General features: G+C 63.1%; 37 protein-coding genes, 1 tRNA gene and 2 pseudogenes. 30 read left to right on the top strand and 10 right to left on the bottom strand.

What is annotated here, in order from left to right; genetic code table 11:
* Positions 1-11 precede the first annotated feature (11 nt).
* Entirely contained in the window at positions 12-320 is a 309-nt protein-coding gene (locus RBB39_RS19480) for a hypothetical protein (RefSeq protein WP_157033114.1), read from the bottom strand.
* A 383-nt stretch (positions 321-703) separates the two neighbouring features.
* Here RBB39_RS19480 and RBB39_RS19475 point away from each other — a divergent pair.
* Both RBB39_RS19475 and RBB39_RS19470 read left to right on the top strand, forming a co-directional pair.
* A pseudogene (locus RBB39_RS19475) lies at positions 704-1,780 on the top strand (IS3 family transposase).
* Between the two features lie 47 nt (positions 1,781-1,827).
* A pseudogene (locus tag RBB39_RS19470) lies at positions 1,828-2,058 on the top strand (IS256 family transposase); the annotation flags it as partial.
* Positions 2,059-2,255: 197 nt separating this feature from the next.
* Here RBB39_RS19470 and RBB39_RS19465 read toward each other — a convergent pair.
* The 4 genes from RBB39_RS19465 to ispB all read right to left on the bottom strand — a co-directional run bounded on the left by RBB39_RS19465 (position 2,256) and on the right by ispB (position 5,435).
* Complete coding sequence (locus RBB39_RS19465) at positions 2,256-3,002, bottom strand: HIRAN domain-containing protein (RefSeq protein WP_045994436.1); 747 nt, start codon at positions 3,000-3,002, stop codon at positions 2,256-2,258.
* A 1-nt stretch (position 3,003) separates the two neighbouring features.
* On the bottom strand, positions 3,004-3,996 hold the full coding sequence (locus RBB39_RS19460) for a hypothetical protein (protein ID WP_045994437.1): 993 nt from the start codon (positions 3,994-3,996) through the stop codon (positions 3,004-3,006).
* A gap of 234 nt (positions 3,997-4,230) precedes the next feature.
* Positions 4,231-4,307 (bottom strand) — tRNA-Pro (locus RBB39_RS19455).
* A 129-nt stretch (positions 4,308-4,436) separates the two neighbouring features.
* A complete protein-coding gene (gene ispB / locus RBB39_RS19450) occupies positions 4,437-5,435 on the bottom strand; it encodes an octaprenyl diphosphate synthase (protein ID WP_045994438.1) in 999 nt (332 codons plus the stop codon).
* 287 nt (positions 5,436-5,722) lie between these two features.
* Between ispB and rplU the strand changes: the two genes are divergently transcribed.
* From rplU to RBB39_RS19365, 17 genes are all read left to right on the top strand, one after another.
* The gene (rplU, locus tag RBB39_RS19445; protein ID WP_045994439.1) at positions 5,723-6,034 is read left to right on the top strand and encodes a 50S ribosomal protein L21; all 312 of its coding nucleotides are present in this window, start codon (positions 5,723-5,725) and stop codon (positions 6,032-6,034) included.
* A 62-nt stretch (positions 6,035-6,096) separates the two neighbouring features.
* Positions 6,097-6,354: a 50S ribosomal protein L27 gene (gene rpmA / locus RBB39_RS19440; protein ID WP_045994440.1), complete on the top strand. Its 258-nt coding sequence runs from the start codon at positions 6,097-6,099 to the stop codon at positions 6,352-6,354.
* 123 nt (positions 6,355-6,477) lie between these two features.
* A complete protein-coding gene (cgtA, locus tag RBB39_RS19435; protein WP_045994441.1) occupies positions 6,478-7,665 on the top strand; it encodes an Obg family GTPase CgtA in 1,188 nt (395 codons plus the stop codon).
* A gap of 59 nt (positions 7,666-7,724) precedes the next feature.
* Positions 7,725-8,867, top strand: coding sequence for a glutamate 5-kinase (gene proB / locus RBB39_RS19430; RefSeq protein ID WP_306169306.1), 1,143 nt, complete (start codon positions 7,725-7,727; stop codon positions 8,865-8,867).
* A gap of 207 nt (positions 8,868-9,074) precedes the next feature.
* Positions 9,075-9,848: an SDR family NAD(P)-dependent oxidoreductase gene (locus tag RBB39_RS19425; protein WP_045994443.1), complete on the top strand. Its 774-nt coding sequence runs from the start codon at positions 9,075-9,077 to the stop codon at positions 9,846-9,848.
* 343 nt (positions 9,849-10,191) lie between these two features.
* A complete protein-coding gene (gene rpsT, locus RBB39_RS19420; protein ID WP_045994444.1) occupies positions 10,192-10,458 on the top strand; it encodes a 30S ribosomal protein S20 in 267 nt (88 codons plus the stop codon).
* 345 nt (positions 10,459-10,803) lie between these two features.
* Positions 10,804-12,327 (top strand): murein biosynthesis integral membrane protein MurJ, encoded by a 1,524-nt coding sequence (gene murJ, locus RBB39_RS19415; protein ID WP_083970598.1) that lies wholly within the window; start codon positions 10,804-10,806, stop codon positions 12,325-12,327.
* Between the two features lie 171 nt (positions 12,328-12,498).
* Positions 12,499-13,551 carry a bifunctional riboflavin kinase/FAD synthetase gene (ribF, locus tag RBB39_RS19410; protein WP_253029246.1) on the top strand — a complete coding sequence of 351 codons (1,053 nt, stop codon included), beginning with the start codon at positions 12,499-12,501 and terminating at the stop codon, positions 13,549-13,551.
* A 10-nt stretch (positions 13,552-13,561) separates the two neighbouring features.
* Positions 13,562-16,408 (top strand): isoleucine--tRNA ligase, encoded by a 2,847-nt coding sequence (gene ileS / locus RBB39_RS19405; protein WP_204248988.1) that lies wholly within the window; start codon positions 13,562-13,564, stop codon positions 16,406-16,408.
* A gap of 37 nt (positions 16,409-16,445) precedes the next feature.
* A complete protein-coding gene (gene lspA, locus RBB39_RS19400) occupies positions 16,446-16,952 on the top strand; it encodes a signal peptidase II (RefSeq protein WP_231498700.1) in 507 nt (168 codons plus the stop codon).
* Positions 16,953-17,014: 62 nt separating this feature from the next.
* Entirely contained in the window at positions 17,015-17,461 is a 447-nt protein-coding gene (gene fkpB, locus RBB39_RS19395; protein WP_045994447.1) for an FKBP-type peptidyl-prolyl cis-trans isomerase, read from the top strand.
* 101 nt (positions 17,462-17,562) lie between these two features.
* Positions 17,563-18,516, top strand: coding sequence for a 4-hydroxy-3-methylbut-2-enyl diphosphate reductase (gene ispH / locus RBB39_RS19390; RefSeq protein ID WP_306169305.1), 954 nt, complete (start codon positions 17,563-17,565; stop codon positions 18,514-18,516).
* Positions 18,517-18,855: 339 nt separating this feature from the next.
* Complete coding sequence (locus RBB39_RS19385; RefSeq protein ID WP_045994449.1) at positions 18,856-19,230, top strand: type IV pilin protein; 375 nt, start codon at positions 18,856-18,858, stop codon at positions 19,228-19,230.
* Positions 19,217-19,726: a GspH/FimT family pseudopilin gene (locus tag RBB39_RS19380; RefSeq protein ID WP_052704490.1), complete on the top strand. Its 510-nt coding sequence runs from the start codon at positions 19,217-19,219 to the stop codon at positions 19,724-19,726. Before RBB39_RS19385 ends, RBB39_RS19380 begins: the two co-directional genes overlap by 14 nt.
* Entirely contained in the window at positions 19,723-20,142 is a 420-nt protein-coding gene (gene pilV / locus RBB39_RS19375; protein ID WP_052704491.1) for a type IV pilus modification protein PilV, read from the top strand. Before RBB39_RS19380 ends, pilV begins: the two co-directional genes overlap by 4 nt.
* Complete coding sequence (locus RBB39_RS19370; protein ID WP_083970596.1) at positions 20,139-20,621, top strand: PilW family protein; 483 nt, start codon at positions 20,139-20,141, stop codon at positions 20,619-20,621. Before pilV ends, RBB39_RS19370 begins: the two co-directional genes overlap by 4 nt.
* Positions 20,618-21,640, top strand: a complete 1,023-nt coding sequence (locus RBB39_RS19365; protein ID WP_045994451.1) for a PilX N-terminal domain-containing pilus assembly protein — start codon at positions 20,618-20,620, stop codon at positions 21,638-21,640. The genes RBB39_RS19370 and RBB39_RS19365 overlap by 4 nt, the downstream gene beginning before the upstream one ends.
* Here the strand turns inward: RBB39_RS19365 and RBB39_RS19360 are convergent.
* Positions 21,637-22,254: a GspH/FimT family pseudopilin gene (locus RBB39_RS19360; RefSeq protein WP_083970597.1), complete on the bottom strand. Its 618-nt coding sequence runs from the start codon at positions 22,252-22,254 to the stop codon at positions 21,637-21,639. The two genes, RBB39_RS19365 and RBB39_RS19360, sit on opposite strands and share 4 nt — an antisense overlap.
* An 87-nt stretch (positions 22,255-22,341) precedes the next feature.
* On the opposite strand from RBB39_RS19360, the gene thiO reads away from it, so the two are divergent.
* Positions 22,342-23,448, top strand: coding sequence for a glycine oxidase ThiO (gene thiO / locus RBB39_RS19355; RefSeq protein WP_045994453.1), 1,107 nt, complete (start codon positions 22,342-22,344; stop codon positions 23,446-23,448).
* A 93-nt stretch (positions 23,449-23,541) separates the two neighbouring features.
* On the opposite strand, the gene RBB39_RS19350 is transcribed toward thiO, so the two are convergent.
* A complete protein-coding gene (locus tag RBB39_RS19350) occupies positions 23,542-23,838 on the bottom strand; it encodes a PP0621 family protein (RefSeq protein WP_045994454.1) in 297 nt (98 codons plus the stop codon).
* A gap of 98 nt (positions 23,839-23,936) precedes the next feature.
* Between RBB39_RS19350 and RBB39_RS19345 the strand changes: the two genes are divergently transcribed.
* The 3 genes from RBB39_RS19345 (at position 23,937) to RBB39_RS19335 (ending at position 29,472) form a co-directional block, all read left to right on the top strand.
* Entirely contained in the window at positions 23,937-25,568 is a 1,632-nt protein-coding gene (locus RBB39_RS19345) for an NAD+ synthase (protein WP_045994455.1), read from the top strand.
* Positions 25,569-26,282: 714 nt separating this feature from the next.
* Positions 26,283-27,608, top strand: a complete 1,326-nt coding sequence (locus tag RBB39_RS19340; RefSeq protein ID WP_045994248.1) for a sugar ABC transporter substrate-binding protein — start codon at positions 26,283-26,285, stop codon at positions 27,606-27,608.
* 97 nt (positions 27,609-27,705) lie between these two features.
* Positions 27,706-29,472 carry a cytosine permease gene (locus RBB39_RS19335; protein WP_108133538.1) on the top strand — a complete coding sequence of 589 codons (1,767 nt, stop codon included), beginning with the start codon at positions 27,706-27,708 and terminating at the stop codon, positions 29,470-29,472.
* A gap of 248 nt (positions 29,473-29,720) precedes the next feature.
* On the opposite strand, the gene RBB39_RS19330 is transcribed toward RBB39_RS19335, so the two are convergent.
* Positions 29,721-30,539 carry an outer membrane protein assembly factor BamD gene (locus RBB39_RS19330; protein ID WP_045994250.1) on the bottom strand — a complete coding sequence of 273 codons (819 nt, stop codon included), beginning with the start codon at positions 30,537-30,539 and terminating at the stop codon, positions 29,721-29,723.
* Between the two features lie 165 nt (positions 30,540-30,704).
* Between RBB39_RS19330 and rluD the strand changes: the two genes are divergently transcribed.
* The 3 genes from rluD to clpB all read left to right on the top strand — a co-directional run bounded on the left by rluD (position 30,705) and on the right by clpB (position 35,159).
* Positions 30,705-31,664 (top strand): 23S rRNA pseudouridine(1911/1915/1917) synthase RluD, encoded by a 960-nt coding sequence (rluD, locus tag RBB39_RS19325; RefSeq protein WP_045994251.1) that lies wholly within the window; start codon positions 30,705-30,707, stop codon positions 31,662-31,664.
* Positions 31,661-32,416 carry a peptidoglycan editing factor PgeF gene (pgeF, locus tag RBB39_RS19320; RefSeq protein ID WP_045994252.1) on the top strand — a complete coding sequence of 252 codons (756 nt, stop codon included), beginning with the start codon at positions 31,661-31,663 and terminating at the stop codon, positions 32,414-32,416. Before rluD ends, pgeF begins: the two co-directional genes overlap by 4 nt.
* 160 nt (positions 32,417-32,576) lie before the next feature.
* Complete coding sequence (gene clpB / locus RBB39_RS19315) at positions 32,577-35,159, top strand: ATP-dependent chaperone ClpB (RefSeq protein WP_045994253.1); 2,583 nt, start codon at positions 32,577-32,579, stop codon at positions 35,157-35,159.
* Positions 35,160-35,415: 256 nt separating this feature from the next.
* Here clpB and RBB39_RS19310 read toward each other — a convergent pair whose 3' ends face one another.
* Positions 35,416-36,792: a sugar porter family MFS transporter gene (locus tag RBB39_RS19310; RefSeq protein WP_045994254.1), complete on the bottom strand. Its 1,377-nt coding sequence runs from the start codon at positions 36,790-36,792 to the stop codon at positions 35,416-35,418.
* A 739-nt stretch (positions 36,793-37,531) separates the two neighbouring features.
* Here RBB39_RS19310 and RBB39_RS19305 point away from each other — a divergent pair.
* Both RBB39_RS19305 and ilvN read left to right on the top strand, forming a co-directional pair.
* Positions 37,532-39,256 carry an acetolactate synthase 3 large subunit gene (locus tag RBB39_RS19305; protein ID WP_045994255.1) on the top strand — a complete coding sequence of 575 codons (1,725 nt, stop codon included), beginning with the start codon at positions 37,532-37,534 and terminating at the stop codon, positions 39,254-39,256.
* Entirely contained in the window at positions 39,256-39,747 is a 492-nt protein-coding gene (ilvN, locus tag RBB39_RS19300) for an acetolactate synthase small subunit (RefSeq protein ID WP_045994256.1), read from the top strand. The genes RBB39_RS19305 and ilvN overlap by 1 nt, the downstream gene beginning before the upstream one ends.
* A 74-nt stretch (positions 39,748-39,821) precedes the next feature.
* Here ilvN and ilvY read toward each other — a convergent pair whose 3' ends face one another.
* The gene (gene ilvY / locus RBB39_RS19295) at positions 39,822-40,709 is read right to left on the bottom strand and encodes an HTH-type transcriptional activator IlvY (protein ID WP_045994257.1); all 888 of its coding nucleotides are present in this window, start codon (positions 40,707-40,709) and stop codon (positions 39,822-39,824) included.
* Positions 40,710-40,792: 83 nt separating this feature from the next.
* On the opposite strand from ilvY, the gene ilvC reads away from it, so the two are divergent.
* The gene (gene ilvC / locus RBB39_RS19290; protein WP_258184008.1) at positions 40,793-41,953 is read left to right on the top strand and encodes a ketol-acid reductoisomerase; all 1,161 of its coding nucleotides are present in this window, start codon (positions 40,793-40,795) and stop codon (positions 41,951-41,953) included.
* A 263-nt stretch (positions 41,954-42,216) separates the two neighbouring features.
* Entirely contained in the window at positions 42,217-43,038 is an 822-nt protein-coding gene (pssA, locus tag RBB39_RS19285; RefSeq protein ID WP_045994259.1) for a CDP-diacylglycerol--serine O-phosphatidyltransferase, read from the top strand.
* The last annotated feature ends 369 nt before the right edge of the window (positions 43,039-43,407 follow it).

Genomic DNA, 43,407 nt, shown 5'->3' with positions numbered 1-43,407 from the left:
AGGGCGGTCCGTCATTGCAGGAAGTCAGCCTCCGCATCCCCCTCGCACCTGGCTGAGGGCTCGACGGGCTGGATACGCAGAGCCTGGCCGTCTACCACGTGGTGGCCCTCCAGCTGGTCGGCCAGTTCCCTCAACGCCTGCATGCCGCTTGCTACTGCCTTGGTGAGTTCCTCGGCGTCCATCTCTTCGAGCGGCTGGCAGCCATCTCTTTCCATATTGTTTGAGTATGAGTGTCCGGCGTCGACAGCGTTCTCCAGAACCCAGCGGGCGGCATTGTAACGAGTAGCGGCAGGAGTTGTGGGGCCTAGCAGGTCGCGCATGGTGTCCACTACCAAATGGGCGAGATCCCCCTTGAGCGCAGCCTCACGCCTCTGATGCAAAGCTTCTACAACATGGGGAAGCCGCATAAGTCGATACGCTTCAACTTCGGGTGCCGAAAACCCCGCCAGTCGAGCTGCATGAGTACGTGCGACCCCTCGTGCTGTGTGAGCTACGAAATTGGCTTGCTTCTCAGTGAGTTTTCTCGCCATCAAGCCACCCCTATAGAGCTCTCTCGAGCGCTGCCCAAAGTATATGAAAATATGCAGATAAGTGCATGCATGCTGCCACAAAATAGATGAATCTGTGACCTTTCCCCCAGAAACCGGCCCACCGTCAATGTGATCTTTCCTTTACGTTTACCCTGATAGCCGGAGATCTCGCGATGAAGCGTAATCGACATGCCGAGGAGCAGGTCATCACCATCCTCAAGTCCCATGAGCGCGGCGCCTCGTTGGCCGAGCTAGCTCGGCAGAATGGCGTCATCGAGCAGACCATCTATCGCTGAAAGGCCAAGTACGGCGGTATGGAGGTATCGGAGGCCAAGCGTCTGCGGGAGCTGGAGACAGAGAATGCCCGCCTGAAAAAGCTGCTGGCGGAATGCGCTCTCGACAATGCCGCTCTTAAGGAGATCGTCTCGGGAAAGTAGTGACGCCCGAAGCGAAGCGGCGGGTGGTAACGCACCTGGTAACAGGCGGCTGGTTCAGCCAGCCACATGCCTGCCGATTGCTGGGCCTGCCACGCTCGGTGGCCCGCTACCAAGCGATGCCGCGCGACGATGAATCACTTCGGGCGCGACTGAACGCCTTGGCGACCTGCTATCCCCGCTACGGTTACCTGTTACTGCACGCTCTGTTGCGACAGGAGGGCCTGGTGATGAATCGCAAGCGAACTTACCGGCTGTACCGTGAGGCTGGGCTTCAGGTCCGCACCCGGCGGCGCAAGCGACTGGTGCGGCCAAGAGCGCCGATGCCGTGTCCAGACAGGCCCAACCAGCGCTGGTCGATGGCCTTCGTCTCGTACCAACTGGCCTCGGGACGCCGATTCCGCGTGCTGAACATCGTAGACGACTTCAGTAGAGAGTGTTGGCCAGCTGGTGGACACGTCCATTTTCGGGCGTCGCTTGGCCAGGTTCCTGGACAAGGTCGCGCAACAGCGCTCGCTGCCAGCCGCGATTGTCTGCGATAACGCCCCCGAGTTGGCCAGCAAGGCGATGTACTTCTGGGCGCGTGAGCGGAAGGTCACGCTGGCTTTCATTCAACCGGGAAAGCCGACACTGAATGCCTTTATCGAGAGCTTAAATGGAAAATTTCGGGATGGCTGTCTCAATCAGCACCGGTTTTTGAGCCTCCCCGATGCCCGGTATGAAATCGACAAATGGAGAGCCCGCTACAACTATGCCAGGCCGCGCAGCCCGCTGGGTTATATACCGCCCGTCGCCTATGTCCAGAGGTGTGCATGAAGGGGCGGTTTCTCACATTGTGGGCGGACCTAGATCTGGGGGAGGTTACCACCAACCCGGTCGAGTCGAACTTCGCCACGGTCCGCCGGAGGAGGAAACGTAACCGGAACTTCGGCTCACGGGACACGACCCGGGCGATGGTCTTCAAGCTGTTCCAGTCAGCCTAGAAACGTTGGAGTCGGATCAAGCGCTTCCAGAAGTGGGAGCTGGTCGTCAGCAACGTCAAGTTCCAGGCCGGGAAGCAGGTAGCCGATAAATCAGACAGGAATGGGGCCTGACCGCCAGCCACCAGATTTGACGTTAAATCGAACTCATCTCACTCAAGCTGTAGTTGAGCAGGTGCTGCAGTAAGCGCACTACTGACGCCTTGAAGGCGGGCACTGTCATTCTAGAGCAAGAACCCCCGCGTGAACTCGTTAGAACCGAGAGGCGGGGGCATGTCGAGGGGGGATATAGGCCCACAGCGAACCGAAATCTAGGCCTGCATCCTGAGCATATTGGTCGGTAACGCCGGCCTGTCGTTCCGTCTGATTCGTGTCAGCACATAGACTAGGCGGCGTTCAGGGCTGCCATTGATGCGAAAAACTTCTCCTTCAAGGACGGCACCTCGACCCAGCATACGTTGCAGCATGTCGAGATGCCCCCTCGGAGCATAGCCCAACTTTTTGCCGGCACTTTCCATGCGAATCGCTCGATCATCGAACGCGTTGTCAGGCTCGGCTATAAAGCGGACATTGTCTCCCTCCTGCAGCTGTTCTGCCTCCAACTCGGACTCATGGCGGAAACCAGCCACTTCAATCAGAACCTCGAAGGCATCGGGCGGGTCATCGAAGGGGTGGACCAGCTCGAACCCATCATTGGGCAATTTCGCACCGCTATACCCCAGCAAGGTGAAATCGCTGATCTCAGCATCTGCCGGGATAGCCCGAAGCTCCAGATAGCGGATGAAGTCCCGCCTGCTTCGCGGCGGCAGACGGCGCTTGAAGGCCTCCATCACCTGGTGGCTGTGCTCCGCCTGCTTCAGTGGGAATGCTGGATAGCCTTCAAAATCCATTCCCCTAGCCTCTGCCATCTCGGAGTCCTGAGCATACTGAAGTACCACTTTACCGTTCCGCATCACCAGTTGGCCCACACGATATCGGGAGCGGTTTTTGCTCTCGCGCGCCTGCCAGTAGAGCAGCAGCCGCTGTGGTTCCACCAGATGTTCGATGAAGCGGGTCATTTCAGGTCTCCAGAGCGTGTAGCAGGCGCTCTCTCCTTTTCAGGGTCAAAAAAGCAACAAATTCAGAGCGTTGATGGGTAAAGGGGTGTGGAAGGTCAAATTGGGTAAGGCTATTCAACATGGCCTTCAGGTCATCCTCGCTCCATCCGTGCAGCCGTTCTATCAGTATCGGCCGGATATCGGGAAAATGCCGGCAATACTCGGCAACACCTGCGATCAGTGGCAGACGTTGACGGTCATCCCTGGCCCAGCGCATCTGGTGCTCGCCTCTTCGCAAGTAGGCATTGAACTCGCTCGAGTCGCGCATCATGCGCTGCATCTTCTGGGGCTGCAACTCGTGACCCAGGCTTGTGCCATTGTCGAAATATGGCGTGAAACGGGCACTCGGCCCATTTTCGCTCCAGATCAGCCCCCAGTTCTCCTGATGCCGATCGGTGTTGCCGACCAGAGCATCGAAGCATAAACACAGCCCCCAGTAGGTCTGCCAGTCATGAGTGAGCATGCCTGTGCGTGCCAGGGCCCTGCTGAGGGTGAGGATGGTGGACAGGTTGTGCTCACGCCCCTTTTCTCGGTCGTAACCGTGGATCTGGCGTTGCATGTAGTCGCCGCCAGGTACGTGGCGCTCCTCTCCACTGCCCGGATAGCCCATGAACCATTCGTTCACGGTGCCGGGCTCATCGCGAGTCGAATCGATGGCAACGAACACCGGCGGCAGCGTTAGCCCCATCAAGCGACCGATGCGAAAAGCGATCAGCTCGGCCCAATACTGGTCGGGATGACGGGGCTTGCCAGGATCCTTGGCACTCTTGATGGCTTCCTTGAACAGATAGTTGTGCTTGGGAATGCAGAAGTCAAAGGGGGCTGGATCCGGACAACGAAGCAGCGACTTATCACGAGCCCCAACCGGGAAGACCTCATAATCCTGATGAATATCCCAGCCAGCAATATCTATAACCTGATCTGGCTTCTGATCTATTCCCTCACGATCGATCATGGCATGCCCTGACAGCCCCAGAAATCACAAACCCCCTCAGCAGCTCCACCGTGAAGCGGATCCACTAATCGGGGTCGTGTTGCGCACAACTATAGCACTAACACTGCCCGTCGCTGCCATCATCCCTCCGTACCCAGTCGCTATGCTGGCTGCTACGTATTTGCTACCAAAAATCTCGACAACGAAAAACGGCCACCGCTCGTGTGAGCTAAGTGGCCGTCTTTACTAAATTCTTGGTCGGAGTAGCAGGATTCGAACCTACGACCTCTGCCTCCCGAAGGCAGCGCTCTACCAAGCTGAGCTATACTCCGACGTTTGAGGTGTGTCCCTCAACGGATGCGTAGTATACGGATCCTTGTGGATGATGCAACCCTCGCGAGCCCGAGTCAGCCACTTTTTTCCAGATTCCCCGTCACTTGAGGGTACTTGCCCGGTGATTTTCAGGTCTTGCGTTCCACCGCCAGGCGGGCCAGTTCGGCCATGCTGTCGCGGTAGGGCGAGGGCGGCAGATGGTCGAGTTCGGCCAGGGCCTTGGCGGCCATCTCTTCGGCCTTCTGGCGGGTGTAGTCCAGTGCGCCGGTGGACTTGACGATGGCCAGCACCTCGTCGAGGTGGTCGAGTCCGCCCTTACGGATGGCGCGACGCACCAGGCGGGTCTGGTCGGGGGTGCCGGCGGCCATGGCCTGGATCAGCGGCAGGGTGGGCTTGCCTTCGGCCAGGTCGTCGCCGACGTTCTTGCCCATGGCCTTGGCGTCGCCCTCGTAGTCGAGCAGGTCATCGACCAGCTGGAACGCCAGACCCAGGTAGCGTCCGTACAGCGCCAGCGCCTGTTCCTGGCGTTCGTCGGCGCCGGCCAGGATGGCGCCGCTGTGGGAGGCGGCCTCGAACAGCATCGCGGTCTTGCCGAGGATGGTGTCGAAGTAGGCGGCCTCGTCGGTGTCGGGATTGCCCACATTGGTCAGCTGCTGAACCTCGCCCTCGGCGATGGTGCAGGTGGCGGCGGACAGCACCTCCATGATGCGCATGGAGCCGACCTCGACCATCATCTGAAACGAGCGCGAATACAGAAAGTCGCCGACCAGCACCGAGGGCGCGTTGCCCCAGGCATCATTGGCGGTGGCCTTGCCGCGACGCATGTGCGACTCGTCGACCACGTCGTCATGCAACAGCGTCGAGGTGTGCATAAACTCGATCAGCGTCGCCAGGGTGATGTGACGATCGCCCTGATACTCCAGCGCGCGTGCCGCCAGCAGCACCAGCAGGGGGCGCAGACGCTTGCCGCCGCTTTCGATGATGTACTGGCCGATGGTCTCTACCAGCGGGATGCGCGAGGCGAGCTGGTCGAGGATGGTCTGGTTGACGGCGGCGAAGTCGTCGGCGACCACCGCGTGAATCGGCGAAGGAGCTGCTGATGGTGACGGGGTGGCGTTGACTGACATGAAGGCGGCTTCGACTGGAGGTGAGGGAGGCCGTGGGCCTTGGGTTGCCGGTCATGCTATGGGCCGCCCATGGGGGCGTCAAGACGATTAGCGCCCGGCGGCGGCCTCGCGCGGGGTTTTTTCCGGTCTCGCCACTTGACGCTGGTTGTCGGGTTGTGCCCACGCGAGGGTATCGCTATAATACGCGGCCCACTCATCCATGCTCCCTGTCAGATGGCTGCCAAAAGGGGCGCCACTCGAAGCAGGTCGATCAAGAGCCAACCCCGATGAGTTTCTGGAGAAACAGCATGTACGCAGTGATCAAGAGCGGTGGCAAGCAGTACCGCGTTCAGGAAGGCCAGACTCTCAAGCTCGAGAAACTGGAAATCCCCACCGGCGATACCGTCGAGTTCGACGAGGTTCTGCTGGTCGGCAACGATGACGACGTCACCGTTGGTGCCCCGCTGGTCGAGGGTGCCAAGGTCAGCGCCGAAATCGTCGCCCACGGCCGTGGCGAGAAGGTGACTATCATCAAGTTCCGTCGCCGCAAGCACAGCATGAAGCGTCAGGGCCACCGTCAGTGGTTCACCGAAGTTAAAATCACCGGAATTTCTGCCTAAATACGCCTCGCCCTCGGGCGAATGCGTAGCGGACTATTCCCTCAACGAGCGAGGACTTTGCAATGGCTCATAAGAAGGCAGCCGGCTCCACACGTAACGGTCGCGACAGTGAAAGCAAACGCCTTGGCGTCAAGCTGTTCGGCGGCCAGGCCGTGACCCCGGGTAACATCATCGTGCGTCAGCGTGGCACCCGTTTCCACGCCGGCACCGGTGTTGGCATCGGCAAGGACCACACCCTGTTCGCTCTGGACGAAGGCGTGGTCAAGTTCGAGACCAAGGGTCCGAAGAACCGTAAGTTCGTCAGCGTCGTCTCTGCCTGAGACCGCCCGAACGCCATGGGCCGCCGGCGAGCGTGACTCGCTTGCCGACAAGCCCCGGAAGGCCCCGCCAAGCGCGGGGCCTTCTTGTATCATGGTGGAAAGCATCCGCCAGGAGAGTGATAGATGCAGTTCGTCGACGAAGCCTCGATCATCGTGGAGGCAGGCAACGGAGGTAACGGTTGCCTGAGCTTCCGGCGCGAGAAGTACGTGCCCAAGGGCGGCCCGGATGGCGGCGATGGCGGCCATGGTGGCAGCGTCTACCTGATCGGTGACGATGCCCTCAATACGCTGATCGATTTCAAGTATCAGCGCTTCTACAAGGCGCAGAACGGCCAGCCCGGCCAGGGTCGCCAGATGAGCGGCCGCGCTGGCGAGGATCTCCACGTCAAGGTGCCCGTGGGTACCACGGTGATCGACGAGGATACCCTCGAGGTGATCGCCGACGTGACCGAGATCGGCCAGGTGGTGCAGGTGGCCCAGGGCGGTCGCCGTGGGCTCGGCAACATTCACTTCAAGTCCTCCACCAATCGGGCACCACGGCGTACCACGCCGGGCACCGAAGGTGAGCGGCGCAACCTGCGCCTGGAGATGAAGGTGATGGCCGATGTCGGTCTGCTGGGGCTGCCCAACGCCGGCAAGTCGACGCTGATCCGCTCGGTGTCGGCGGCCAAGCCCAAGGTGGCCAACTACCCCTTCACCACCCTGGTGCCGAACCTGGGAGTGGTGAAGCTCGGCATGCACGAGCACTTCGTCATGGCCGACGTGCCGGGGCTGATCGAGGGTGCCTCCGACGGTGCCGGCCTGGGGCTGCGCTTTCTCAAGCACCTGACGCGCACCCGCCTGCTGTTCCACGTGGTGGATGTGGCGCCGTTCGATGAGTCCGATCCGGTGGAAGCCGCCGAGGCGATCATCCATGAGCTGGGCGAGTTCTCGCCGACCCTGGCCGAGCGCCCGCGCTGGCTGGTGCTCAACAAGCTCGACCTGCTGCCCGAGGACGAGCGCGAGGCTACCGCCGACGAGATCGTGCGTCGACTCGGCTGGGAAGGCCCGGTCTTTCGTATCTCGGCGATCTCCAACGTCGGCACCGAGGCACTGGTGCAGGCGGCCCACCGCTGGCTGACCGAGCAGCGCACCCTCGAGAACGAGGATGAAGAGGCCATGGAGCGCGAGCAGGAGATGCGCCGGCGCATGGAAGATGAGGCGGTGGCCAGGACAGAGGCGCGCCTGGGTCGTCGTCGCAAGCGTGACGAAGACGACGATGACGATCTCGATGACGACGACTACGACGTCGAGGTCGAATACGTTCAATAGCGGTCGTCAGGGGAGTCGACAGCCTCCCCGTTCGGCCAGAGCAGCGGGGCGAGAAAAGGATGCACAGCGGAGAGCGGGTCCCGGGGCGTGACGCCCTGTCCAGCGCGCGACGGGTGGTGGTGAAGATTGGCAGCGCCCTGTTGACCAACGACGGGCGTGGCCTCGATGACCCCGCCATCGGTGGCTGGGTGGATCAGATCGCCGCCCTGGCGAGTCGCGGCATCGAGGTGGTGCTGGTGTCTTCCGGGGCCGTGGCGGCAGGCATGGTGCGTCTCGGCTGGCGGGCTCGCCCGTCATCGGTGCGAGAGCTCCAGGCCGCTGCGGCGGTGGGGCAGAACGTGCTGACCGAAACCTATGAGAATCACTTCGGTCGTCACGGTCTGGTGACCGCGCAGATTCTGCTGACCCACGACGACCTGTCCAATCGCAAGCGTTACCTCAACGCGCGCTCGGCGCTGAGCACGCTGGTGGACCTCAAGGTGGTGCCGGTGATCAACGAAAACGACACCGTGGTCACCGACGAGATCCGCTTTGGCGACAACGATACCCTTGGCGCCCTGGTGGCCAACCTGCTCGAGGCCGATGCGCTGGTCATCCTGACCGATCAGGAGGGCTTGTTCGACGCCGACCCGCGCCACGACCCCAGTGCCCGGCTGATCGAGGAGGGGCGCGCCGACGATGCGCGTCTGACGGCGGTGGCCGGCGGCGGCGGCGCCCTGGGGCGCGGTGGCATGACCACCAAGGTGCGCGCGGCGCGCCTGGCCGCGCGCAGCGGGGCGGTCACGGTGATCGCCAGCGGTCGCCAGCCCCGGGTACTGGAGCGGCTGGTCGATGGCGAGCGGCTGGGCACCCTGTTGACCCCGGACCGGGCCCCCATCGCTGCGCGCAAGCGCTGGCTCGCCGGCCAGCTGCAGGTGCGCGGTACCCTGACCCTGGACGCCGGCGCGGTACGGGTGCTGCGTAGCAGCGGCTCGTCGCTGTTGCCGGTGGGGGTCAAGGCCGCCTCGGGTGACTTCGCGCGTGGCGACATGGTGCTGTGCGTCGACGAGCAGGGCGAGCGGATCGCCAAGGGACTGGTCAACTACAACGCCGAGGACGCACGCAAGATTCTCGGCCAACCCAGCGGGCGCATCTGTGAGTTGCTCGGCTATATGGAAGCGCCGGAGCTGATTCACCGCGACAATCTTGTGGTGCTGGCTTGATCCAGGTCGGTATCAGGCGCCTTGTTGCCCCCGGCGCCTCTCTTTAGGGATATGGTTCCCGTCTTTTCTCCGTGCTCTTATGCGCCGCCGACAGCAGCCGCTGTCGGCGGCGCATGCGCGACATCTGTCCTGTCGCGTGAGCCTTGAAGCTGAAGCGTGCCCCGGTGCGTGGTCTCAGCGGTCTTTGGAGAAGAGGGAGCGTTGTCGATGAAGTCTATTCTGGTAACGGGTGCTGGTTCCGGCGTCGGCTTTGAGGTCGTCAAACTGTTTTTGGAGAAGGGCTTTAAGGTCGGTGGCCTGGATATCAACGTCAAGGCGCTGAACGAGCTGCAGGCGCAAGGGCAGGCGAACCTGTTTGCCTACAAGTGCGATGTCTCCTGTCGTGCTGGTGTGCATGACGCCATCGAGCAGTTCGCCACCGTCTGCGGTGGAGTGATCGATGTCGTCCACTCCAATGCCGGGATTCAGGCGAGTGGCCTGTTCAAGGACGTCGAGCTCGAAAAGTACGAGATGATGAACCTGATCAATGCCATGGGCACGATCTACATCATCAAGGAGGCGCTGCCCTACGTGATGGCGTCCGAGGCAGGCGCCATCCTGCTGACGTCGTCGGCGTCGGCGATCACCGGGCTGCCGATGTTCAGCGTGTACGGTGCGACCAAGTCGTTCGTGACGTCGCTGGGCGAGTCGCTGAGTATCGAGCTGGAGTCCGATGGCATCTATGTAGGGATCATCGAACCCGGCCTGATCAATACACCGATGAACTCGAACAATCCTGACTCCATGGTGTGCACGGAGCAGCAGATCACGCTGGGCCCGAAGGAAGTGGCGGAGGCCGCCTACCAGGCGATCAGCACTCGCCGTCAGCTCTACTGGCACGTGGGCGAAGAGGCTCATGATCTGGCGGAGGCGATCCAGGGGCTGCGGCTGCAGGAGCGTCAGCGCTTCGTCAAGCAGATGATCCAGTCGAAGCTGAAGTGATTGAGCGGTGATGGCGGCGGCGACGTCTGCGGTGACCTGAGGCGCCCGTGGAGTCGTGACAAGTGGCGCGATGACCGCTGCGCTGGCCGCCGCTGGCCGGGCACAGGGTCGGTGGAGTGAGCCAGGCGCGCCAGGCCGTAAAAGGCTGGCGCGCAGTACCTTGACATGATAGGATGCGCCATCCTCTCAGACACGGCCCGTAACGATTGCCTCGCGACAGTGCTTGCGATGGCGGTCGGCCAGATGGCCAGGCCGACGGGGATTTTTTTATTTCCCTGTTGGATCAATACGTTATCAAGTCATCGTGCGACGGTGACGACAACTTTCTCCAAGGAGACAGTCAGTGGCTAACAGCAAGCAAGCCCGTAAGCGCGCCCGTCAGGCAGAATCTCGTCGTGTCCTGAAGGCAGGCCAGCGCAGCATGGTCCGCACTTACGTCAAGCGCGTGATCAAGGCGATCAACAGCGGTGACCACGCTCAGGCAATGGACGCCTTCAAGGCGGCACAGCCGGTCATCGACCGCATCGCCGACAAGGACACCCTGTCCAAGAAGAAGGCCGCTCGCATCAAGAGCCGTCTGAACAAGCGCATCAAGGCGCTGGCTGCGTAAGCCGGTCCCGCGCTTTCGGCGTGACGCGGATGCGTCCGTGTCGCGCACGCGAAAAACCGGCTACGGCCGGTTTTTTTGTGCCTGCCAATTGATGACCCGCGGCGCCCCGGTGCCCCTTCGTCGCCCTTCTCCGGGCGATGGCGAGCCAGAGCGCGGGGACTGTCAGCGTGGCAAGAAGGCTGGACAAACGAGCCGGGAATTGAGCAGGGAACCCGCAAGCAAGGAATCAGTGACGTGACCGACGAGCGTCGACAGCAGGCCTCGGATGAGGACATTGATCAGGCCCTGGAGCAGGGAGCGGGCACCTCGGTGGGGGGCGCCAAGGCGCCCGTGCGTCGGGGCCTGATGCGCTCTGGGTTGGTGGTCAGCAGCATGACCATGCTGTCCCGGGTGCTGGGGCTGGTGCGCGACGTGGTGATCGCCACCCTGCTGGGTGCAGGACAGGGCGCCGACGCCTTCTTCGTGGCCTTCAAGATCCCCAACTTCATGCGTCGGCTGTTCGCCGAGGGCGCCTTCAATCAGGCCTTCGTGCCGGTGCTGTCGGAGTACTCGACCACCCGCACCCGCGAAGAGATACGCGAACTGCTCAATGCGGTGTGCGGTAGCCTGGCGGCGGTGCTGGCGCTGATTACCGCCCTGGCTATCGTCGCCGCGCCCTGGTTGGCCTGGGTGTTTGCTCCTGGCTTTGCGCGAGATCCCGACAAGCTCGCGCTGACCACCGACATGCTTCGGCTGACGTTCCCGTATCTGCTGTTGATCTCGCTGACCGCCTTCGCCGGCAGCGTGCTCAATACCTGGAATCGCTTCGCGGTACCGGCCTTCACCCCGGTGCTGCTGAACCTGTCGCTGATCGGTGCGGCGCTGGTGCTGACGCCGATGATGAGCGAGCCGGCCATGGCGCTGGCCTGGGGCGTGCTGATCGCCGGTGCCGCGCAACTGCTGTTTCAGGTGCCCTTTCTGGTGAGGCTCGGGCTGATGCCCCGGCCCTGGCCCAACTTCGCCCACGAGGGTGTGCGGCGCATCCTTCGACTGATGGCGCCGGCGTTGTTCGGAGTCTCGGTGTCGCAGATCAATCTGCTGCTGGATACCATCCTGGCCTCGCTGCTGGCGGCGGGCAGCGTGTCCTGGCTCTACTATTCCGACCGCCTGGTGGAGCTGCCACTGGGGGTGTTCGGCGTGGCCATCGGTACGGTGATCCTGCCGGCGCTGTCGCGGCGCCACGCCGAGGCGTCCACCGAGCACTTCAGCCAGATGCTGGACTGGGCGCTGCGAGCGGTGCTGCTGCTGGGGCTGCCAGCGGCGCTGGCGCTGGCGCTGCTGGCCGAGCCGCTGTTGATCACGCTGTTCCACTACGGCGCCATGACCGACAACGATATCGTGATGGCGGCGATGAGCCTGCGTGCCTATGCCCTCGGCCTGGTCGCCTTCATGCTGATCAAGGTGCTGGCGCCGGGGTTCTTTGCCCGCCAGGACACCAAGACGCCGGTCAAGGTCGGTATCATCGCGATGGTCGCCAATATGGTGTTCAACCTGATCCTGATCTGGCCGCTGGCCCACGCCGGGCTGGCGTTGGCCACCGCGCTGTCGGCCTTCCTCAATGCCGGGATGCTGGCCTGGCTGCTGCGCCGGCAGGGCGTGCTGCGCTTCCAGCCCGGCTGGGGGCGCTTTGCCGTGCAGCTTGGAGGCGGCTGTGTGGCCATGGGCCTGGTGCTTGTGTTGCTGGCGCCGGAGTGGCACCAGTGGCTCGGCTGGGGGCTCATGCCTCGTGTGCTGTGGATGGCGGCGCTGGTGGCGGCCGGTGGGCTTGCGTACTTCGCCTGGCTGGGGCTGACAGGAGTCAGAGTCCGCCAGTTTCGGCTCAAGGGCTAAGGCGGGGGGTGTTAGAAAGCTGCCTGCCCGCGTCGACTTTTCGGAACAAGCCTATGGCGTGGGCGTGTTGGAAAAGTGCCTGCCCACCCAGACGCCTTCAGACGGTGGGAAGACGCGGCGGCCCGCACTTCGCTATAATCGACTCCCTTTAGGTTCGGTGTGACCCGACTCATGGAAGTAATTCGAGGCCTGCACAATCTGCGCGAGGAGCACCGTGGCACGGTGGCGACCATCGGCAACTTCGATGGGGTGCACTTGGGCCATCGGGCGATCCTTGAGCAGTGCCACGCCGAGGCGGCGCGCATCGGACTGCCGGTGACCGTGGTGGTGTTCGAACCCCAGCCGCGCGAGTACTTTGCCGGCGACCAGGCGCCACCGCGCCTGACGCGGTTGCGCGACAAGGTCGGCCTGCTCAAGGAGTGCGGCGTCGATCGGGTGCTGTGTCTGCCGTTCAATGAATCGCTGCGCCAGCTGACGGCGGCAGAATTCATCGAACGGGTGCTGCTGGAAGGGCTCGGCGTACGCCATCTGGTGGTGGGCGACGACTTCCGCTTCGGTTGCGATCGTCGCGGTGATTTTGCCCTGCTGACCGAAGCCGGCCGCAGCAGCGGCTTCAGCGTCGAACACACCCTGACCTTTCGCATCGACGATGATCGAGTGTCGAGCACACGGGTGCGCACCCTGCTGGCCTGTGGCAACTTCGAGGCGGCGGCGCGCCTGCTGGGCCGGCCTTACCGCGTCAGCGGCCGGGTGGTGCGTGACCAGCAGCGCGGGCGCACCATCGGTGTGCCCACCGCCAACCTGCCGCTGCTGCCGGGTCCGCTGGTGCTGCGCGGTGTCTACGCGGCGACGGTGGAGATCCACGACGGCAGCGATGGCGAGGCGTCCCAGCGTCATCCCGCGGTGGTCAATATCGGCTGGCGGCCCACGGTAGGATCGCCGCGTCCGGTGCTGGAGGCGCATCTGCTGGACATGCAGGCGGACCTGTATGGCAAACGCCTGACGGTGGTGCCCTGCGCCAAGCTGCGCGGTGAAGAGACCTTCGCGGACTTTGCCGCGCTGAAGACCCAGATATATGCCGACATCGACCGGGCGCGAGCAGTGTTTGCCCGGGACCCTGACGGCCCACGACCCTATCCTCTGGCATCGGCGCCACGTGCGCGCGAGGCCGCAACCCAGGATTCCCCGGCGGGGCAGGCCCCCGCCGATCATGACGACGGCTGACCCCAGGACTATGAGCGACTACAAGCACACTCTGAATCTGCCAGAAACCGAATTCCCCATGCGCGGCATGCTCCCCAAGCGCGAGCCGGCGCGGGTCGAGCAGTGGCAGAAGCTGGACATTTACCAGCGCTTGCGCGACGCACGCCAGGGCCAGGAGGTCTTCGTGCTGCACGATGGCCCTCCCTACGCCAACGGCAGCATTCACATCGGTCACGCCGTCAACAAGATCCTCAAGGATATCATCGTCAAGTCGAAGAACCTGGCGGGCTTCGACGCACCCTACGTGCCGGGCTGGGACTGCCACGGGCTGCCCATCGAGCACAAGGTGGAGACCACCCATGGCAAGCACCTGGAGCCTGAAAAGGCCCGGGCGCTGTGTCGCGAGTACGCCGACGAGCAGGTCAAGGGCCAGCTTCAGGACTTCGTGCGTCTGGGCGTGGTCGGCGACTGGGACAATCCCTACCGCTCCATGGAGTACGCCAACGAGGGTGGCGAGATCCGCGCCCTGGCCGACATGGTCAAGGGCGGCTACGTGTTCAAGGGACTCAAGCCGGTCAACTGGTGCTTCGACTGTGGTTCGGCCCTGGCCGAGGCCGAGGTCGAGTACGCCGACAAGAAGTCCGACGCCATCGATGTGGCCTTCACCTGCGCAGACGACGCCAAGCTGGCCGCCGCCTTCGGGCTGGACAGCCTGCCCAAGCCCGCAGCGGTGGTCATCTGGACCACCACCCCCTGGACCATCCCGGCCAACCAGGCGCTGAATGTCCATCCGGAGTTCAACTACGCCCTGGTCGACACCGGCGAGCGGCTGTTGCTGCTGGCCGAGGAACTGGTCGAGAGCTGCCTCGAGCGCTTCGGCCTGAGCGGTGAGGTTATCGCCACGGCGCGTGGCGAACGGCTGGAGCTGATCGAGTTCCGTCATCCGCTGTATGAGCGTACCGCGCCGATGTATCTCGCCGACTACGTGACCAGCGACGAGGGCAGCACCGGTATCGTCCACTCGGCGCCGGTTCATGGCGTCGATGACTTCGACTCCTGCCGTCGCTACGGCATGGACTTCAGTGACTTCATCAGCGTGGTCAAGGGCGACGGCGTCTACGTCGACGACCTGCCGCTGTTCGGTGGCATGCTGATCTGGAAGGCCAATCCCAAGATCGTCGAGGCACTGTCCGAGGCCGGCGCGCTGATGGCTCACAAGACCATCACCCACAGCTACATGCACTGCTGGCGTCACAAGACCCCGGTGATCTACCGGGCCACCGCCCAGTGGTTCGTCGGCATGGACATCCCTGGCCATGACGGTCGCACCCTGCGCGAAAGTGCGCTCGAAGGGATCGAGGCGACCGAGTTCACCCCGGGCTGGGGCAAGGCGCGGCTGCACAGCATGATCGCCAACCGCCCGGACTGGTGCATCTCGCGTCAGCGTAACTGGGGCGTGCCGATCCCGTTCTTCCTGCACAAGGAAAGCGGCGAGCTGCACCCGCAGACCGTGGAGCTGACCGAGAAGGTCGCCGACCTGGTCGACCGCGGCGGCATCGACGCCTGGTTCCGCCTGGACCCGGCCGAGCTTCTGGGCGAAGAGGCCAGTCAGTACGACAAGGTCACCGATACCCTGGACGTGTGGTTCGACTCCGGCACCACCCACCGCCACGTGCTGCGCGGCTCGCACCCCCACGGCCATCAGAGTGGCCCGCGTGCCGATCTGTACCTGGAGGGCTCGGACCAGCACCGTGGCTGGTTCCACTCGTCGCTGCTGACCGGCTGCGCCATCGACGGTCACCCGCCGTACCGGGGCCTGTTGACCCACGGCTTCACCGTCGACGCCCAGGGCCGCAAGATGTCCAAGTCCATGGGCAACGTGGTGGCCCCGCAGGAGGTAATGGACAAGCTCGGCGCCGATATCCTGCGTCTGTGGGTGGCCTCCACCGACTATTCCGGCGAGATGGCGGTGTCCGACGAGATCCTCAAGCGCACCGCCGACGTTTACCGGCGTATCCGCAACACCGCGCGCTTCCTGCTGGCGAACCTGAACGGCTTCGACCCCGAGCGTGACGCCCTGGCCTTCGACGACATGCTGGCGCTGGACCAGTGGGTGGTGGACCGCGCCGCGCAACTTCAGGCACGCATCGAGACGGCCTACGACGAGTACCGCTTCCTCGACGTCTACCAGCAGGTGCACGGCTTCTGCGCGCGGGAGCTGGGCGGCTTCTACCTGGACGTGATCAAGGATCGCCAGTACACCACCCAGTCCGACTCCCAGGCCCGTCGCAGCGCCCAGACCGCGCTCTATCACGTGGTCCAGGCGCTGGTGCGCTGGGTCGCGCCGATCCTGTCGTTCACCGCCGAGGAGATCTTCGAGAACATTCCCGGCGAGAAGGGCCTGGCCGAAGGCCGCAGCGTGCTGCTGGAGACCTACTACACAGGCCTGTCCACCCTCAGCGACGACGCCAGCATGGGCCGTGACTTCTGGGAGCGGGTGCTGACGGTCAAGCAGGCGGTCAACAAGTGCCTGGAAGACGCCCGCAACGCCAAGACCATCAAGGGCAGCCTGGCCGCCGAGGTGACCCTGCACGTCAGCGACGAGCTTGACGAACTGCTCTCGCGCCTGGGCGACGAGCTGCGCTTCGTGATGCTGACCAGCGAGGTCCACCTGGCGCCGCTCGACCAAGGAGTCGATGCCGCCGAGACCGACGTCGAAGGGCTCAAGGTGGCGGTGCGCGCCAGCGACAACGCCAAGTGCGAGCGCTGCTGGCACCATCGCCCCGATGTGGGCTCGCTGCCCGAGCACCCGGACCTGTGTTCGCGCTGCGTCAGCAACCTGCCGGACGGTCCGGGCGAGGTGCGTCACTATGCCTGACGCCACGGATTCCACGACCAAGGAGGGTGACGGGCACATGAGTTCACAGGTAGAACCGATGCGCCAGCCGCTGCGCTGGTGGTGGCTGGCGCTGGCCTGGGTCGTGCTCGATCTGGGCACCAAGGCACTGATGAGCCAGACGCTGACCTACGCCACGCCGGTGGAGGTGCTGCCGTTCTTCAATCTGACGCTTTTGCACAATACCGGGGCGGCCTTCAGTTTCCTGGCCGATCACCCCGGTTGGCAGCGCTGGCTGTTCGCCGCCATCGCGGTGGCGGCCACCGTCGGCCTGACGATCTGGATGCGTCGCCTGCGGCGTGACGAAAAGCTGCTGGGGGCGTGTCTCGCGCTGATCATCGGCGGCGCCCTGGGCAACCTCTATGACCGCCTGGTGCACGGCTACGTGGTGGACTTTCTGTCCTTTCACGCGGCGGGCTGGTACTACCCGGCGTTCAACGTGGCGGATATCGGCATCACCCTGGGCGCCATCGGCCTGATCTGGGAGTCGATCTTCGGCGAGCGCCGCCGCGCCCGGCGCGGCTAATTATCTGTTGCCGGCAGCGACGTATCGGTCCCTGCCGGTCCGTCACTCTTTCGGAGATCCCAATGAGCGACTACCGTATCGACGAGGGCATGGAAGTCACCCTTCACTTCACCCTCAAGCTGGAAGATGGCACCGTGGTGGACTCCACCCGGGACAAGGCCCCGGCGACCTTTCAACTGGGCGATGGCAACCTGCCGCCCGGGTTCGAGCAGCCGTTGAAGGGTATGACCGACGGCGACAGCGGCAGCTTCGAGGTCAGTCCCGAGCACGCCTTCGGTCAGCACAACCCACAGAACATCCAGCGCATGAAGCGTGAGGTGTTCAACGGCGACGAGCCGGAGGTCGGCACCGTGATGTCCTTTGCCGATGCCAACGGCGACGAATTACCCGGGGTGGTCACCGAGATCGACGGCGACATGGTGGAAGTGGACTTCAATCATCCGCTGGCCGGGCGCACCCTGACCTTTGAGGTCGAGGTGCTGGGCGTCAAGCCCGCCACCACCCACTAGGCGATTCACGTCCCCGGTGTGCCGGTAAGGCGCAGTACGTGATGACCACGCGAATCATCCGCTCAACCAGGTGCCAAGACGGCACCGAGGCAAGGCAAACCATGCAAATCAAGCTGGCCAACCCGCGCGGCTTCTGCGCCGGCGTCGACCGGGCCATCGACATCGTCAACAGCGCGCTGGACGTGTTCGGGCCGCCCATTTACGTGCGTCACGAGGTGGTCCACAACCGCTTCGTGGTGGATAGCCTGCGCGAGCGTGGAGCGATCTTCGTCGAGGAACTCCACGAGGTTCCCGATGACGTCATCGTGATCTTCTCTGCCCACGGGGTGTCCCGGGCGGTGCAGGAGGAGGCCGAGCGGCGCGGGCTCAAGGTCTTCGACGCCACCTGCCCGCTGGTGACCAAGGTGCATATGGAAGTGCTGCGCTACGCTCGCCGTGGCCAGGAGTGCATCCTGATCGGCCATGAAGGGCATCCCGAGGTCGAAGGCACCATGGGGCGTTACGACACCTCCCACGGCGGCCAGATCTACCTGGTCGAGGACGAAAAGGACGTGGCCCGTCTGGAGGTCAAGGACCCCAGTCGGCTGGCCTTTGTCACCCAGACCACCTTGTCCATGGACGATACCGCTCGGGTGATCGATGCCCTGCGCGCCACCTTCCCCGACATCCAGGGGCCGCGCAAGGACGATATCTGCTACGCCACCCAGAACCGCCAGGACGCGGTGCGCGAACTGGCGGCGGGCTCCGATCTGGTACTGGTAGTGGGAAGCCCCAACAGCTCCAACTCCAATCGCCTGCGCGAGCTGTCCGAGCGAGTGGGCACCCCGGCCTACCTGATCGACAGTGCCGAGGAGATCGATCCGGCTTGGCTTGCGAATATCGGTGCAGTCGGCGTGACCGCCGGGGCCAGCGCCCCGGAGGTACTGGTCAAGGGGGTCATCGACCGCCTGACCGAGCTGGGCGCCGAGGCCCCCGAGGAACTGGCCGGCCGAGAGGAAACCATCACCTTCTCGATGCCGCGTGAACTGCGCGAGCGGGTCATCGTCAGCGACTGATGCCACCAGAGGATTGCCGTGAAGGCATTCCACCGTTCGTTTTTCCAGTGCAGCATCTCGACGCCGCCCCCAAGGGCGGCGTCCTTGTTTTCAGGCGTAGGAGAAAGCCTCAAGTCTGTGCTTAAGCGTGGTGTCGCGACACAACCTTGATCCAGCGCCTGCCGCCCATGGCGGACGTGCGACATACTCGAAGGGAAAACGAGCCGGAGAAGCCCGATGCAGGGAATACGAAAAACGCGAGGCTCAATTTACGCAGAGACGCGCTGGGATGACCATGGATTCAGTGAGCTGGACCAGAAAGTCAGTGCCGCTTCGACACGGGCTTCGTCACCAGGCTCGATGGAACGTCAGGGCGGTTTCACCCTGATCGAACTGTTGCTGTGCATCGCCATCATCGGTCTGCTGGCGTCGGTGGCCTACCCCATGTACACCGAGCATCTACGCGAGACCCGTGTCGCCGATGGCCGCGCTCTACTGATGACGACCGCCTCGTCGCTGGAACGCTGCTACAGCCGTGACCAGGCCTATGATATCGATGCCTGTGACGGGCTTGAGCGACCGTCGGAGTCCGGTTTCTACCAACTGTCGGTGGAACGCCACCCAGGACGCTATTTTCTCGAGGCCAGGGCCCTCGACGCCCAGTCGGTGAAGGAAGGCTGCGATAGCCTGACCATGGACCAGACCGGCGAACGGGCACCAGATGACTGCTGGTAGCCGTCAGCGCGGGGTCACCCTGCTGGAGCTGGTCGTCTGCGTCGCGGTGATCGGCCTGATGGCTGCGGTGGCGGTGCCAAGTCTGCACCATTGGCTGGCCGGCGAGCGTCTGGTGGCGGATACCAATCGCCTGGTCGGCGCACTGACCCTGGCACGCACCACCGCCTTGACCCGACGCCAGGAGGTCAGGGTGCTGGTGGTCGACTGCGCAGGACGCTGGCGGCTCGAGGTGCTGGCGGGAGACGCGGACGCCGGCGGCTGCCAGTCCACTCCAAGCGCGCATGGCGATGTACTGATGGTCGATGAAGCAGCGCACACTGACGGTACCCGGGTATCGCCCGGTGGGGTCAGCTTCGATCTGATGGGGCGCCTGGATGAGTGCAGTTACGGTAGCCCCTGCCGTTGGCAGCTTCGCGGGACAGGAGGCGAGGGTCGCTGGGTCTCGGTGGAGCCAAGCGGCGTGGTACGTTCCGGCGATGAGGAAGATGCCGCGTGAGAAGCCTGCGATCCCAGGCCGGGTTTTCCCTGCTCGAGGCACTGGTGGCGCTGGTGCTGCTGTCGGTGGGACTTTTAGGGGTGGCGGGGATGCAGTTGCGCAGCTTGCAAAGCGCCCATTCCAGTATCCAGAGATCGCTGGCGGACCTGGCCGCCCAGGATGCACGGGAACTGCTGTGGGCAAGCCTGGTGGCCAATGGCGGGTACTGTCCTGAAGGTGTGCCCGAGAGCCTTTCCCGAGAGCACTGGCGCGAGCACTGGGCCGATTTCCTTCCCGGTCTCATTCCCCTGGACGAGGCGGTGATCGCTCGGGACGACTGCGCCTTCGAATTGCGTATCGGCTGGAAGGACGAGCGCTTCACCGAACCCAGCCTGTTTCAGTATTGGGTCAAGCTGCCCGCTCGGAAAGCACCATGAGCCCGCACCGCGTCCTTTCCCCGTGCAAGTCATTGCGTCGCCAGCGCGGCGTGTCGCTGGTCGAGCTGATGGTGGCCATGGTCGTCGGCAGCCTGGTGATCCTGGCTGCGGGCTCGCTGTTTCAGGAGGTCAACGCCAATGCGCGCGAGGTGCTGCGCCTGGCCGATCGCCAGGCGGTCCTGAGCTACGCCCTCGATACCATCACCGCGGCGGTGCGCCGGGGCGACGCCTCCCCCGGCGATTACGTGCTGCGCCCGGCGCCAGATGGCGAGTCCTGTACGCTGCACGAGGTCGACAGCGGCGAGCCTCTGGTCGATGGCCTGGCCTACGATGGTTCCTGCGAGGACGATCAGGTGCTGGAAGATCTGGGTGGGGGACTCTATCGCATCACCCTGAACCTGCCCCACGCAAGGACACCGATCCGGCTGCACGCGGTGGATCGTCTCCAGGCCGTGTCCGCGGCGGAGAATGCCGAATGAAGGCGCCAGCGAGGCAGCGAGGCGCGGCACTATTGGTGGTGCTGTCGCTGGTAGCGATCGCCTCGGTGGTGGCCATGGCCGGGGTCAAGTCGGCGCTGGTGGACGAACGCCTGGCCGGCAATATGCGCGCCATGGCCCAGGCCCAGATGGCGGCGGATTGGGGTGGGGCCGAGAGGCTAAGTGAAACGCCTGAATCGAGCGGGCTACTGGAGTGTGCCGAGATTCAAGACCGAGCGGAACAGGGCGGCGTATCCGCTGATTGGTCGGACGTACACACACTGACCAATAGCGACACAGTGGGCTATCGACATATCGACTGTATAGAACAGGATGTTGTCGTGCAGCTGATCATGGGGCAGGTCAGCGATGGTGAGCAGGTATTGGCAAGGCACTTTCTGATGGTGGGGCGAGAGAAGGAAAGCTCTGGATTGGAATTGCCCGATCTCATCCCTGACGATTGCATGGTCTATGCGGGGGGGCCTGTGGTGGCACATCCTGAGCTGGATCAGCCCGCCAACTGCCAACTAAACGGACTTGCCCACCCCGGTAACGACTACGGTCCAGACAGCTATATCGATGTGGTCGCCAAAGACTTCGAGGATGCCGACTTTGGGCCGGATGGCTGTGCGAGTCACCAAGGGATCGTCTATTGCGACGCTAGAACTCACGGGTTTGATGGCAGTCTGAATCCAGCGGATTACCCTGATGCGGATCAGATCGTGATCGTGGTGGATCCTGCCGATCCGAGCCAGAGCGTGACAATCGAAGCCCCAGCTGGCAGCTATGACACCTCGATCGTTGTTTCTGGAGCGCCAACGCTCGCTCCTCACGGACAGGTGGAACTCAATGGAGACATCTGGAGTACCGGGTCTATGGCGATAAGCGGGGGCGGGGGGCTCACGATCAATGGCAGACTAGTTGCCGAAGGTCCCGTCACGATAAATGGCAAGGTCGAAATCAGCCCCGATGAAGGTGGAGAAGGTGACGGCGGCGTAATCTGGATCGATCGTGATGACTAAGGCGGAAACGAGGGTCCAGCACACCGACCCTTTTCACTTCTGATCCTTCCAAAATTGCTGAGTACCAGCCTAGCGCCCGTGTTTTCTCGCGCGCAGATATCGAAAGTCCCGTTATGTCCACTGGCGCGTCCATTGGCCAGAAAACGCACCGGCTTTGCATCCTCGCGAAAGCCGATGCTTGAGAGCCGGCTTGGCGCAAAGACATGAAGTGTCGCGCCCTCCCAACTCGGCGCTCCAGCCTTGATCAACAGCTTCCCCCTCCAGTCCTCGCCGCAGTGCACGCCGTCGTCGCTCGGGCACAGGGTGACGGGTCTTGCCCGGGTGATGGCCGTGCCCCGGGCCAGCATCAGGGCGCCTTCTAGTCGCGAAAGCTCGCTGGCGATATCCTGTCGGGCGGCCATTGCCCGGTAGCCCGGCAGGGCCACGCTGGTCAGAAGGCCTACAATAGCCACCACCAGCAACAGCTCCAGCAAGGTAGTTCCGGACTGGCGGAAAGCGATTCGATGAGGTTCGGGATGGCAAGACTTGGGGCGGTAAGGTTCGGGGTGGTGAGGTGTGTGCCAGTAAGCTCGGGACATGCAGACATGACGGGGGCGTCGGGCGTCGTCGTCCATGGCGAACGCTTCCTTGTGGTTGTTGTTTGAATTCAGGGTTCCTTGAGCCTAGCTCGGAGAAGGGAGAGCAGACGTTGGAGAAGCGCTTTGAGTGATTTCCTGGTGATTGGCGGCGGCGTCATAGGGCTGATGACGACACTGCAACTGGCCGATGCCGGTCACAGTGTGACGGTGGTCGAGCGAGGCGGCTGCGGTAGCGAGGCCTCCTGGGCCGGGGGCGGGATCGTCTCGCCGCTTTATCCCTGGCGCTACAGCTCGCCGGTATCGCGCCTGGCGAGCTGGTCGGAGGGGGCCTACCCCGAACTGGCCCTGCGCCTGCTGGAGGAGACCGGGGTCGATCCGGAGTATCGTCAGAAAGGGCTTCTCTACCTGAGGGTGGATGACGAAGCGCGCGCACTCGAGTGGGCGCGGGAGGTTGGCAAGCCGCTGTCGCGGGTAGGCGCTGAAGTGATCCGCCGAAAGGAACCCAACGCCCGCCGCGATATCGACGAGGCGCTGTGGATGCCGACCCTGGGCAGCATTCGTAACCCCCGCCTGATGCGCGCGCTGAGGTCCCGACTGGAAGACATGACGTCGGTGACGTTGCGCGAGCAATGCACGGTCACCGGGTTCGAGCGGCAAGGGGAGCGGGTGGCGGTGGTGAACACCGACCAGGGCAACCTCAGTGCCGATCAAGTGGTTATCTGTGCCGGCGCCTGGTCGGCGGGGCTTGCCGACATGGCCGGGCTCGATCTGCCGGTACGCCCGGTCAAGGGTCAGATGATTCTGTTCAAGGCACCACCCGGACTGGTCGAGCGGGTGGTGCTGATGGATGGACGCTACGTGATTCCTCGCGGCGACGGGCGGGTCCTGGCCGGCTCCACCCTGGAAGACGCCGGGTTCGACAAGGGCACCGACGACGACGCCCGTAGCTCACTATGGCGTAGCGCTACCGCCATCATTCCGGCATTGGCCGACTGCGAGATCGAGCACCACTGGGCCGGGCTGAGGCCAGGATCACCGGACGGGGTGCCTTATATCGGCCAGGCCCCCGGCTGGGACAACCTGCACGTCAACGCCGGGCACTACCGCAATGGGCTGGTGCTGGCGCCGGCCTCGACGCGCCTGCTGGTGGATCAACTGCTGGGAAGAGAGCCGATCATTGATCCCGCGCCCTATCGGTTGCAAGGACGTGTGGAAGAGCGCCCAAGCTGACCGGGAGTGAGGCGATCGAAGCAGGGGCAGGGTGAGGTAGCAATGGGCAGCGGGGCGTCGGTCAACTGGGCGTCGGCGTGACTGTCGGGGCGTTCAACGCCCCTGGGTGTCATCGCCGCTATCGCCGTCAGCATCGTCGCCTTGGCGGCTTTCGGTGATGAACTTGTCACGATGGTCACCGCAGCAGAACCACTCGCCCTTTTCGCGCAGGGCGTCCTGCTCGGGCAGGTGTACCTTGCACCAGGTGCAGCGCACCATTTTGCCACCCTCATGGGAGGTGGGGCCTTGATCCTGCTGCTCAAACTTCCACTCGCGGTACATGCGATAAAGCTTGAGCCCGGCAAAGAACACCACGGCGAAGATCAGAAGGCGGATTATCAAGAGGTTCATCCTTACTCCACACGGATTGGAGGCGGCCTTTGCCTGTTGGCGGCCCTTGCGGGACAATGGGGGCTGATCCCCCCGATTCTCGAGAGATTTCTCCGCTCATGCAAGACCTGACTCTGGTGATGGCGCAGCTCGACCCCTTGGTCGGCGACATCCCCGGCAACGCCGACCGGGCCATCGAGACCGTACGCGAGGCTTTCCTCGAGCACGGCGCCGACGTGGTTGTTCTGCCGGAACTGTTCTTGACCGGGTATCCGCCCGAGGACCTGTTGCTGAGGCCGTCGATGGAGACCCGCCTGCGCGAGGCGCGTACCCGTATGGCGGAAAAGATGGTCCGCGACGTCATGGTCATCGTGGGCTATCCCGGCCGTCGCGAGGGCGCGCTGCACAACATGGCCGGCGTGCTCTACAACGGCCAGTGGCTGGATGAGTACGCCAAGCAGGCCCTGCCCAACTATCAGGTATTCGATGAGCAGCGCTACTTCCAGCCCGGAGACACGCCGCTGGTCGTGGAACACAAGGGCGCCAGGCTCGGGATTCTGATCTGCGAGGATATCTGGCAGGAAGCGCCGGTCCGCCAGGCTCGCGACGCCGGTGCTGATATCCTGGTCACCCTCAATGCCTCGCCCTACCACCAGAACAAGCCGGCCGAGCGGCTCGAGCTTCTCGAGCAGCGTGCCAGTGACGTCGGCCTGCCGCTGGTCTATGTCAATCAGATTGGCGGTCAGGATGAGCTGGTGTTCGACGGTGGCTCCTGCTGTGTCGACGCCGAAGGCAAGCTGGCGGTGCAGGCGCCGCACTGGGATATCTGGCTGAGCCCGGTGCACTTCGTCGAGGAGCAGGGCAAGTGGACCCCGCGCCAGGGCGAGGTGGATCTGGACGTGGCGCCGGAGGAAGACCTCTACAGCGCTCTGGTTACCGGTCTGCGTGACTACGTCAACAAGAGTGGGTTCAAGGGCGTGGTGCTGGGGCTGTCTGGCGGCATCGATTCGGCCCTGTCGCTGGCTATCGCGGTGGATGCACTCGGTCCCCAGCGGGTCCATGCGGTGATGATGCCGTATCACTACACCGCCGACATTTCCAAGGAAGACGCCGCCGAGCAGGCCCGTCTGCTTGGGGTCAGCTATGAAGTGATGCCGATCGCGCCCATGGTTGAAGCCTTCATGGAGACCCTGGCCGAGAGCTTCGAGGGTACCGAGCGCGATACCACCGAGGAAAATCTCCAGTCGCGCTGTCGCGGTGTGCTGCTGATGGCGCTGTCCAACAAGAAGGGCCTGATGGTCCTGACCACCGGCAACAAGAGCGAGATGGCGGTGGGCTACGCCACCCTCTACGGTGACATGGTCGGTGGTTACAACGCCATCAAGGACGTCTACAAGACCTGGGTGTATCGCCTGGCGCGCTGGCGCAACACCGAGAACCTGGTGATCCCGGAGCGTGTCATCGAGCGTCCGCCCTCGGCGGAACTGGCGCCGGACCAGCAGGACAGCGACTCGCTGCCGGACTATGACACCCTGGACGCCATTCTAGTGCGCTACATCGAAGGCGACATGAGCGCCGAGGCGATCATCGAGGCTGGCTTCAGCGCCGAGGACGTCTACAAGGTGGTCAAGCTGGTGGACCGCTGCGAGTACAAGCGCCGCCAGGCACCGGTAGGCGTGCGCGTGACCCAGCGCGGCTTCGGCCGTGACCGTCGTTATCCTATCGTCAATGGATGGCAACCGGGCCTCTGACGAGACCTGCTTCTTTCCTCTTGTCGGTACGCCACCCGTCGGGCCAGATCGGCTCGGCGGGTGGCGATGTTATGCCCACCCTTCGCTGTTTGTGACGTCACTTCCCGTCGTTGGTCATGATTTCCCGGGCCGGGATTTCTGTTGCGCTCGCTAGGGCTTGTCTGAAAAGTGCCTGCGCTCGGTAATACGGCGTTAAAAATCGGATCAAAATGCTCATTTACACCCCGTAAACTGCGCTTTCTCACCGATTTTTGCCTTGTCTAACCTTCGATCGTCGACTTTTCGGACAGCGCCTAAAGCCCCGCGACCATTAGATGGTATTTGCTTTGATGCGTACGCCGTTTTTACACGGTGATCGACGTCACTTTGCATATTCGTCGGAAGAGATGATTTAAGCCTTCATGACTGAAGCGCCAATAGGCATCGTAAAGGTAATGAAGAAGAGTGCGGTGCGAGGTGTAGGCGATATCGCAGTTCTTGCTGAACTAGTATGGTTGTTTTCAAGGGGGTAGGCGCAGATTTATTCCTTGCCATTGTTTTTCATGGGTTTTCTGAAATCATATATGCCTAATTAAATTAATTTTTAATAGTGGTTTCTGGGTGTGTTTAGACAATGTCCCGGTAAATAAAGCGCGACATTTCAATGTTGGGGCGACTCGATGGTGCTAAGGTTTTTTAGAACAGGAACCTATAACGCCGGCAGAGGGAGCGCGAATGATGACGTCCTTTCGAGTTAAAACCGCTTGTGCGCTGGTGATGGGGGGTGGGGCGGTGTTTGCCCAGCAGGGCGTGGCTGCCGAGTTGACCATTGCCACGGTGGATAACCGGGACATGCTGCGGATGCGAGAGCTGAGCGAGGACTTTGTCGCGGAGAATTCCGATATTCAGCTCAATTGGGTGACGTTGGACGAGAGTACGCTGCGCCAGCAGGCCACCACCGATATCGCCACCTCCGGGGGGCGCTTCGACATCGTTACCATCGGCACCTACGAAGCCCCCATCTGGGCGGAGCGTGGCTGGCTCGTACCCATCGCCGACATGCCTGGCGACTACCAGCCCGAGGATCTGCTGCCCACCGTGCGCCAGGCGCTGTCCTATCAGGATGTTCTCTACGCGGCTCCCTTCTATGCGGAGTCCGCCTTCACCATGTACCGCACGGACCTGTTCGAGGATGCGGGCCTGAGCATGCCCAAGTCGCCGAGCTGGGACTTCCTTGAACAGGCGGCAGAAAAGCTCTCGGACTCCGATGAACACTACGGCATCTGCCTGCGGGGCAAGCCGGGGTGGGGCGAGAACATGGCCCTGTTGACCGCCATGGCCAACGCCTTCGGCGGTCGCTGGTTCGATGAAGAGTGGCAGCCACAGCTCGAGGGAGGTGGCTGGCGCGATGCGCTGGACCTCTATCTGACCTTGTTGGGAGAGTACGGCCCGCCGAATCCGGAAGACAACGGCTACAACGAGAATCTCGCGCTGTTTCAGCAGGGCAAGTGCGGCATCTGGGTAGATGCCACCGTGGCCGCATCCGCGGTGACCGATCCCGAGGCCTCCGAGGTCGCCGATCGCGTGGGATTCGCTCTGGCGCCTGATAACGGACTGGACAAGCGCAGCAATTGGCTGTGGGCCTGGGCGCTCGCAATTCCCTCCAGTTCCGAGCAGAGCGAGGCGGCCAAGCGCTTTGTCGCCTGGGCCACCTCCCGGGGCTATCAGGAACTGGTGGCCGAGCGAGAGGGCTGGTCCCAGGTGCCGCCGGGGACCCGTGCTTCGCTTTACGACAATCCGAGTTACCGCGAGGCCGCGCCCTACAGTGAGCTGGTGCTGGAATCGTTGAGAAGCGCCAATCCGGATGACCCGACGGTACAGGCGGTGCCCTATCGAGGCGTTCAGTACGTGGCGATCCCCGCTTTTCAGGGTATCGGTACGGCGGTGGGTAACCGCTTCGCCAAGGCGTTGGCCGGAGACATCTCCGCCGAGGAAGCCATCGAAGACGTTCAGTGGGTCACCGAGAAGGTGACCGAGCAGGCACGCTTTGCTCAGCAGTAGTGGCGATCGGCTCCTCGAAGGAAGCCGGCGGAACGGGTGAGCCCGCAGGTGCGACGTTCACCCGCAAGCGAGATGAGTGACACACAAGGAGGCGCCCATGGCGACATCCGGATTTGACCCGCAGCAATCTCTAGACAGCGTCGACGATGAACAGCTGCCGGTTCCGCCCCACAAGCAGCACGGTGCCAAGCACTTTCTCGGACTGTATGCCGCAGAACACGTGGCCGCGACCGAGTTCGTGATCGGTGCCACCTTCGTCGGCCTCGGTGCCGGCATCTGGGACATTCTGATCGGTCTGGTCATCGGCAACACCCTGGCGATACTGAGTTTCACCCTGATCACCGCACCGATCGCCGTCGGCACCCGGCTCAGTCTTTTCGCCTACCTGGAACGCATCGCCGGCAACGTCATGGCGAAGCTCTACAACGGCGCCAATGTGGTGATCTTTGCTGCCATCTCGGCGGCCATGATCACGGTCTCTGCCACCGCGGTGCGGGTGCTTTTCGATGTGCCACCTCAGGTGGCGCCCTATCCCACCGACATGGCCTTCGTCATCATCGCCTTTGCCGTAGGGGCCATCGTGGTGCTGGTCGCGGCCTTCGGCTTCAACGCCCTGAGCGAGTTCGCCAGCATCTGTGCACCCTGGCTGATGGTGATGTTCACCGCCGGCGGCATGGTATTGATACCGGCGCTGTCGGAGTCGGTGACCGGTTTTACCACCTTGACGAGTTTTTCGGATTTCGTCGCCATCGCCAGTGCCAGCGTATTTACCGGCATCAACGCTGATGGCGAACCGGGGATCGGGCTGTGGGAGGTTATCGGCTTCGCCTGGGCCGCCAATACCTTCGCCCACTTCGGACTGATCGACATGGCGCTTCTGCGCTATGCCCGCAAGAAGCGCTACGCCCTGGCCACCAGTACCGGCATGATGTTCGGCCACTACGTTGCCTGGATCTCGGCGGGCCTGATGGGGGCGGCCACCGCCGCCACCATGAAGCTCAGTATCCTGGTGGTCGACCCCGGCGATGTGGCGTTCTACGCGTTGGGAATGTCCGGCTTCGTGATCGTGATCGTGGCCGGCTGGACCACGGCGAATTCCAACCTGTACCGCGCCGGTCTGGCCGCCCAGGCGCTGATGCCCGAGGTCAAGCGCTGGAAGGTGACCATGCTGGTGGGGCTCGGGGTGATGGGAGCGAGCTGTTTCCCCTTCGTCTACCGTAGCATGTTGCCGCTGCTGACTTACGCCGGCCTGATCCTGGTGCCGGTGGGCGGCATCGCCTTTGCCGAGTACCAGCTGTTCCCGCGGCTCGGCATGACCCGCTACTGGGCCAACTTCAAGGGTCTTGCCGACAACCGTCCGGCGATCGCCAGCTGGGGTATCTCGCTGATCTTCGGTTTTGGGCTCAATGTCCTCGACGTGATGCCGTTCTACTACCTGTTCCTGCCGACCTGGTTCGTGTCGATCCTGGTCTACGTGGTGCTGGCGCGAAGGGCCGGTGCCTGTGAGGCCTATCCAGAGAAGGAAAAGGCCCAGCAGGAGTTCAACGAGCGGGTGGTCGAACATCACCGGCGCAAGGCGGCGGAAAAGTACCGCGAGGGCGTGGAGGACAAGACACTGCTTTCCAAGGGCATCAAGGTGATGTGGGGGATCGTTGGACTGGGTGTGCCAGCGGTGCTGGCCTGGCGGGTGATGTTTGAGAGCCCCGACCTGTATCAGTACTACGTCAATCGTGAACTGTTCTACGACATTACCATCTGGTGCACGGTTATCTACTTCGTCTTCGCCTACTGGGGCCTGCAGCGCTCCAAGCAGTTCAAGCGTCGGGAGCCCGAGGGCACACCGTCCCAGGCATCGACAGGTTGAGTAGAAGCAGAAAATAGCCGGAGCCTGGCCTGCGGTGGACGCCAAGGGCAGCCACAGGCCAGCGACGGCGGAAGGACGGTGGATCGCAGCCCTGGAGCGTCAAGATGGGAGCTGAACGAAGATAAAAGAAGCGAAGCGCAGAGCGAATGACAGCAAGCGCTGCAACAAGAAGGGGCCGCCCATGGGCAGCCCCTTCTCCTTTCATAGGCCTGCCGGCAACCTCACGGCACCGCCTGCCTTGCGGTCGTTCAGGCGCTCAGTGGGGCGCCGTCGACGTACTTGGGTTCGAAGCGACGACCGTTGAGGCGCTCGTTGTCCGGGTCGTTCTCGATCAGCACCTGCAGCGTCTCGCTGGCGCGATCACGCAGGCCCATGCCGAGGTAGCCTTCGACCATCACCGCCAGGGCGTCGCGGGTAGCCTCGGCCTGGGGGTAGTTCTCCAACACCCAGCGACCCCGCTGCACGGCGGCCATGTAGGCCTTCTTGCGCAGGTAGAAGTCGGCCACATGCAGCTCTTGCTGGGCCAGCAGGTTGCGCAGGTAGATGATGCGCTGTTGCGCGTCCGGGGCGTACGGACTGTCCGGATAGCGGGTGATCAGGTCGGTAAAGTCGGTGTAGGCGTCTCGGGTAGCGCCGAGGTCCCGCTCCGAGATATCGATGACCTTGAGCGACTCCAGGCTGAAACGACCGGCCTGCCAGGCGGCCAGCCCGCGCATGTAGTAGGCGTAGTCGACCTGCGCATGGTTGGGGTGCAGGCGAATGAAGCGGCTGGCGGCGGCCCGGGCGGCTTCCCAGTCATCCATCTCGTAGTAGGTATAGATGAGTTCGAGCTGGGCCTGTTCGGCGTAGTCGCCGAAGGGGAAGCGGGTGTCGATGGCTTCCAGGCGGTTCATGGCCGTGGTGAAGCTGCCGTTCTCCAGGGCCTGGCGACCTTCCTGGTAGAGCTGGCGTTCGGTGGCGCCGTCGTAGCGCTCTTCCTCGACGTCGTTGCTGGCGCAGCCGCCGAGTACCGCGCCCATCAACACCAGGGCGCCCAGGCGAGCGGCGGAAGTAGTGAAAACGCGCATCTTGGTCCTCGTGTCAAACAACCCGGGTCGGCCGTGGTAGAATCGGCCGCGATCCGCCCACTATAAAGCACCTTGCCTGGAAACGCAGTCTTCCTGCTGCGGGCCACGTGTTTTGTGCGCGAGTTGCCATCAATCTTCGATCCCCACAGAGAAGTGTTCCGAACCATGTCACAGACCCTCGACGTCCACAGTCGCATTCCCCTCGACATGGCAGGCTATCGCCTGGACCAGGCCGCAGCGGAATTGTTTGCCGACTATTCCCGGGAGCGGTTGAAGGGTTGGATCAAGGACGGTTCCCTGACCCTGGATGGGGCTGCGGCCAAGCCCAAGGACAAGGTCCACGGTGGTGAAAGGCTGGTGCTCAAGGCCCTCATCGAGGATGACACTCGCTTCGAGGCGCAGGATATTCCGCTTGAGGTGGTGTTCGAGGACGACCAGGTACTGGTGGTCAACAAGCCGCCGGGGCTGGTGGTTCACCCCGCTGCGGGCAACCCCGACGGGACCCTGCTCAATGCCTTGCTGCACCACTTTCCCGACGCCGCCACCTTGCCTCGTGCCGGTATCGTGCATCGCCTCGACAAGGACACCAGCGGGCTGATGGTGGTGGCCAAGACCCTGGCCGCCCACGCTGACCTGGTGGCGCAGCTGCAGGCGCGTAGCGTGTCGCGGGAGTATGACGCCATCGTGGTGGGCAAGATGACCTCTGGCGGCACCGTGGATGCGCCGATCGGCCGGCATCCCAAGGACCGCAAGCGCCAGGCGGTTACCGCCTCGGGCAAGTCGGCGGTGACCCACTATCGGGTGGTGGAGCGCTTTCGTGCCCATACCCACGTCCGCTGCAAGCTGGAGACCGGCCGTACTCACCAGATTCGCGTGCACATGGCGCACCGACGCTTTCCGTTGATCGGCGACCCGGTTTACGGTGGGCGACTCAAGCTGCCGCCCGGAGCGGGGCAGACGCTCAAGGAAATCCTGCGCGAGTTTCCGCGCCAGGCGCTGCACGCGCGTCGACTGGCCTTCGTCCACCCGAGTCGTGGTGAGGAGGTCAGCTTCCAGGCGCCGCTGCCGGATGACCTGCTGATGCTGCTGGACTTCCTGCGTGACGATGCGGAGACCATGCAATGATCGATGCCCTCGACCTTCGCCCCAGCGTGATCGTGCCCGACTGGCCTGCTCCGGCCAATGTCGGTGCCTTCGTCACCACCCGCGAGACCGGCCCCAGCCAGGGACCCTACGCCGCCTTCAACCCGGCGAGTCACGTCGGCGACAAGCCGGAACATGTGGAGCTTTGTCGGCGCCAGTTGAGCAAGGAACTGGGCGATGAGCGTCCGCTGCTGTGGCTCGATCAGGTCCACGGCGCCAGCGTCCAGCATGGCTTCAGTGACACCATACCCAAGGCCGATGCCTCGGTGGCGACCACCCGTGACTACGCCTGCGTGATACTGACGGCGGACTGTCTGCCAGTGTTCTTCTGTGACCGTGGCGGGGAGCGCGTGGCGCTGGCCCACGCTGGCTGGCGCAGCCTGGCCGGTGGCGTGCTGGAGGCTACCGTGGCCTCCCTGGGCACTGCGCCTGGGGAACTGATGGCCTGGTTGGGGCCGGCGATCTCCAACGCTCAGTTCGAGGTCGGACCCGAGGTGCGTGAGGCCTTCTGCGGCGTGCACCCCGAGGCGGCCAGCGCCTTTGAACCGAGCCCCTATCGCCTGGGGCACTATATGGCGGACCTTTACAAGCTGGCGCGTCTGCGGCTTGAACGTCTTGGCGTCTCCCACGTCAGCGGCGGCCACTTCTGCACCGCCTGTGAATCACGCTTCTATTCCCATCGTCGTGACGACGGCGTCACCGGGCGCATGGCCAGCGTGATCTGGCTGCGATAGAACGGACCGACGTCGCACTTTTCCCGAGACTCCCCTCTAGACGTGAAACTGCTTCACTAGACTTGAAACGTCCCTAAAGCACCGCCATATCTCTGTCAAGTCACATTGACAGGGTCAAGCGGTGCGTCCGAACGCATCGCCATCCCGAAAGGAGATATCGATGCGTTTTGACAAGTTTACCGCCAAGCTGCAGCAGGCTATCGCCGACGCCCAGTCCCTCGCCGTGGGGCGTGGGCACAATCAGATGGAACCTGCGCACCTGCTGCTGGCGCTGCTCGACAACCGCGACACCGGCGTCAAGGCGCTGGTACAGAAGGCGGGGGGCGACGCCGGTCGGCTGCGTGACGCCCTGGCGGGCCAGATCGACGATCTGCCCCAGGTCGCCCAGTTCGACGGCGAAGTGCAGCCGTCCCGGGATCTGATCAAGCTGTTCAACCTCACCGATGCCGAGGCCCAGAAGCGTGGCGATCAATACATCGCCAGTGAACTGGTACTGCTGGCGGCAATCGCCATGAAGCATGCCGTGGCTAAGGCGTTGACCCAGGCTGGCCTTGCGCGCAAGTCGCTGGAGGGCGCCATCGATAGCGTGCGCGGTGGCCAGAAGGTGGATGACGCCAACGCCGAGGACAGCCGCGAGGCGCTGGAGAAGTACACCCTGGATCTGACCCAGCGGGCCGCCGACGGCAAGCTGGATCCGGTGATCGGGCGTGACGACGAGATCCGTCGCACCATCCAGGTGCTGCAGCGGCGCACCAAGAACAACCCGGTGCTGATCGGCGAGCCTGGCGTCGGCAAGACCGCCATTGTCGAGGGGCTGGCCAGCCGCATCATCAACGGTGAGGTGCCCGAGGGGCTCAAGGACAAGCGCGTGCTGTCGCTGGACATGGGCTCGCTGCTGGCCGGGGCCAAGTTTCGCGGCGAATTCGAGGAGCGCCTGAAGGCGGTGCTCAACGAGCTGTCCCAGGAAGAAGGGCGGGTCATCCTGTTCATCGACGAATTGCACACCATGGTCGGTGCGGGCAAGGCCGAGGGCGCCATGGACGCCGGCAACATGCTCAAGCCGGCGCTGGCCCGGGGTGAGCTGCACTGTGTCGGTGCCACCACCCTGGACGAGTACCGCAAGTACATCGAGAAGGATGCGGCGCTGGAGCGGCGTTTCCAGAAGGTGCAGGTGGACGAGCCCAGCGAGGAAGACACGGTGGCGATCCTGCGTGGCCTCAAGGAGCGCTACGAGGTGCACCACGGCGTCGACATTACCGACGGCGCGATCATCGCCGCGGCCAAGCTGTCGACGCGCTACATCACCGATCGTCAGCTGCCGGACAAGGCCATCGACCTGATCGACGAGGCGTCGTCGCGCATTCGCATGGAGCTCGACTCCAAGCCGGAGGAAATGGACCGTCTGGATCGTCGCCTGATCCAGTTGAAGATGGAGCGCGAGCACCTCAAGAAGGAAACCGACGAGGCCTCGCGCAAGCGCCTCGATACCCTTGAGGAACAGATCGGCGAGCTGGAGCGCGAGTACGCCGACCTGGACGAGATCTGGAAGGCCGAGAAGGCCAGCATCCAGGGCGCGGCCCAGTTCAAGGACGAGTTAGACCGGGCGCGGGTCGACCTGGAGCAGGCTCGCCGCCAGGGCGACCTGGGGCGGATGTCGGAACTGCAGTACGGGGTGATTCCGGAGCTCGAGAAGAAGATTGCCGAGAGCGGCGATGCCGAGGCGGACACTCGTCACCACAAGCTTTTGCGCTCCAACGTCACCGAGGAGGAAATCGCCGAGGTGGTGTCACGCTGGACCGGTATTCCGGTGGCCAAGATGCTCGAGGGCGAGCGCGACAAGCTCCTGCGCATGGAGGAGGCCCTGCACGAGCGGGTCATCGGTCAGGACGAGGCGGTCACCGCCGTGGCCAACGCGGTGCGGCGCTCCCGCGCGGGCTTGGCCGACCCCAACCGGCCCAACGGCTCCTTCCTGTTTCTCGGCCCGACCGGGGTGGGCAAGACCGAACTGTGCAAGTCGCTGGCCAACTTCCTGTTCGACACCGAGGAAGCCATGGTGCGCATCGACATGTCCGAGTTCATGGAGAAGCACTCGGTGGCGCGGTTGATCGGCGCGCCTCCCGGCTATGTCGGCTATGAAGAAGGCGGCTACCTGACCGAAGCGGTGCGCCGCAAACCCTATTCGGTGCTGCTGCTCGACGAGGTGGAGAAGGCCCACCCGGACGTCTTCAACATCCTGTTGCAGGTGCTGGAGGATGGTCGCCTGACCGACGGCCAGGGGCGCACGGTGGATTTCCGCAACACCGTCATCGTGATGACCTCCAACCTGGCGTCCGACATCATCCAGCAGTTCGGTGGTGACGACGCCGACTACGACAGCATGCGCCAGACGGTGATGGAGGTGGTCGGAAGCCACTTCCGTCCTGAGTTGATCAACCGCATCGATGAAGTGGTGGTGTTCCACGCCCTCGGTCAGGATCAGATCCAGGCGATCGCCGGCATCCAGCTTGAACGTCTGCGCACGCGGCTGGCAGAACACGATCTCGGGCTCACGGTCTCCGACGAGGCGTTGGCGCTGTTGGCGGTGGTCGGCTTCGACCCGGTCTATGGTGCTCGTCCGCTCAAGCGCGCCCTGCAGAGCCGGATCGAGAACCCGCTGGCACAGGACCTGCTGGCCGGCAAGTTCAGCGCTGGCGACGTGATCCGCGTGGTCGCCGACGATGGTCAGTTACGTTTCGACCGCTGACCACGGGTCGATCACGCAAGAAGGCCCCTTCATCGAGGAGGGGCCTGATGCCTTCGGCTGGCATTCGTGCATGATGGGTAATTCGAATACCCATTCTCAAGCAAATGGTTAATCGGTCGCTATACTGAAGGTCAGGTTGCGTCCTGTGACCCCCTTGCCCGCCCGGTTCCCCACCCGGCGGGCTTTTTCGTGGCGTTCATCAAGGCTTGGGTTCTGCCCGAAAGGGCAACGAGCGCGGGCTTATTCTTGCCAAGCCCTAGCGCGTCGCCCGGGCGCCGGACAGGTGCACGCGTCGCAGGCGTACGTTGTCGCCCACCAGGTGCTTTTGCAGTTCCTCGAGACTGACGTTCTTGGTCTCTGGCATCAGGAATATCACGAACACCAGTTGCAGCAGCATCATTACCGCGAAGAAGGCGAACACCGGCCCGCCGCTGAAGGTGCCCAGCACCCAGGGCATGACCAGGGTGATCAGCGCAGCGAAGACCCAGTGGATCGAGGCACCGAAGGATTGGCCGCGGGCACGCACGTGGTTGGGGAAGACCTCGGAGATGAACACCCAGATGACCGCACCCTGACTGATGGCATGGGCAGCGATGAACAGTCCCAGCAGCAGCGGGACTTCGAGTCCGCCCAGGGCGTCGGCGAAGAAGGCGCGAGAGATCAGCACCAGCGACACTAGATAGCCGGCCGAGCCGATGAACAGCAGGGTACGGCGGCCGAAGCGGTCGATCAGCGACATCCCGATCATGGTGAAGACCAGGTTGACCAGACCAATGCCGGCGGTGGACAGAAGCGCTGCCTGGCTACCGAGTTCGGCGGCTTCGAGCACCCGGGGGGCATAGTAGATGATGAAGTTGATGCCCGAGAGCTGGTTGAAGAAGGCTATCAGGAAGGCCAGCAGAATCGGCAGACGATAGCGACGCGAGAAGAAGGGGGCCTTGGCGGACGCTTCGTCGGTTTCGGCGGCGCGAATGGCGTTGATCTCGGCGTCGACATCGGCATCAGGGTTGATCTGGCGAAGTACCTGGCCTGCTTCCTCGATAGCGTTCTTCTTGAGGATGAGCCAGCGCGGACTGCGCGGGACACGGGTGATCATCAGGGTGTAGATCAGTGCAGGGATGGCCTCGATACCCAGCATCCAGCGCCAGGCGTCGTCGCTCATCAGGCTGCCGATCACATAGTTGGAGACGAATGCCATGAGGATGCCGAAGACGATATTGAACTGGTACATGGCGACCAGAAAGCCGCGATGGCGCGGCGGGGCGATCTCGGAGATATAGGTGGGGGCCGCCACCGAGGAGATGCCGACGCCGATGCCGCCGATCAGGCGGAAGAAGGCGAACAGCCAGGGGTCGGACACCACCGCCGAGCCCACCGCGGAGACCAGGTACAGCACACCGATCATCAGCAGGGTGGCGCGCCTTCCCAGCGCATCGGTGGGCCAGTTGCCGAAGATGGCACCGATCACGGTGCCCCAAAGGGCCATGGACATGATCAGCAGGCCATGCTGCAGGTCGCTGAGACCCCACAGCGCCTGGATGGGCTTGTCGGCCCCGGAGATGACCGCGGTGTCGAAGCCGAACAGGAATCCTGCCAGCGCCACGGTGATGGACCATTGCATGATGCGAGACATGTAGTGCTACCTCCTGTGAAAGGGGGGCGTTGTTGTGGTTGTCGAAAAGACCTTGTGGTTGTCTAGAGAAATCCTTGGATGAATCGATTCTCTCTCGAGGCGTCAGCGATCCAGATGGCAAGTGTCAGCGCCCCGATTCGAAAGCTCGGCGAGTCGTCCGCTGATCCTCAGCGGTGCCGGTCAGTCCCGGGGCGGGGCAGAGAGAAACTCTCCTGCCGTCATGCTCCGGCTGTCGTGGCGACTTTCCGCCGCACCCTCTCCATCGGTGTCTGGTAAAGTAAGTGAATCGTGTCACCTGGCGTCATTACAGCAGCGTCATGGCCAGATTTCGAGAAAACGGCGTTAGACATTGGTCTTGCTGCACCCGCGAAAAGAGGCCTTTCAGAGTGCTCTGACCGAGCGCGATGGGAACGGCGGTTGACAGTCACAGAGCGCTATTGGAATCTTGAGGGTTCCTGACTGCGGGCGCGGCACGATGGGTGACCCCCAACGCCGCGTGAAGGGTAGGCCAATGGGCCTCTACCCGCCGAAGGACTACCAGGTTCGGGTTAACCGCCCCGCCTGGCCAACGCCCCGACGCGGTGACCCGCCGTGATGAGAGTGCAGGCCCCAACCGGGCCGACGGACGCCAGGGTTTGGCATCAGGTGCCGGTGCGCCGGCAGCAGCATACCGCTGCACTCGACTTCGTACCCACGACAGGTGCGAATCGCACTCGAGACCTCCAGGGGAGATACATCTGTGGAATTGCTTTCAGGCGCGGACATGATCGCCCGCTTCCTCCAGGATGAGGGCGTGGAATACATCTACGGCTATCCGGGCGGCGCCGCACTACACATCTACGATGCCTTGTTCCGTCAGGACAAGGTCAAGCACATCCTGGTTCGCCACGAGCAGGCCGCGACCCACGCCGCCGACGGCTATGCCCGGGCATCCGGCAAGCCCGGGGTGGTACTGGTCACCTCGGGTCCGGGGGCCACCAATGCGGTGACCGGCATCGCCACTGCCTATATGGACTCGATCCCGATGGTCGTGCTCTGTGGTCAGGTGATGAGCCATCTGATCGGTGACGATGCCTTCCAGGAGACCGATATCGTCGGTGTCACCCGGCCAATCGTGAAGCACAGCTTCTCGATCAAGCACCCGAGCGAGATTCCCGAGGTGCTCAAGAAGGCCTTCTACCTCGCCGCCACCGGGCGACCCGGTCCGGTGCTGGTGGATATACCCAAGGACATGACGGCGCCCACCGAGCGCTACGAGTACGTCTATCCGAAGAAGGTCAAGATCCGCTCGTACAACCCGGTCAGTCGCGGCCATACCGGACAGATCAAGAAGGCCGTCGAGCTGATGCTCAAGGCCCGTCGTCCGGTGTTCTACACCGGTGGTGGCGTGGTCCAGGGGCGTGCTTGCGAGGGTCTGACCGATCTGGTCAAGCAGCTCGGTTTTCCGATCACCACCACCTTGATGGGCATCGGGGCTTACCCCCAGAGCGACGATCAGTGCCTGGGCTGGCTCGGCATGCACGGCTCCTATGAGTCCAACATGGCGATGCATCACGCCGACCTGGTGATCGCCATCGGCGCGCGTTTCGACGATCGTGTGACCAACAATACCTCGAAGTTCTGCCCCACGGCCAAGATCATCCACGTGGATATCGACCCCAGCTCGGTGTCCAAGACGGTGCGCGCAGACGTGCCCATCGTTGGACCTGCGGCCAGCGTGATCAACGAAATGATCAGCCTGGTGCAGGGCCATGAGATCGCCAATCCCGACGCGCTCAAGGACTGGTGGAAGACCATCGATGAGTGGCGCGACGAGCGCAAGGGCAAGCTCTACGAGCCGTCCAGGCCCGGCGAGGTGCTCAAGCCGCAGGAGGTGATCGAGGCCATCTGCCGGGTGACTCGTGGCGAGGCGTACGTCACCACCGACGTGGGTCAGCACCAGATGTTCGCAGCCCAGTACTACAAGTTCGACAAGCCTAACCGGCTGATCACCTCCGGTGGACTCGGCACCATGGGCTTCGGTTTTCCCGCGGCCATGGGCGTCAAGCAGAACTTCCCCGATGAGGAGGTCGTCTGCGTGACCGGCGAAGGCAGCTTCCAGATGATGATGCAGGAACTCTCCACCTGTAAGCAGTTCGGTGGTGGGGTCAAGATCATCAATCTCAACAACGGCTCGCTGGGCATGGTGCGCCAGTGGCAGGACCTCAACTACAAGTCCCGCCATGCTCACTCCTACATGGAGTCGCTGCCGGACTTCCAGATGCTGATCGAGGCCTACGGTTTCACCGCGCTCAGGGTCGAGAAGAAAGAGGATCTGGAAGAGGCGCTGGCGCGTACCTTCGCTGACACCCATGAGCTGGTGTTCCTCGACGTCGCGGTGGACCCGCACGAGCACGTCTATCCGATGCAGGTGCCTCTGGGCTCCATGCGTGACATGCTGCTTTCCAAGACGGAGCGGACCTGATGCGACATATCATCTCGATTCTGATGGAAAACGAACCGGGTGCGCTGTCGCGGGTCGTGGGGCTGTTCTCCCAGCGCAACTTCAACATCGAAACCCTCAACGTGGCGCCCACCGATGACCCGACCCTGTCGCGTCTGACCGTGACCACCGTCGGGGACGACCGGGTGATCGAGCAGATCACCAAGCACCTCAACAAGCTGATCGACGTGGTCAAGCTGGTGGATCTCACCGAAGGCAACCATATCGAGCGTGAGTTGATGCTGGTGAAGGTCAAGGCGCTGGGCGCTGCCCGCGATGAGGTCAAGCGCACGGTAGACATCTTCCGTGCCCAGATCGTCGACGTCACCCCGAGTCTGTACACCGTGCAGATCACTGGCGATGCCGAGAAGCTCGACGCCTTCCTGCAGGCGATGGGCCCCGTGGGCATTCTCGAAGTAGCGCGCACCGGCGTCTCGGGTATCGCCCGTGGTGACAAGGTGCTGAGCCTCTAGCAAGCCGCTGGCCCTGGTGGGCAGCCGGTGAACCTGTTACGCCGCCTCTCGGGGCGGCGTTTTCGTGCCCGGCCTCAACGCTCCACGACTTCCTGCCACAGGGCGTCGATCAACGGGCTCTTCAGGCGCCGCTCCAGCACACAGAGGCCCACGTCGTAGTGCGGCAGTTCCGGCTTGACCGGGAGTATTCTCACGCGTTCGGCCAGCGGGCTCGCCTCCAGCACGATGCGTGGCACCACACCGATGCCGAAGCCGAGTCCGACCATACTGACGATGGCTTCGTGGCCGGCTACCTGGGCGTAGATGGTCGGCGTCACGCCCAGCGCCTTGAACCAGGTGTCGGCCAGTTCCCGCGATAGCCCAGCCTCCGACAGGATCATTGGCACCCCTTGCCACTGTGTCTGGCTCGGGCTCATCGGTTGCTGCGGAACCCACGGTCGTTGCTCTTGTGGGGCGATGAACACCAGTGCCGAGCGGGTCAGCGACTTGAAGGCGAGACCATCGGGCAGGCGGCGCGGGCGTGAGGTAATGGCCATGTCTTCGTCGCCGGCCAGCACTCGCTGGATGGCTCGGGCTGGGTCGCCGGTGTGCAGCTTGAGCTCGATGGCGGGATAGCGCTGGCGGAAGTCGGCCAGCAGGCTGTAGAGAAAGCTGTAGCTCGCGGTCACCGAGCAGTAGATGCTGATTTCACCACTGAGGCGCTTGGCCTCGCTCTGCAACGACAGGCGGACCTGTTCCCACTCTTCCAGGGCTTCCTTGGCATAGCGCTGGAAGCGCTTTCCCTGGGGGGTCAGCACCACGTGGCGATTGTCACGGTTGAACAGCACAACGCCGAGCTGTTGTTCCAGTTGGCGAATGGAGCGGCTCAGAGTCGATGGGCTCACGTGGCAGGCCTCGCTGGCACGGCCGAAGTGCAATGAATCGGCCAGCATCAGAAAGTGCTTCAGGGGGCGGAAGTCCATGGGGAGTCCTGACCTGTAATTGCATATTTTGGCACGTAGTATTGCAAATATAGCGTTTTACGCAACACGGGCGCTGGCGTAAGGTGGGATGCATCGACGGAGGGCGAGCCCCCTCGTCTGCCCAGCGCCGCACAAGACGGCGCGGGTGGCCATCAACGCTGAACGCAACACGACACAGACAAGATCTCTTCTATCGCCGAGCAGGCACTCGTTTTCAGGAGCACCAGATGCGCGTTTATTACGACAAGGACTGCGATCTTCAGCTGATCCAGAACAAGCAGGTCACCATCGTCGGCTACGGCTCCCAGGGCCACGCCCACGCCAACAACCTGAAGGAATCCGGTGTCAGCGTCACCGTCGCGCTTCGCCCGGGTTCTTCTTCCGCCGCCAAGGCGGAGGCCGCCGGCCTGAAGGTGGCCTCTGTGGCCGAGGCTTGCCAGTCCGCCGACGTCGTCATGGTGCTGGCGCCGGACGAGAACCAGAAGGCCATCTACGAGCAGGAAATCGAGCCGAACCTCAAGGAAGGCGCTACCCTGGCCTTCGCCCACGGCTTCAACATCCACTACAACCAGATCGAGCCGCGCAAGGATCTGGACGTGGTGATGATCGCCCCCAAGGCGCCGGGCCACACTGTGCGCTCCGAATTCGCCCGTGGCGGCGGTATTCCTGACCTGATCGCCATCCACCAGGATGCCACCGGCCAGGCCAAGGAACTCTGCCTGTCCTACGCCGCCGCCATCGGTGGTGGCCGCAGCGGCATCATCGAGACCACCTTCAAGGACGAGACCGAAACCGACCTGTTCGGTGAGCAGGCTGTCCTGTGTGGTGGCGCTGTCGAACTGGTCAAGGCCGGCTTCGAGACCCTGACAGAAGCGGGCTACGCCCCTGAAATGGCCTACTTCGAGTGTCTCCACGAGCTCAAGCTGATCGTTGACCTTATGTACGAAGGCGGCATCGCCAACATGAACTACTCCATCTCCAACAATGCGGAGTATGGCGAGTACGTGACCGGCCCTGAGGTCATCAACGACGAGTCGCGTGCCGCCATGCGAAACGCCCTCAAGCGTATCCAGACCGGCGAGTACGCCAAGATGTTCATCAACGAGGGCAACAGCAACTACCCCTCGATGACCGCACGTCGTCGCCTGAACGCCGAGCACGAGATCGAGCAGGTCGGTGAGAAGCTCCGTGGCATGATGCCCTGGATCGCCGCCAACCAGCTTGTCGACAAATCCAAGAACTGATGGGTTCCTGGTAACCCATCGTCGGGCTTGCCCGCCGATGGGGACAGAAACGGGGGAGGAGCACACTCAGTGCTCCTCCCCCGTTGCGTCATGGGTGAACGACTGAGTGGTCATGGTGCTGCCGCATGAATCCTGCGCTGTGCCTTGCGTTTGGCCCGCAGGTGCCCGAGGCTGGAGGTAGAGGACGGCTGCCGCGAGGTTGGCGGTAACGGCCGGCCGGTCGTGTAGAATGATCCCATACTCGAAGCCAATGGATGACAGAGATGAGCGAAGACGCAGGCAAGCGTGAGCAGGAACCACGAGAGCCCCAGGATGAAGATCTGGCCAGCGCCTTCATGCGGGAATCCGAAGTCGTGGAAGAAGCGGTCGAGGACGGCAAGAAGGTGCGACGGCGGGGGATCTACCTGTTGCCGAACCTGTTCACCACCTCGGCGCTGTTTTCGGGATTCTTCGCCGTTGTCGCCGCCCTCAATGGCGATTTCACCGCCGCTTCGGTGGCCATCTTCATCGCCATGGTGCTCGATGGCCTCGACGGCCGGGTAGCCAGGCTGACCAATACACAAAGCGAGTTTGGCGCCGAATATGACAGCCTTGCTGACATGATCTCCTTTGGCATGGCGCCGGGGCTTGTCGCCTTTACCTGGATCCTGCAGGACATCGGCAAGACCGGATGGGTGGTGGCGTTCCTGTACGTGGCCTGTGCGGCGCTTCGCCTGGCGCGGTTCAACGTGCAGATCGGCAGCGTCGACAAGAAGTGGTTCATCGGCTTGCCCAGCCCGTCGGCGGCGGCGCTGGTGGCGGCCAGTGTGTGGACGTTCCACAGCTTCGACGCCACCGCTCTTGGCTTCAAGCTGTTGATGCTGCTGGTGGTGGGGGCGGCTGGCATTTTGATGGTCAGCAACATTCGCTACTACAGCTTCAAGGATGTCGATCTCAAGGGGCCGGTGCCCTTTGTGGCCCTGCTGGCCATCGTGCTGGGATTTGTCGTGATCTCGATCGAGCCGTCGGTCATGCTGTTGCTGCTGTTCGGTACCTATGTGGCGTCCGGTCCGACGATGGCGCTGATGCGCAAGCTCAAGACCTAGCCCAGGATCATCTTGCGGTAACAATAGAGGCCGATGTGAGCAGCAAGCCCAACGCTTCGTTATACTGACGACCGACAGGAACGCCCGCCTAGCGCGGGCGTTCCTGTTCTTGTATGAGTGCCGAAAGCGCCTTCTGGGGCAGTCTGTGCATTCATCCACAGGGGGTTCCATAGAGCGGTGTGGACAAGATGGTGCCGCTGTTGGATCAACACTGCTCGATGATCTGGCATTTTTTTACGAAAAGCGCTTGCCAAGGCCGGCCCCGATCCGTAAAGTACGCATCCGCTGCCGGCGACGAGCAAACGTCACAGGCGGTAAAGAGTGGTAAAAGTGATTGTTTTGAAAAGGCTTTTTCAAGTCTTCGAAAAA

Source organism: Halomonas sp. MMSF_3323 (genome assembly GCF_030733595.1).
GTDB lineage: Bacteria > Pseudomonadota > Gammaproteobacteria > Pseudomonadales > Halomonadaceae > Halomonas > Halomonas litopenaei.
Note: the sequence above shows the minus strand (reverse complement) of the source record. Positions and strands in the feature narration are given on the sequence as shown.

Excerpts from the sequence above, each read along its gene's own strand:
- RBB39_RS19480 (WP_157033114.1), bottom strand. The coding sequence starts at position 320 with ATGCGCGACCTGCTAGGCCCCACAACTCCTGCCGCTACTCGTTACAAT.
- RBB39_RS19465 (WP_045994436.1), bottom strand. The coding sequence starts at position 3,002 with ATGACCCGCTTCATCGAACATCTGGTGGAACCACAGCGGCTGCTGCTC.
- RBB39_RS19460 (WP_045994437.1), bottom strand. The coding sequence starts at position 3,996 with ATGATCGATCGTGAGGGAATAGATCAGAAGCCAGATCAGGTTATAGAT.
- ispB (WP_045994438.1), bottom strand. The coding sequence starts at position 5,435 with ATGTCAGTCAACGCCACCCCGTCACCATCAGCAGCTCCTTCGCCGATT.
- rplU (WP_045994439.1), top strand. The coding sequence starts at position 5,723 with ATGTACGCAGTGATCAAGAGCGGTGGCAAGCAGTACCGCGTTCAGGAA.
- rpmA (WP_045994440.1), top strand. The coding sequence starts at position 6,097 with ATGGCTCATAAGAAGGCAGCCGGCTCCACACGTAACGGTCGCGACAGT.
- cgtA (WP_045994441.1), top strand. The coding sequence starts at position 6,478 with ATGCAGTTCGTCGACGAAGCCTCGATCATCGTGGAGGCAGGCAACGGA.
- proB (WP_306169306.1), top strand. The coding sequence starts at position 7,725 with ATGCACAGCGGAGAGCGGGTCCCGGGGCGTGACGCCCTGTCCAGCGCG.
- RBB39_RS19425 (WP_045994443.1), top strand. The coding sequence starts at position 9,075 with ATGAAGTCTATTCTGGTAACGGGTGCTGGTTCCGGCGTCGGCTTTGAG.
- murJ (WP_083970598.1), top strand. The coding sequence starts at position 10,804 with ATGCGCTCTGGGTTGGTGGTCAGCAGCATGACCATGCTGTCCCGGGTG.
- ribF (WP_253029246.1), top strand. The coding sequence starts at position 12,499 with ATGGAAGTAATTCGAGGCCTGCACAATCTGCGCGAGGAGCACCGTGGC.
- ileS (WP_204248988.1), top strand. The coding sequence starts at position 13,562 with ATGAGCGACTACAAGCACACTCTGAATCTGCCAGAAACCGAATTCCCC.
- lspA (WP_231498700.1), top strand. The coding sequence starts at position 16,446 with ATGAGTTCACAGGTAGAACCGATGCGCCAGCCGCTGCGCTGGTGGTGG.
- fkpB (WP_045994447.1), top strand. The coding sequence starts at position 17,015 with ATGAGCGACTACCGTATCGACGAGGGCATGGAAGTCACCCTTCACTTC.
- ispH (WP_306169305.1), top strand. The coding sequence starts at position 17,563 with ATGCAAATCAAGCTGGCCAACCCGCGCGGCTTCTGCGCCGGCGTCGAC.
- RBB39_RS19385 (WP_045994449.1), top strand. The coding sequence starts at position 18,856 with ATGGAACGTCAGGGCGGTTTCACCCTGATCGAACTGTTGCTGTGCATC.
- RBB39_RS19380 (WP_052704490.1), top strand. The coding sequence starts at position 19,217 with ATGACTGCTGGTAGCCGTCAGCGCGGGGTCACCCTGCTGGAGCTGGTC.
- RBB39_RS19370 (WP_083970596.1), top strand. The coding sequence starts at position 20,139 with ATGAGCCCGCACCGCGTCCTTTCCCCGTGCAAGTCATTGCGTCGCCAG.
- RBB39_RS19365 (WP_045994451.1), top strand. The coding sequence starts at position 20,618 with ATGAAGGCGCCAGCGAGGCAGCGAGGCGCGGCACTATTGGTGGTGCTG.
- RBB39_RS19360 (WP_083970597.1), bottom strand. The coding sequence starts at position 22,254 with ATGGACGACGACGCCCGACGCCCCCGTCATGTCTGCATGTCCCGAGCT.
- RBB39_RS19350 (WP_045994454.1), bottom strand. The coding sequence starts at position 23,838 with ATGAACCTCTTGATAATCCGCCTTCTGATCTTCGCCGTGGTGTTCTTT.
- RBB39_RS19345 (WP_045994455.1), top strand. The coding sequence starts at position 23,937 with ATGCAAGACCTGACTCTGGTGATGGCGCAGCTCGACCCCTTGGTCGGC.
- RBB39_RS19340 (WP_045994248.1), top strand. The coding sequence starts at position 26,283 with ATGATGACGTCCTTTCGAGTTAAAACCGCTTGTGCGCTGGTGATGGGG.
- RBB39_RS19335 (WP_108133538.1), top strand. The coding sequence starts at position 27,706 with ATGGCGACATCCGGATTTGACCCGCAGCAATCTCTAGACAGCGTCGAC.
- RBB39_RS19330 (WP_045994250.1), bottom strand. The coding sequence starts at position 30,539 with ATGCGCGTTTTCACTACTTCCGCCGCTCGCCTGGGCGCCCTGGTGTTG.
- rluD (WP_045994251.1), top strand. The coding sequence starts at position 30,705 with ATGTCACAGACCCTCGACGTCCACAGTCGCATTCCCCTCGACATGGCA.
- pgeF (WP_045994252.1), top strand. The coding sequence starts at position 31,661 with ATGATCGATGCCCTCGACCTTCGCCCCAGCGTGATCGTGCCCGACTGG.
- clpB (WP_045994253.1), top strand. The coding sequence starts at position 32,577 with ATGCGTTTTGACAAGTTTACCGCCAAGCTGCAGCAGGCTATCGCCGAC.
- RBB39_RS19310 (WP_045994254.1), bottom strand. The coding sequence starts at position 36,792 with ATGTCTCGCATCATGCAATGGTCCATCACCGTGGCGCTGGCAGGATTC.
- ilvN (WP_045994256.1), top strand. The coding sequence starts at position 39,256 with ATGCGACATATCATCTCGATTCTGATGGAAAACGAACCGGGTGCGCTG.
- ilvY (WP_045994257.1), bottom strand. The coding sequence starts at position 40,709 with ATGGACTTCCGCCCCCTGAAGCACTTTCTGATGCTGGCCGATTCATTG.
- pssA (WP_045994259.1), top strand. The coding sequence starts at position 42,217 with ATGAGCGAAGACGCAGGCAAGCGTGAGCAGGAACCACGAGAGCCCCAG.